This window comes from Faecalibacterium sp. BCRC 81149 (genome assembly GCF_022750605.1).
In the GTDB taxonomy this organism is placed as follows: domain Bacteria; phylum Bacillota; class Clostridia; order Oscillospirales; family Ruminococcaceae; genus Faecalibacterium; species Faecalibacterium duncaniae.
Map to the genome: position 1 here is coordinate 1 of NZ_QXJA01000015.1, position 51,109 is coordinate 51,109.

Sequence of the window (51,109 nt, forward strand, 5' to 3'; positions counted from 1 at the left end):
CCACTACACTTTGCAGACCACAGGGATGAAAGTGTCATAGTGGGTTATTACACTTCCGCAGAAGTGCCTTCTCCTCGCCGCAGACAGCCGGGTGTGCCTTTTGTGAGAGCTTTCTGTGCGGCGAATCTACATCGCCCACAGGCGATGTAAGCAGGGATTCCAAAGGGGCGCAGCACCCTTGGCACACGACTTTGGTACAAAGTCTAGTGTGTTACACCTTTCCAGAGGTGTATACGTTCCTGAAATGCAAAAAGCCCCATACCCAACACCTTAACGGTGCGGACATGGGACTTGATGCTTCCTCGGCCTAGCCGGGTACTCCGTAACCAATCCTGACAGGCAGTTGCCGTGTCATTTTTCGAAAACTGTTTTACGGATACCCAGCAAGCGGGAACTTCCTGTTTTTCTTTGCCAGAGATATGAGCCTGTTCCGCCTGCCACGCGGCAAACTCCCGCTGACCTTCCTCACTGTTCCAGCAGGCAAGGATGGCCGGGTAGAATGCCCGTGCCAGACGTTCGATGACTTCATCGGGATAGGGGGAAGTGTTTGTGGACTTTTTCTTTTTGTTCAAACGCACGCTCCTTTGATCGTCCCACCGCAGCAAAGCCGGGCAAGAAAATCAAAGTTCCATTTTTTATCAGGCGCAAGGGCGCGGATGCTTTCCGCCCTGCACTTGCGGCTGGTGGCTCATTGATGGCTTACAAGTGCCTGTCGTTATGCCGTTTTTTCTTCTTCAAGGGCTTCTGCAAGAGCCTTTTCCAGATAGGTTTCGATTTCAGTCAGGTAGTTAGCAGGCCTCTGCATTGCGAAGCGGAGAACCTTTTGCTTTTCCGGGTCAGTGAAATAGCTGGGATTGTTTTTGAGCGTTTTCTTCCATGAGTTTTTCATCATTTCGGTCGCACGGCTCAAGGATTTGTAAACCTTCATAAACTCGTCCGGTACATGATAGCACCGGAATTCTTCTGTTTGTGGTGTGGGCATGGGAACGGGTTCCGCTTTTTCAGGTTCAAATTCTGCGCTGGCAGATTCCAACACTTCCAATGCCTCTGGATGCAGGATTTGAGCAAGGACATCTGAACGATGCTCGACACTTGCCTGCACAAGCTTGGACATTTCTTCGTTGGTGAACTTCACTTCGCCGGAAAAGACTTTCTGCTTGATGCCGGGAGAGAGGTTGTCTGCGATGTCAATGCCTCGTGTATAGTGGCTGGCGCGGAGAACGGAGGCACGGCTGACACCGTTTTCCTCTGCGATCCGGTCGCAGGTTTTCTTCCCGGAGTGGTGGTTATCACCGTGATCACCACCACTTTTCTTTGCTAAAGTGTACTGATTGCCCCGAAAGATTTTTGCAGCTTTCTTCTCGGCTTCGTACTGCTTTCCAAGCAGATAGCGTTTCTGTTCGGGACTCAGGTTTCGCCGTCCCAACTGATTCCGGCAAATCCACGCAATGGCTTCTTCGCGGTTCTCAAATCGGAGCGGCATGGTGGAGAAATAAATCTCTGGGTGCTTTTGGAGGATTGCATAACGATTGTGTCCGTCAACAAGTGTGTTGTTCCACACGATCAAAGGAGAAATCAGCTTGCCCTCTTTCAGGATATTCTCTTCAAGCTGCTTAAATTCATCATTGGTCAGAGGAGGAATCTGGGACTGGAACTCCGGGTCGATTTTCAAGTTGATCATACGCACACTCCTTTATCTCTCCTGCTGCGCCGGTTCTTCCTCCCGGAAAAAGGACGCAACATTCTGCTTTGCGGTTTTCAGCTTGAGCAGTTCTTCTTTGGCTTCCTTGTACTGCTCGTAGAATTTTGCCTTTTCGGATGCCAGCTGCGCATACTCGGCTTCCAGCTTTTTCGGGCTGGGCAGCTTAGTGATATCGTTTGCCTTGAAATAGGCTGCTGCCGCCCGGTGGGCTGTCAGCTCTGCACGGTGCTGCTCCTCAAAGACTGCGGGTCGCTTGGCGGTCTTTAACTGCTGGGCAACATTCTTGGTGTTGGTGTAGGCTGCGACGTGATAGCGCAGCTCTTTGTTGGCTTTCATGCGACATTCGAGGTCTTTCACCACCGCCAGTGAGTCGTGATACTTGGTTTCCAGTTCGGCGATGCGCTGGTTCAAGGCGTCCTCGTCGGTCAAGCCCTTTTCCTGCAGAAGCTTCACGGTCTGTGCCATAACTTTGAGATTGTGTTTCGTGAGCCAACGCTTATAGCCAATGCCTTTGCCCTCGGTCATCCTCGACTGGATGTCGATCAGTTTCCCGATGGTATCCTGCTTGGACTGTACCTTGGGTTTGCGTTCGGCGTTTGCCTGCAATGTGGCAAGCACTGCCGTCTTATCGAACTTGTCCCCGAGATGTTTCGCGCGGATGAACTTCGTTCTGCCAGCAGGCAGATAACTTAGGCGTCCGCGACTTTCCTTGACGGCAATGCCGTGCTGCTGCATGAGCCTGTCGGAAAAATCTTCAAAGCTCGTGGCACGGTACAGCACTGAAGAAATCTGTTTCCGCAGGGTATCTTTTACGGTTTCAAACTTCTTCTGCTTGGGCGGCTGTCCGGTTGCGGCGAGGCCTGCGTTTTCACGGTCAAGTTTCAACTGGCCGCGCCTACGCGCCCAATACTCAGCTTCGCTGACACGCTCTTTCGAGCCGTTGAGCAGGTCGATCTGGTACAGTCCGGCACTTTCGCACAGTTCCATGACCTCGACACGGAGGTGCCGCATGGTCTGGGCGGTGCTGGAGTGCTTCATGCCCTCGCGCCAATCGCGGGGCTTCTGCATATAGGGCTTACGCTCCACTTCTCGTGTTCGGACGCTGCCGATCACGATGTGGACATGGATATTTCCCGAATGGTTGTGCCCATCCGGGTGAGTGCAGACGATGGCAGGATGACCGGGAAAGTTTTCTTTGCAGAAGTTCAGGCCGAGAGCCTGTGCTTTTTCCATGGTCAAGCCGTTGTCGGCTGCATCTCTGGGGTCAAAGCTGATGATATACTGGTGGCTTTTGATATCACCATGCTGGGTGTTCTTGCCATACTTGCGGTTTGCCAGCAGACAGGCCGTTGCAAACGAGAAATCGCCGCACTCAAGGGTGTCGAGCAGGTACGAATCCCGCAGCTTCGGCTTGCCCTGTTCATCCAGAAGTTGCTTTCCAGTGAACGCATCGTGCTGATAAACGAGATACGCTTCGATGGCGGTGTAGTCCGAGTTTTTAGAGGCGATATGCTTGAGCGTTGCCATACAGTTCACCCAGAACTTTCTCGGCGTGCAGCCGGAATGTAGTCAGGTCTGCAAGTTCGTCAAGGAGTTTCGCCCGGATCTGCTCGGTGGCCGTTTGTCAAGAGTAAATGCACAAAAAAGCAAAAATAATTTTATGAGGCCAGAATGAGGGCCATTTCCTCGCGGAAAAGCTGCTCGGAGCACAGATAACCGAACATTTTCCGCGGGTAGTTGTTGAGCCACGCCTCGATCCGCTTGGTTTCCTCGTCTGAGATTGTGCTGAGGTCGGTGCCCTTCGGAACGTGCCGCCGGATTAGGCCGTTTTGGTTTTCGTTGGATCCGCGCTCACTCGGCCGGTAGGGGTGGCAGTAGTAGACCTCGGTGCGGGCGCCCTTGCCGCTTGCGCTTCGCTCAATCCCGGCAGCGTCGGCAAACTCGCAGCCGTTGTCGCAGGTGATGGATCTGAATACCTTCGGGAACAGGTCGCCGTACTTGGCCTCGAGCCCGTCGATCGCAGCGACGACGCTGGCGGCCGTCTTGTCCGGCGACGGTATAATGAGCTCCCAGCGCGTTTTCCGCTCGGTCATCACGATGTAGGTGTTGCTGACGCCTTGGCAGCTTTCGACGCTGTCCATCTCCCAGTGTCCGAAGGTGCTGCGGTTGTTGATGTGCTCGGGCCGCTCCTCGATGCTCCGGCCCGCAGGCTTGCGCGGCATAGATCCGGCCGGGCGTTCCGGCTGGTGGCGCTTGCCGTGCTGCGGCAGCATGGAGACGGTCAGCTCGTCGCCGAAGATCTCGCCGCGGATGTAGTTGTAGGCGGTGCTCGCGCAGATGTGGGTCTTGAAGGGCCAGCCCTTAACCTCAGCCTCACCGATTGCAGCCTCCGGGCTGTACTTCTCGTCGCGGATCTTGGCGATCAGGTAGTCGGCCAGCTCGTAGTCGTTGCCGATCTTCAGCTCCGGGCCCTTTGCGCGGAGGTTGGCCTCATAGCGGGCCTGCGCTCCGTCCGGGTTGTATCTGGTCTCGGTGGTGTAGTCGCTGTTCAGGTGCTCATAGGTGCATCGCTTCAGCTCCCGGTAGATGGTCGTATGATGTACGCCGAGCTCCTTGGCAATGTCGGTCGGCTTCATTCCTGCGCGGATGAAGGCGTCGAGCTGGATGCGCTTGGTCGGCGTCAGATGGCTCCAGTGCTGTCCCATTGTGTTCCCCTCCGTGATAAAAGAAAAGGGGCGGCCCGCCGGCCGCCCCTTCTGTGTGTCAGTGTTCCTCGTACTTTTTCAGGAGCTCGAGCGTCTCCTCGTCCGTGATGATGTCGGCCAGCCTGCACTCCAGCGCGTTGCAGATCTTCAGCAGCGTCGGCAGCTTCGCGCCGTTGATGTCCCGGGCGCCTCGCTCGTACTGCTGGAGCACCTGCACCTTGATCCCGGCCAGTGCGGCGAGCTGAGACTGAGACAGGCCGGCCGCCTTGCGGAGCTTTTGCAGCCCCTCGTTTTTATAGGTCACTTTGATTGAGATGTCCATGTTGTTCCTCCCGCTTGACTTCGCCGTGGTTTCGTGGTTATAATAAAGAGGAACGGCGGGCGGGATTTTTCCCGCCGTCCTTCGACCTTACTGCTTGGGCTTTTGGTTCGGCTTTATCGTGATTGTGATGGTGGCAACCTGTTCACACTTTAGAGCCTGTTCCAGCAGCTCGAGCAGTTTTTTCATCTGCTCAGCATCCACGGCTTTGCCTCCTTTCCGCGGTTTTGTTCTCCTTTCTTTCTGTACTCGGCTATCCCTTGCCTGTGATTATATTATAGAGCATTTGCTCTATAATGTCAAGCATAATTCGGCAGATTTTCAACATTTTCCCGCGTTTTTTCACATAAAAAAGCCGCACGGCGTCGCTGCCGTGCGGTTTTCTCATTCTTTCCCGAGCAGGTGGTTGATCGTGGTGCCGAGGGCGGTCGCCAGATAGTCCAGCTCGTAGTCAGCGACGACTCTGCTGCCGTTTTCGATCCGGCTGATGACCTTCTGCGTGACGTCCAGCCCGATGATCTGTAGCTTATAGGCGAGCTGCTCCTGTGATAGGCCAGCCCGCAGCCGTTCCTCTTTGACTCGCTCCCCGGAGATGTTGCACCTGCCGTCTGGTTTGTAGATTTTCGACGCCCTCGCCTCCTTTTATCCTAAAGATGACTATGCAATATTGACTTTACCAGTTTTGGCGTGGTAATATTATGCCAAAGATGACTAAACGCTAAAAAACGCAAACAGGAGGTAACGGCATGGGTACACGGTTCAGACGTAGTTTCAAAATTGCCCCGGGTGTCCGGGTAAACCTTAACAAGAAAAGCGCGAGCGTCAGCTTCGGCCCGAAGGGCCTGAAGCACACGATCAGCACGACGGGAAAAAGTCACACGACCGTCGGGATCCCCGGGACGGGCTTGTCTTATACGACGAGCTCCGGCGGGAAGTCCGGCGCGCAGCAGGGCGCGGTCAGCATCCCCACAGCGCAGCGGCCGACGTCCCCGAAAAATAAGACGGTGGCGCTGCTGCTGTGCATCTTCCTCGGCTTCTTCGGTGTCCATCGGTTCTATGTTGGGAAAACCGGCACGGGCGTCATCTGGCTGCTGACGGCCGGGGCCTGCGGGATCGGCTGGCTGGTCGATATTTTCACCATCCTGCTCGGTGGTTTCTATGACTCCGAGGGCCGTGTGCTGCGGTTCCATCCAACAGAGGCCGAGCTCGCCGCTGCTGGTGAAGCGCCGGATCCTGACGCCGAGGAGTAAAGCCTCGCATAACAGAAAAAAGCCCGCCCGGGATCTCCGGGCGGGTTTCTGCTTTTCTATGCGGTTTTAGAGTTTCGTGACGTAGTCCAGAGAGATCCAGCCCGCGCCGCTCTTGAGCTTGCCCCACTTGGTCGCGCCGGGGCCTGCGGCTTCGGCGACGATGGTGTAGATGCCCTTGCCCTTGATCTGGCCGGCGACGCCGTAGTTGGTGCCGGGGCCCTTGCGGATGTTCAGCACGTCGGCCGTCGTCCGCACGCGGTAGCTCGTGGCCGTGCCGGCGCTGCCGGTCGAGATGTCCGCAGCGTTTACCCAGCCGTAAACGGTGGAGCCGCCGCCGCTGATTGCCTTCAGGTGGTACGGGTGCGCCTTGCCGGCCGCGACGGCCGTGATGGTGGCCTTGCCGGGCTTGCAGGTCTTGGCGTCCTTGGCAGCCGCGCTGGTGTAGTGCTGTGTGCCCTTGAAGTTGACCACGTCGCCGACCTTCAGGCCGGTCTCGGTGTTGCCGGAGGTCTGGCCGCCGGTGCTGCCGCCTGCGTCCGTGATGCCGAGGCGCTTGTTTACCTCGGCCGCGATCTGGCCGTGGCGGTTGTAGAGGTAGTCGCCCGGGCAGCTCTTATTCGCGTAGTCCCTGTGCACGGTCATGTTGCAGCCGTTCAGGTGGTTCACGCGGTCGTTTTTGCTGGTCGACCAGACGAGGCGCTTGATGCCGTTGCGCTTGCAGATGTCGGTCACGAGATCCAGCAGCGCGGCGTATGCCTTCGCGGAGACGGGCCAGTCAGGCGCGCCGCCGTTGTTGGCGACTTCGATGGTGACGGCCCGCTGGTCGTTGGCGTTGGACGAGGTGCACCACGAGCGGTTTGCCTCGTCGACGTACAGGGCGATCCGGCCGTCGGTGCCGATGCCGTAGTTGCTGGACGCCTGCCGCGCAGAGTTGGCGAACAGGTTGCCGCAGGTCTCGACGGAGCAGTTGCCCGCCATGCAGTGAATAGTGATGGTGTCGATCTTCTTGGTGCGCTTGCCCGAGTGGTTCGGGCTGAGCTTGGTGTAGACCACCAGAGGGCTGTTACTCATTGTTGTCTCCTTTCCCGCCGGTCAGCTCGTCGAGAGTCTCGTCTGTGATGGTCTCGCCGGGTTTCAGCTTGATGTCGTCGGTGTTCTGGTTTTTCATGGGTTTACCTCCTTTACAAGCAAGAAAAGGGCGGGCCGGAGCCCGCCCTCTCCGTTATTCGATGGTCAGGCCCTCAGTGTTGAGCTGCTTGACGATTGCCTCGATCGCGTTGACGACGCTTTCCTCGTCGACCTTGAAGCCCTTCTGCTTCAGGAAGTCGAGGACGTACTGCTTCTTCTCCTCGCCGCGGCCCTGTCCGACGTAGAGCTGCTCAGCGGCAGCGACGCCGATCTTTACCCACGCGGTCAGCTCCTTGCGCTGTGCCTCGGTGGTCTGCTTCTTCAGCCACGGGATCAGGAAAACGCTGACGCCGGCGCCGATCAGGGCGAGGGCTGCGTTGACGATGGGTGTGATGTCGATGGTGTTCATCCTTTTGCCTCCTCATTGTTGAGAGTGTCCCCGGACGGATCCGGGAGCGGGTTGCCGTCGGCGTCGAGCCCGTGGCGGTTTCGGCTGATTTTCTCGCCGAGGCTCTTGCCGGCGTATGTGATTAGATAGCCGACGCAGGCGGTGAAGATGGTGCCGGTCAGCTCACCGACCGGGTCGCGCCCGAAGGCAGAGAGCAGCAGAGAGCTGGCTGCGCTGAGCGTTGCCACGCTGGCCGCCCAGTATGCGAGCTTTTTGCTCGCCTCGATTTTCTTTTTACGCTTGCGCCGGCGCTTCTTTGCGGCCATGCTGCTCACCTCCTTAGTCGATGATCGCGTGGATCCCCTGACTGGTGAGGAAGTCCTTCTGCGCGTGTTTGATTTTGGCAGCGTAGTCGAGGGCCGCGTGCATATCCCCGTTACAATGCGCGTCAGGGATGCGCTGCACGGCCCGGGCCGTCGCCTCGCCGAGAGCGATGGCTGCCGACGTGCCCTGAATGGTGATGATCTGGAGATCTTCACGGGCACGCTCTCGGGCCGCTGCCTCTTTCTGCCGTTTGGCCTCCTCGGCCTCCTTTTGCTTCTCGCGCTTCTGGATCCTGTGCTCGAGCATCCAGAAGCAGAAGCCGGTCGCGGCCGTCGGGATCCCCAGTAGGACGACGAGCGCGCCGATGTTGATTTCGATCATTGTGTCACCTCATAAAAGCCGGAGGGCCGCAGGACGCGGCCCTCCTTGTTGTTGGGCTTACTCCTCGACGTCGTCGAAGTAGCCCATGTCGACGAGATACTTGTGCACGCGGGCCTTCAGCTTCGCGGGGACGTTGTCCTCGGTGATGCGGCCCATGATGATCTCGCCTGCATACAGACGTACCAGCATTTCACGCTCCTCCTTTCCTGCAATTTTTAATAATAGCCACGCGATGGCCCGGGCGATCATTCGGTCGCCCCTTCCTTCGCGGTGCCAGCGTTTGCGGCTGCCTCGATGGCAGCGATGGCGTCCTCGACCTGCTTGCGCAGCTTCTTCGGGACGTCGTTGATGGTCATGGTGGAGCCTTCGCGGGTCAGCTCCCTGACGTACAGCTCGACGATCTTGCTCATGCTGTTACCTCCCCTCCGTCGCCGTAGACCACGTCGGCCAGCTCCATGATGCAGCCCTTCAGCAGCTCGATGGTGTCAGCCTGTTCGGCGATGGTCTTGTCCTTCTCGGCCTCTGCGGCCTGTTTGTCGTTCAGCTCTTGGATGCTGTCAGGTCTGTGCTTAATCATGCAAAGTTACCTCCGATCGACTGAATGTAGCAGGTCTCCGTAGCAGAGCCTCGGAGCAGCTTGGCCTTGACCTTGACGCCCCACGCTGCGGCCGTCTTGGTCTTGTTTGTGAAGTAGTGCTTCTGGCCGGTTCTGACCTTCTGCGTGATGTCCTCCCACGTCGGGATCGCGTCGTTGCCGTTGTTGCAGATCCAGACCTGAAGCGTGCAGCCGGCCGGGAAATTACCCTGAATGTTGACGAGGGCCTTGGTCGGCATGGCGTCGGCCTCCATAGCGAGGGTCTGCTCGAACTCGACGGACGTGACGGCCTTGGTGAAGGTCAGCGTGCGGGTGACGCTGGCGTCCTTGGCGTCGGTCGCCACAATCTTCAGGGTGTGGCTGCCGTTCACGACCTTTAGCCACGCCTCGGAGCCGATCGTCAGCGTGTTGGTCTGGCCGAGGGTCACGGTGTAGCTGCGCAGCGTCACGCCGTCCAGCGTCTCGACGACGTCGACCTGATGGCCGTCGGCGTCGGTGACGGTGTACTCGTAGGACGGGGCCGCCGTGCTGAAGCTGCCGAGGGCGCCGTCCGTGCCGCTGATGACGGGCGGCCGGTTATTGGTGACGGTGCGGGTGACGCTGGTGGTGTATGCGCTCTCCGCGCCGGCGGCGTCGTATGCCTTGACGCGGTACTGCACGCTCGTCCATCCGTAGGTGATGGCGTCGGTGTAGCTGCGCGAGGAGCCCTTGTAGATCTGTGCCCATGTGCCGCTCCCGACCTTGCGCTCCAGAACGTAGCCGGAGAGGTTGCCGTCGGGGTCGGTGGAGGCCGCCCACGAGATGTTCAGGTTCTCGCCGCCGAGCACTTCGCTCGGGACAGTGATGGACGACGGCGCTGTGGGTGCCTGATTGTAGATCACTGTATAGCATCCATCCGAGTCGACGGAGTCGGAGATCAGGAGATCAGAGGACAGATTACAAGCGGGGCGCAGGCCGTGGAGACCGTGGAAGGCGTTGAGCCAGTACAGAGTGCCATCGGTGAGGACGTAGCGGGCGTCGCAGGCCGAACCGGCATAGGCGTCCCGCAGCCAGTAGTACCACGCGGCACCAGAGCCCGGGTTGCTGGAATAGTTGGAATTGGCGACGCAGGAGGCCGTCACGGTGGCGATGCGGCTGTTGTTGTCGCTGAAGATCGCCAGCTTGCTGCCGCAGACGTGGTCGCCGCTCAGGCCGACCTCCGTGCAGGACAGGGGGAAGATCTTGTCCGTGCAGGTCTCCGTCCCGCCGCCGTCTGTGGAGCTCTTGCCGACCGTGATGGTGGTGTTCAGCAGAGCTGCCCGCTCGTTGGCGGTGAAGGCGTTCAGAAAACCGGCGAGGCCACTGTACGGGTTGACGCCGTTCCAGACGTGGGAGGAGTCCGGCGTCTGGTCTGCGGAGTGCTGTGCGGTGTACCACTGGCCGGCAGCCGCGGGGCTGTTGAGCCACTGGCGCAGGTTCGAGTAGATGTAGCGGTTGTTGCCGTAGCTGCGGCGGTCGCTGTTGCCGTTACTCGGTTCTGTCGCGTCGAAGCACAGCATCTTGATGATCTGGTTGGTCACGAGCGTGACGCTGTTGGAGGGGTAGCCTGCGTGGTTCTTATCGGTCACGATCCAGATGATCGGGCTGCCGTACAGGCTGCCGAACTTGACCTTCGACTTGTTTGCAAGGTTGCTCAGTTTTTGGGCCATGAGTTGTGTCTCCTTTCGGTGATGGTTTGAGCTCCGGGAAATAGCTGAAGAAATAGGCGTCCATGTTCTGCCGCAGGTGGTAGGTGTTGCCGTGTGAGATGTGGCCCGTCCAGCTCGCGTAGGATTGCACGACGCTGTCGAGTGTCATCTTGCCGGAGTCCACCAGTCCGCGAAACTTGCGGATCTTGCGCTTCATGTTGTCGATGCTCTTGGCTCGCACTTTTCTCACGACCTTGCCGGTCTGTGTGAGGTATGTGTGAAAACCGAGGAAGTCGATGCCGTTCTTCAGCGGGAGGATCTGCGTCTTGCCGTTCAGCCGAAGGCCGAGCGGCTTGATGTACGCCTCGATCTCCTTGAGTATCTGCCGGAGCAGCAGCTTGTCGCTGTGGATGATGTAGAAGTCGTCCATGTACCTGCCATATACGAGGCCACGGTCATCCCTCAGCCAGTGGTCGAAGGCGTCCAGATAGAGCAGCGCGAGCAGTTGGCTCGACTGGTTGCCGATCGGGATGCCGGGGTCTGGCGTGCTGTCGATTATGAGCCACAGCAGCCACTCAGCGAAGTCGATCAGCTCGGGATCCTTCAGCCACTTCAGGGCCCGGCGGGCCGTTTCGTAACAGTAGGAATGGAGCAGGGTGTAAAAGAACTTTGAAAAATCGCCCTTCAGTACCCAGCCGTCGGCGTAGTCCCACTCGTTCATCGGCCGGGGCGGCAGGCCGGCAGCCTTGCGGGCTGCTTCGTCTGCTGCCTTTCGGCTGAAGAAATAGTGGCGCATGGCCGCAGACAGACGGTCGAGGCCGTCGTGGGTGCCTTTGCCGATCTGGCCGGCGTAGTTGTCCCGGATGAAGCGCCGGGAGAACGCCGGCTCGAGGACGTTGTCGCAGAGCGAGTGCTGGACGACTTTGCCCTCGAAGTCGATGGCGAGGACGAGCCGCTCCTTGGGCTCGTACACCTTGAAGGGGTAGTAGGGCCCGAAGGAATAGTCGCGCCGCTGGAGCCTCTCAGAGAGGGCGACGGTGCGCTCGATGGCCTCCATGCGGTAGCGCATGGCGGTCGGGTTGTCGCGCTTTCCGCAGCGGGTTTTGCGGTATGCTTTGTAGAGCGCGATGGTGCTGTTTACGATATTCTCCATTGAAAAGTCTCCCCGCCGTGTATAGCTCCGGCCACGCTTTGCGTGCGCCGCCGGGGGCATCGGCGGTCTTGTGTTTACCCATGACCGGGCCGGTCAGACGGCCGCGGCTGCGGGAGGGATATGCCTTCCTTGGATGATGGGGCACAGTGTTCGCCGTCCGTCTCCGGGCGGTTAATAAGTCGGGCGATCCATCGAAGCGGGGCGCAGGCCGTTGTTACCGTTGTAGGCGTTGTTCCTGTTCAGAGTGCCATCGGTGTTGACGTTGCGGGCGTTGTTGGCCGAGCCGGCACGAAAAAACAAGGCATACCCCGAGGGCCGCCTCACTGGTGACGCTTCTGTGCGTCCAGCTTGGCGGCCCTCTCTTTATCGGTTTTGTACCATTTGGCGGTCTGGTTCTTCACGCCGGCCGCCATCTTCGCCCAGTATGCAAAGGCGTCATCGCTGAAGCCGCTGAGGATCTCATGCGCGAGCTCGATGTGGTGGATCAGCTTTCGGCAGTTGCGAAGCGCCGACCGCTGCGCGCGATACCTGAGCTCACGCTCCTCGGGATCCGTCAGGAGCAGATCGTTGGCCTCCATCAGATCGGCGACGAGGTCGCTGGCCTCGTTCATCATCCTCTGCGCCAGACCGAGCCGCTCCTTCTTCGGGAAAACGGCCGGGTTTCTGGTCTTGATGTAGGTGTGTTTCTCGAGCTCTTTGGCGTCCGTGATGACCTGCATCTCGGGCAGTTTGTCACGGCCGAAGGGCGGGCGGCCTACATTGGCCCGCTCGTATGGCCGCGAGTGTCCGTTGCTTGCCGTAGTATCTCACCTCCTCGCCTTTGATTGTGACGCGGGCGCTGCTGCCGTCGTAGGTTTTGCCCTGAATGACGATGACGCCGTCCTCCCGCTTGCAGCAGGAGCAGGGCAGGGCCAGCTCGACGAACAGGTGCGCGATGATGCAGGAGGCTTCGGCTGGTGGGATCGGGGTGTAGTTGTAGCAGTTTCCCATCAGCACTCGAGCCTTTGAAGCGAAGCGTTCCAGACGCCAGACTTCAGCGTGATGCCTGTTAAGTCTGCGAATGTGATCTGGAACGGGTTGCTTGTGATGTCGCTGAAAACGGCGTCCCACAGCGTTGCGATCTTGCTGGTGTTCTGGCCGACCGCGTTGCTCAGGTCGTTGGCCGATGCCTCGGCAGCCTGCGCGATTGTGATGGCCTGCCGGGCGAGTGCCAGAGCCTCCTCGGCCGTAGCCTGCGCGCCGAGGGCGATGGCCTTGTAGGTCTCGTAGTCCTCTTTGGTGGCGTAGGCGTCGGCGGGGATGTAGGCGGTCACATTGGTGGCCGTGCCGATCGCGGTGACGATGTCGATGGTTTTCTCGACGATGGTGGCGCCGCCGGAGGGCGGGATCCACTCGGCCAGATCGCCGCAGTTGCCGTAGCAGTACAGCACCTCGCCGACCTCGGGATCGGGATCTTCGGCATAAAGGCCGAGCTCGCGGTAGTAGAAGCCCTCGGTCTCGTCGCCGTTGGTGAAGATGCCGCCGACGGCCACGGTGCCGTCGCCGTTGATCTTCAGCTTCGTGATGTCGACGGTCGCCTTCGGGCTGACCACGCCGGTGAGGGTGCGGGGCGTCTGGCCCTCCTCGAGGTAGCCATCGCCGAGGACGATCTTGGTGTAGTTGATCTTCTGGCCGGCCACGCCCTTCGCCAGAACGATCAGGCCGGCGGTGGTGATGTCGTTGTTGATAAATGCAGCCATGTCTATCTCCTTTCCTTAGTCTGAGATGACCGCCGCGTCGGTGCCGATGCTGACGGTCTCGCGGTTGTTGTCGTGGACGACGGCCGCGTGGTAGATGTGGATCTCGTCGCTGCCCATGACGTGCACCTCTTGGGTGTGATCCCTGACGGCCATGCCGGAATATAGGAACATTTCGCCGGTCAGGCAGATCAGGATCGCGTCGAGCCACGAGCTGCGGCGCTTGACCGTCCGCAGCAGCTTCAGGAACAGGTCGAGGTTGCTGTTGACGAGGCTCGGGTTGTCGCTCAGCACCTTGAAGTGATGCGGCTGCCCGCCGTACTGATACCACTCCCTGACCTCGCCGGTGCCGAAGTAGTCGGCCACGATCTGCTCCACGGCGTAGGGGGTGCCGAGTTTCGCGTAGACGCGGTCGCTGTTGCGGATGACGGCCCGCTTGGCTGCGATGGGTGCGGTGCTGTCATACCACTGGATGTTCAGCTCCCACGCCATTTCGTCGAGCTCTGCGTCGCTGAGCTGGTCGATCTTGTCCCACCTGCTCAGGAGCTTCAGGCGTGCATAGGCGTCGCGGCTGATAATGTCGCAGCCGGTGGCGATGCCCTTGTCGCTGCCGTCCTCCTGCATCCACGCAGGCAGCAGTTTGACCATCTCGGTCTCATTGAGCCGCATTTACACCACCTCGCTCTCGACCTTGTGGCTGACAGTCAGGTGGCCGCTGAATTTGGCGACTTGCGTGTCGTCGAGGGCCTTGTAGGTCGGCTTGACGACGTCCACGCGGAAGGCGCCGGTCAGGTTCTCGCCCCACGAAGGCGAGAGGATCCGCTTGCGGAGCTGGTCGGGGTTGATGTCCCGGCCGAGGGCTGCGACTTGCCACTCGTTGTAGCGGTCGATCGCGCCGCCGGTGCCTTCGACGTTGGCGATCACCTCAGCCTCGCTCTCCGGCGTGGTGTAGTACACGATCTCGATGTCGTAGGTCTCGACCTCCGGGGGCACGGCGCTCACCTTGTCAGTGAGCGGCCGGATGTCCTTGGCGTTGACCACGTCCAGCACCTTCGCCAGCATGGCAGCGTCGGGGATCCCGCCGCCTTCCAGCAGGGGCACGATCTTGACGCAGCCCTCCAGCGTGCGGGTGATGATGATGTCGATGCTCTCGGCGGCCGAGAGGCTGCCCTTGAGCGTGATGGTCAGCAGGTCGTCGGTGTAGTCGACGGTGTAGTCCGTGTCCTTGGCCGCCGCCGTGCTTTGCCCGTGGGCCTTCACGACGAGGCTGTCGGTCAGAAGTGTACCGCCGCCCTTGAAGGCTTTGCCGTCGTAGACCGTGAGGGTCTCGCTGACTGTTTCCTTCTCGCTGACGGCCTTTGCGTCCACGATGGAGCTGTCGGCCGTCATTACCCAGTAGATGTAAGCCTGTTCAGGGCCCGCGGTGGATCTCTTGGCGGGTGCCAGACGGATCCGCTCGCGGAGGCGGTTGTCGCCCTCGGTGGTGTAGGGCTCGCCGTCATCGCCTCCGGCCGTTTCGGTCAGATTGGTGACGGACTCGATGTAGGGGATCAGGTCGACGAGGGTGGCGATCGTGCCGGCTGCGTAGCCGTTGAACTTCGTGCCGTTGCTCACGGCCGAGGTAGGCACCTCCACAGAGTAGGCGCCAGCTTGCAGCACAGCGATCTCGTCGGTCGCAAAATAGTTTTCGCTGTCCGGCGTCACCTTCGTCCACTTCGGAATGATGATGTTTCTCTCCTGCGGCGTGGAGACAGAGAAGCGCATGGTCGTCTTGGCCGGTGTGCCTTCCAGTCGTTTCACGTCCTGCCGCTCGCCGATGGCGTCCAGCACCTCGCCCCTCGCATAGCGGAGGAGCGTCTGCCGGCCGACGTCGTTGAGGCTGTTGTAGAGGGCAACGAACACAGGCACGAGAGCCTCGCCGAAGATCCGGCGCTCGTCGCCCGGGTAGAGCGGCTCGCCGGCGCCCTTTTCGAGCTCGGTGATGATGGTCTTGTATAGGGTGTTCGCGTCTGTCGTGGTGAGTTTGATGTCCTCGCCGTAGGTGTTTGTCGCGTCGCTCACGCTGTTCACCTCCTTCATGTGATGTTGTCGATGCTGGCCCGCAGCTCGAAGTCGCCGGCCTGAGCGGTCAGAGCCTTCAGGTCGGAGTCACTGAGCTGCACGCGAGGCTCGTAGGTTTCCACGAGGAACTCCACGTCGGCGGCCAGATCGGTCGCAGCGGTTTCGCTCGGCTTGTCGATCAGCGTGCGGTCGATCCCTTTGATGCGCTCATAGGGCACCTCCCCGCGGATAGTCTTGAGGAGGTTCTGCACACAGATCTCGGGCGCTCCGTTGCCGGATGCTTTCATGGGATCACCTCGCTTTACTTGAGCTGTGCGTTGTTGGGTTTCTTCGCAGCCTTGTCGCTGCTGGATGCTCCGACGGTGACGGCGCTCAGACGCCGGCCGACGCCGCCAGAGGACGAGACGCCGGCCGCGGACGAACTCTTGCTCGAGCCGCCTGCGCTGGCCTTCTTGCTGCTGGCCTCCTCGGCGTATTCCGTCAGGTTGATCGTGATCTTGCCCTTCAGGATCCGGCCGAAGTTGTCGAGTGTGGTGTCTGAGAGGCTGACGCCGGTGAGCTGAAGATTGGCCGGGCCGAAGCGCCGGCCAGCCAGATAGAAGGGGGCGTACTGCCCGACCAGCGACGTCCACGACTCGAACTCTCCCCGGGCGTCGCCGCCCACGGCAGACGCCAGATCGAAGTCGAAGCTCATGCTTTGCAGCTTGAGCGCCTTGGTCTTGGTGGCCGGGGATCCGGCCTTGTCGTCGCTGTTTTCTGTGTCGAGCTCGACGCTGGAGGAGACGCCATTCAGGGCGGCGATCCTCTGGCTGGAGACGCCCCACGTCTTGCCGTTCCATGATGCCATGACGGCCATGTCTATCCCTCCTTACTGCGGGCCAGAAGTGCCGCCTCCCATGCTGTCGGTGTGGGTGTGGCCGGTCAGGCTGATGCCCGTGGCGGTCACGTCTGCCGACGGGACGCTGATGCCCTTGTCCTGCATCGTGAGCGCGCCCTTCTTGACGGTGATGTCGCCCGGGACGATACCGTCCCACTCTCCGTCCATGCGGGAGAGGATGATGCCGGTGCCGTCCTCGAACATAGCATAGGCGACTTCTGTGCCGGGGGTCAGGTTTCCCATCTCTCCGCGCAGATACCACGGGATCGTCAGCGGCCGTGTGACCATGCTGTCGGCGGTGCTCGGGAGCACTCTGGCCGTAGTTTTGTCGCCGTTCCTGTCGGTCTTTCCCTCCACGCTGGAGATCTTGCCCTTCTGGATCATTTGGTTGTTGCTGTTCATCAATATCCCTCCAGTGGCTTGCGAAGGTATAGCTTGCTCCGCGTCTTGACGTAGTCGTGCCGGATCCGGCTGATGAAGGCCGTGCCGTCCCACGACTTAACGCCTTCGGTCGCCAGCGTGACCACAGAGCCCGCCGCATAGTCTCGCAGCAGCGAGCCCGTCCAGAGGGTGCCGACGGTCGCGTTTTTGTTGGCGTCCCGGAGGAGGCCCTTGGCGAAGCGGTCGGCCTCGCTCTGGTCAGTCATGCGGAAGGGTAGGATCCGGCGCAGCACCTTGTCGCCGCCGTTCGGGGCTGCGAAGGTGCCGGTCAGACCGCCGTTGACGGCTTCGGCCGAGCCGTAGGCGTTGGCGCCCTCGTCGCGGTACTCGAAGTCATTGGCCGGGGTGATGGTGATGGTGTCGACGGGCTGCTGGCTTTCCATGTACGCCTCGTCGTAGACGACCAGCTTGCCGTCATACACCAGAAACGCCGCGCCCTCGAGGGTGCAGCGGTTTTGAAAAAATGCGAAGTCTGCGAGGTTGTTCTGCTCGACGTAGTCGTAGGTCTGGTCGGTGATCCCGTAGGTCTCGAGCGTCAGGCCGTGGCGGCCGGCGATCTCCTGAGCCAGTTGCAGGAACTTGACCTTTTCCCACGATTTGCTCCGCTTATCCTTCGCAGACTGCGGGACGGAATAGGCCCGCAGGGTGATGATGCCGGACTCGGGGACGACGCTCTCGACGAACATTTTGCCCGTCTTGGCAGCGCCGTCCTCGATGGCGATGGTGTCGCCCTTCTTGGGGTTCCACGAGTCCCACAGCTCGCGGGTGTCGTTGAGCTTGAGCAGCAGCTCGTCGCTCTGCTTTTCGGCGTACATATCGTGATAGCAGCGGTGGACGCTGACGTCCGGGTAGATGTCGACGCCTTCGTATAGGATCTTCACGGCGTCACCTCCTCCACGGCGGCAGGGTCTCCGGCGTCTCCACGGTCTCGACGATCGGGATCCGCACAGCCTCGCCGCCCTCGAAGATCAGCACGTCGCTGAGGTCGGGGTTGGCCTCGATGATGGTGCTCGCCATGCGCTCCTCGTTATAGGCGACGAGCGCGATGCTGTCGAAGGTGTCGCCGCCCTGCGCCACATAATCAATAAAGCCGACTGTCTGCTGTGACATAGGCGCCGCCCTCCCTTCTGCTGAGTGCCTCGAGGATGAAGTCGATGAACTCCGGCTCGAGGTCGCGGAGCTTTCGGATCAGGGCGTCCTCGTCGGTGTCGCCCTCGACCTTGATCTGAGGTGAGAAGGACAGGCCGCTCAGGTCATAGACCACAGCCGTGCCCGATCCGCTGCTGATGGGCTCGTAGTCGGCCTCGCTGGATGCGCCCAGCATCCGGCCAGCCTCGGCCCAGTAGGACAGGTTTTGCGAGCGGTACGCAGGGTTGAAGCTGATGACCGCCTCGGTCGGATAGCGCGGATCCTCGCCCGCGATGGACGGGCCACTCGTGAAGCCGCCGGTCGCATAGCCGGAGACGTTGGCGTTGCCGCCGCCTCCACCTCCAAACAGGCCCGTGATCTTGCTGATGACGCCGGAGCCGAAGCTGACAATCTTCGATACCCAGCCGACGATCGTGCCGAGCACGCTTGCGATGGGCTCCAGAATAGCCAGCAGGGGCGAGAGGAGCGGCATGATCGCATTGAGCAGGCTCACGACCGGGGGCAGCAGGGCCTCGATCAGTTGCATCAGCGGAGGCAGCAGCGGCATGATGACGCTGTTGACGATTTGCAGGGCAACCTCCAGTAGCGGGGTGATGACCGGCAGCAGCGCGGCGATCAGGTTCGCCAGCACAGGCAGCACAGTCGAGATGATCTGCGTCAGCATCGGGAGCACGGTGGCAAGGATGCTGGCGATCGGCGGTAGAATAGCCTGAACGATCTGCATGAGCGGCGGGAGTAGCTGCTGTGCGAGGTCGAGCAGAGGCGGCAGGAACGAGCCCACGAGCTGAGCCAGTAGTGACAGGATGCCCGCAGCCAGCTCCGTGACCATCGGCATGACCTTCTTCAGGGTGTCGCCCATGCCGACGAGGAAGTCCTGCACAAACGGCATACAAGCGTTGAGCGTGTCGGTGATGACCGGGCTGATTTCCTCGAAGGTGTCGGTCAGGATTGGGGCCAGCGATGTCAGCGTGTTGGCGATCATCGACGCCATAGGCAGTAGGGCCACTTCGGCCGACCTCTTAACCGCCTCGAAGGCAGAGCCGAGGTCGTTGTACTTGACGTCGTTGATCTGCTGGAGCGCGGCGGCGCCGTCATAGGCTGCGGTCTCGATGTCACCGAGCACGGGCAGGATGCCCGCCTCCAGATCCTCGAACTGCGAGCCAAACAGTGCGACGCCGATCTCGTTGCGCTTGAGAGGATCCTCGAGCTTGTTCAGAGCCTCGACGGTGTCGAAAAATGCAGCCTGCGCGGTCTCGCCGCCGGCTGCAAAGGCCGCGAACATTTTGTCGGAGTTGAGGCCGAGGCCCTTGAAGGCTTCGGCGCTGCTGTCGCTGCCGTCTTTCGCTCTGATGTTGAACTCCTTGACGGCGTCGGCCACTTTGTCGATGCTGAACAGGCCGGCGTCAGCGCCTTCCACGAGGGAGCCCATGAACTGGTCGGCGCTCAGGCCGAGGGCCGCAAACTGCGCCGAGTATTCGTTCAGGGTGTCGAGCAGGTCGCCGTTTTTGTCTGCGCCGTTCTGTGCGCCGGTGGCGATTAGGCCGTAGGCTTCTTCGGCGCTGATGTTGAAGTTTTTCATCAGAGCCGAGGCGGCTCTGGCGCTTTCACTGATGTCGTAGTCGAAGGTGTCACGCAGCACGAAGCCGGCCGCGGTGGCCTGCTCCAGTGCTTCGCCGGCCAGATCGCTCGCTTTCTGCGTAGCGGCCAGCCCTTCGGCCACGTCGTTGAAGTCCTCGCCGAGGTTCTGCGCGTAGATGTTTTTTACACTCTCGCCCAGCGCGTCCAGCTCGTCGCTGGTGGCGCCGGTAGATGCGGAGAGCTGGTTCATGGCTTTGTTGTAGTCGTCGCCCAGCTCTGCCAGATACTTCCCGGCCTCGACGACCGCCTTGCCCGTCGCCACAGCGATGCCGCCCACGGCAGCACCGACGGCAACGGCCTTCCAGTTTACTTTGTCGAGGTGTCCCGCGACGTTGTCCATCGCCTTCCCGAGGGAGGGGTCGATGGTGCCGGCGAAGCTGACGACGGCCTGCATGATCTTGTTTTTGCCTGCCATCAGTGTCACCTCCTTCTGTATTTCCTGAAGTTATTCCGGGGCATTGAGGCGGCCTTGTCGCGTTGCCGCTTGGCCTCCTCGGCTGCCTCGTAGTATTCCATCAGGAAGTCGGTCAGGCGTTCCCGTCGGAGCTCGCCGACTGAGGTGTGGAAGGCTCGAGAGTAGTCTCGGACGAGCTCTCCGAGCCGCTTTCCTCGGATTGTGCCGCCGACCTCGCCGTAGTAAAATTTCGACCGATCCTCATAAGCTCCATGACGTCGGGGCCGCTGATGCGCTCGAGGTCGCTGACGTCGATGTCGCTGTTGACGGCGACGATCGCCATCATGGCGAGATAGGCGTGCAGGGAGTAGTCGAGCTCGCAGGCGCCGGCGCTGCCGCCGCCCTTGTTGGAGGTCGCGCGGAGCTTGCGGGCCTCAGCATCGGCAAACATTCCCACGGTGATCGCGTCGGTGTCATAGGTCAGAGTCTTGACCTTTTTGCCGTTGATGGTGATGGGGTTCTGGAGTGTCAGCTTTTCCATGTGTGTCTCCTTTCGATAAATAGAGGGCACCGCCCGGAGGCGGCGCCCTTCTTGTTACAGGACGCTGCGGATGTCCTTGGCGTAGTCGACGCCGCCGACGCGCATGATGGAGTTGAGCTGGTCGATCAGCCAGTATTCGTTGCCAGCGACGAAAAGCTGGTAGCGGCTGACGGCCAGCGCGATCTCGTTCTCGCTGGCGTTGCCGGGATCCACGCTCAGGCCGGGGATGCCCTTGGAGACGCAGCGGAGGAACGCCTTGCAGCCTTCGGTCTTGGTGGAGCCGTCGGAGAGCTTGACGTCCTGCGCCCAGCGGATCTCGATGGTCTTGCTCGTCAGCTTGACGAGGCTGCGCAGGCCGAGGTCAATGCCGATCTTAGTGATGGATGCCTCCATCGCCTCGATCTGGCCGGGCAGCGGCGCCGTGTAGGTTCCCATCGCCTTGAAGTCAGCCGTCACAAGGTTGACGGGAGGCAGGGCGATGGTCACGTCCTTGGCGGCGAGGACGCCGTCCACATAGACGGTATCTGCGAGGATGGGGCCCTTCAGGTCGAGCCACAGGTTTGCCATTACTCGTCACCTCCTTCGTAGTAGACGGAGAAGCCCGCGTCGGTGTAGGCGACGTAGACGCTCGCAGACTTGAGGGGCGGGGTCGGGGTGACGGCGATGTCCCAGCGGAAGTCGCCATTCATCACGTCGGTGGTGCTGTTCTCGCTCTCGAGGAACAGGATCACAGGGGATCCGAGCAGCGCGCCCATGCTGACATAGCCGTCGAGCTTCTCCTGCTCGCGGTTGATGATGCGATCCTTCAGTGCGCGGGTCATGGGCCCGTCGATCTCCGGGCTCCACTCGCGCTGGAAGTCGTTGGTGATGTGCATGAGCATCCGCATGGAGACGTCGAAGATCGCGCGGGGATCCACGTCTGCGCCGTAGGTGTAGGCGGCCGTATGGTCGCCCCACAGTACCCATTCGCCGCCCCATGCCACGGCGGTGCTGATGCCGTTCTGCGTCAGCTCCTTGCCGCTCTGCTGGTCAAAGCCGCGGTTTTTCGCGTTGGCGCCGAAATACTGCTTGATGACGGGGATCGCCTTGTTGCCGCAGGTCTCCATCGGGACGCTTTTGTGGCTGAAGTCGGCGCGCATGAGCTCGACCACGGCCAGCGTGCTCAGGTGGAACACGTTGCCGAGGTTGTCCACAGCCTGCGGCCAGTAGACCTTAGAGCGCTCGCCGGCGAAGGCGTTGGCCTTCTTCCATGCGATCGCCTTGGTGATCGTGTCGACCGCCTGCGCGGTGCTGTCCACGAGGGGCAGGTCGGCCACGACGAAGGCGTCCCAGTGGCCGTTGATCTTCTTGCAGGCCGTCAGCATGGCGTTGTAGACGGCAGGGCTGTGACTCCAGCCGGGGGCCGCGATCAGATTGCAGACCGCGAACTGCTCGGGATAGAGCAGCGCGATCGCGCTCAGGCCGCTGTACTCGCCGGAGGAGGTGACGCCGCCGATGATGTCGCTGTCTGCGATCTCAGAGTCGTCCACCTCGCTGAAGCTGGCCGTCAGGCTGCCGGCGAGCTGCGCGTCGTCCTTCAGGCTGGTGATGATGACCGTGCCCTTGGTGAAGTTATAGTCCACAGCGTAGTCGGTGCCCTCGACGTAGTTGCCGCTGTCATTCTTTGCGATGGTCAGGGTGTCGAGGATGATCTTGTCGCTGGCGAACTCGGCGCGGCCGCCGGTGAAGGTGAGGGCCTTGGTGGTGGCCGCCTCCTTACGGTGCTTGCCCGCGGAGGGGTCGAGCACATTGATGACGTAGATCGGGCCGATGTTCCCGAGGGTGTTGTTGAAATGCGCGTACACGGCCTCGCACAGGGTAAAGGTGCCCCAGTCGGACGAGTAGCCGATCTTCTTCTGAGCGTCGACCAGACTGGTGATCTTGATCGGCGCGTTGATGATGCCGGCCTCGCCGAAGCCGCGCACGAGGTTGACGGGTGCCGTGCCGATATAGACCGGCGTGGTGCCCGCCTGCACGGCGCTCTGTGCCACGGTCTCGCCGATGTGGCCGTAGGCGCCGTAGAGGTATTCGTTTGCCATCTGCTTATCCTCCTTTGCATGAAATTAGAGCAGCCGAGCGGCTGCCCTTAAAGCAGGTGTTGGTAGCTTTTCGGGTTGCGGGTCAGTGTCTCCTCGACGGAGAACTCAGCCCATGCAAACCAGTACGGGTAGAAGTCGGGGACGGCGTCTTGCTCCGTGACGGGGCCGAAGGTGATGCCCTTCTCCTTGATGACGCGGAGGTCGCCGAGGTACTCGGCGTTTTCAATCAGCCGGAGAGCTGTGTCCACAAAATTCCATGCGTCACGCCAGCCCTCTCCGTTCTTCACGAAGTAGGAGGCCGCCGCCTCGTTGTATTGCTGGATGTAGGTGCCGCTGCCGTCGCCCTTCGGCTTGAAGATGTCGGGCCCGTGGTAGCCGGGATCCCACGCTGAGAAGCAGAGCCGGATCTTGATGTCTCGGGCACTCTGGAGCAGGTCGTCGTCGCCCTGAACGATCTGCACGCAGACCGACGGGATCGGCGCGGCGATGTTCGGGGGTGTCCTGTCCTTCGATGGTACGAAAAGCGAGAACGCGGCCGGGTTTACCAGCTTGTATGGGTAGGAGGCGTCCGTTGCGTTGTCGTCGGGGAGCTTCAGCTTGACCAGAGGGCAGACCTCGGCGGTCAGCCAGTCCCGGACGGTTTCGATGCTGTTGACGATGGACATGGGGCACCTCCTACATGGTGACAGTCTGGCCGAGGGCCACGGTGGCGATCCCCATGTCCTCGCTCCAGTCGTTGACGATGTACTCGCGGCCGTCGACGTTGAGCCCTTCGCCCGCCGGGCGCCGAGCGGGCAGATCCTCGACCGCCGCATAAAGCAGCAGAGAGGACTCCGCGACGCTCAGCTCTTGCCCCCCTTGGCGTTCCTTCAGGGCGTTGTCGTCCAGCACGGCGGCGATGGCTCTGCCTTCGACGGTGTGCTTCTCACCGAACTCGTCGAGATTGAGAAACGTGCGCCGACGGTCAGCCTCGACCATCGCCTTGAAGCTGAAGGCCATCAGACGGGATCGGCGGCGCCGATCTGAGGGGGCTCCTCGTCGTCGGCGCCGTCATCAGGCTGCTCGGCCTTGGTGGCCTCGATGGCAGCGATGACGTCGGCCTTCTTGCGCATAGCAGAGGCGTCCACGCCATAGCGCGCGGCCACTTCCTTCAGCTCGTCGAGCTTCATGTCCTCGTTGTACTCAGGGGCCTCGTCGGCCGCGGTGTTGGTGCTGGCAGGCTCGTCGGCGTCGTCGCCGGGAGCGGGTGCGGGCTGCTCGGCAGTCTCGCCCAGCTCGCCGATGTACTTGGCGACGCCTTCCTTCACCAGACGGGCCTCCAGCTCGTCGTCGAACTTCTGAGGGCCGTCTGCTTCAGTGATGGGGATTACCTTGCGGCCGTTATAGTAGCCGAAGGTGCCCTTGATGATCTGGATCATGCTCTGCTCCTTTCTGCTGCGCTCAGCCCGTCAGGACGTCCGCAACGATGAACGGGTTCTTGTTGTTGGGGATCATCAGCGGGCGGCTGGAGATGGTCAGCGTGCGGCTGTTGCCTTCGGCGCTGCTCACATACTTCGGCACGCGGCGGCCGGCGTAGGTGTGGAACTCGCCGTCGCTCTGCTCGACCTGAGAGACGGCGCCGTAGGCGGTGCGGCCAGCGCCGGGAGCGGTGAGGACGCACTTGCCGGACGGGATGTAGAGCTTGTCGTTGCCCTCGTCGTCGGTGTAGGTCAGGTCGTAGGAGATGACGCTGATGATGCGGCCGAGGACGTTCAGGCGGGCCACGATGGCAGCGCCGTCAGGCAGCAGCTCAGGCTCCACGTTGCCGATCTCGATGCGGCGGTTGTCGAGGAGCTTCTGCACGGCTGCGTCGTTGATGATGGTGTCAGCCACGTCCGGGGAGCAGACCAGATCAGAAGCGCGGAGGCCGCGCTTGGTCAGCATACGGATCATGGCCTCCAGATCCTTCAGGATCTTGCCGCCGGTGGCGTCCCACTTGGCCGTCGGGGTGTAGGTCGCGGGGTTGCTGGCCTCGGAGTAGAAACGGATCTCCATCTCGTCGGTCTTGTCGACGTCGTCGGCGATGTGCTTCATCACGCAGCCGTTGGTCAGCATGGTCTCGGCGGCCATTGCTTCTTCGCGGTTGGTAATGAGCTCGCCCAGCTCGTCAGCGTCGCGCAGGATGAGGGTCTGCTGGCGCTGCTCAGGGGTGAGCTGAGAGTAGAGAGCCTCGCCGAAGCCACGCTTGCGCAGCTCGTCGAGGGTCAGGACGCGACGGGGAGCCACGAAGGGCGGGGTGTAGCGCTCCATATTGTAGCCGGCGCGCAGGACGGTGACGCCGCCCTTGCGAGGGGCCACGAAGGGCGCCAGCTTCTTGCTGCCGTCACGGAACTCGACGAGCACATCGTCGGTGGCGAAGATGTCGCTCGCGTCGTTGGTGGGGAAGTAGCGGTCACGCAGAAAGGTCGCAGCAGGGGTGAGCTGCTGCACGGCCATGAGCAGCGTGTGGGTGTCGTAGAAGTTAAAAGGCATTTTGTTGTCCTCCTTCTCTTAGTATTCGATGGCGTCGGAGAGCAGGATGCCGGCCTTGCGCAGCTCCTCCTCGTCGGTCGCCTTCAGGGTGTAGCCGCTTGCGACAGCCAGCTTGTTGCGGGCGAAGTGGCCGGTACGGTAGGCCAGCACGGTCACGTCCGCGGTGGTGCCGACTTCCACGTCCTCGGCGAGGATGCAGTTGGCGGTCAGGGTTTCGTTGGTGGTCGCGGTGGTGCCGAGGATCACCAGCTTGCCGTCGCCGGCAGTGCCGGCAGACAGGGCCAGCACGGTGCCGCGCTTATAGGTGGCTGCGGCGGTGGCCTCCTTGCGGATGGTCACGGTGAACACGTCAGCGACGGGCTCGTTGGCAACGATCAGGCCGTCATAGCCGACGCTGCCGAGGTTTTCGTCCAGTCTCTTGCTCATTACTTCTTACCTCCGTTCTGAGACTTGGTGGAGTTGTAGAGGCCGACGATGGCGTCCACCTTTGCCTTGTCGTCGTTTTCGCTGCCTTCCTCGCCGCCGTTAGGGGCAGCGCCGACGCCGGCAGCGCCGGACTCGTCGTTGTCAGCCTTGGCGTCCTTCAGGTGCTTGGCACCGAGGGCCGCCTGCTTCTGCATAGCCTTGAGCGCGAGCTGCTCAGCGGTGCAGGGGGTCTCGCCGTACTTGGCGTCCCTGACGAGCTGCGCGTCGCCCACACTTGCGGCGATGCTGTCGATGGCCTCGATGCGGGCGCGTTCCTGCGTTCTGGCAGTTTCGGCCGCCTGCTGCTCGATCTGAGCCACGACGTCGGGGTGCTGTGCTCTCATTTCTTCGAGGGTCATGGTCTTGTTGTCCTCCTTCTTGGGGCCGTCGTTCTTGGCGGCCGCGTGTTTATTTCCAGCCGCAGGGGCGGCGTGGATGCTGTTGTCGATGGGGATCGTCCCCGGGATGTGTCTGAAGCCCTTGACGTCGTGCCGGATGCCGGCGACGAGGAGCACCTTCTTGTCGGCGCTCAGGGCGACGTCGGGGCCTTCGTCTGTGAGCAGGGTGTCGGCAAAGCCGTTGTCAATGGCCTCCTGCCCGACCATCCACGTCTCGCGGGTCATCATGCTGCGGAGCTGGTCGACCTCGAGGCCGGTCTTGGCGTGGTAGATCTCCGCGATGGCCCGCTCGCTCGCGTCGAAGTCCTTCTGGAGCTTCTTCAGGTCTGCGAGGGTGTAGTAGTCGTAGAGCAGCCCGGCGACGCCGTGGATCATCACCATGCTGCCGGGATAGACCTGTACCTCGTCGCCCGCGCAGGCGATGACGCTGGCCGCGCTGGCCGCGATGCCTTCCACGACGACGACCTTGTGGCCGGTCAAGCCCTTGATGGCGTTGTGGATGGCGATGCCGGTGTAGAGGTCGCCGCCGCAGCTATTGATCTTGATGGTGATGTTGCTCTTGCCCTTGACGGCCGCGAGATCCTCCATGAAGCTCTCGGGCGCGATGTAGAGGCCGGGCTCGGGCTCGCCCGTCCACCAGTCCACAGGCTGGCGGCTCACGACGTCGCCGTAGAGGGTGATCTCGCCCTCGTCGTCGCCGATGCTGGCGACGTTCCAGAACTTGATCGGCGTGCCCGCAGTCTGAGGCCCGGCGCAGAGCCGGGGAGTGTTATGCGTTCTCATGCTTGTCTCCTTCCTTGATGCTTTTGATGGCCTCGGTGACGATCGCCTCCCGCAGAGCTGCGGAGATCGTGCCGCTGGCCGCTGTGCTCTGGTCGACCTGCCCCTGCGCTGCGCGCAGCTTCTCGTTTTCCCGAGTGAGCTGGTCGACGTTGGCGTCCCACTGACCGCCGTTGAGTCGGATGGTCGCCTGTTCTCTGGTCGTGATGCCTTCGCCGATGGCGAGGATCTCGGCCGTGATCTCCTTCGTCGGGTCGAGCTGTCCCTGAGAGGGGCCGATCCACTCGGCGCCGAGGTATGCGGCGCGGATCGCCGGATCTGTGAAGAAGCCCGGGGCGCTGATGCGGCCGCGGGCGACGGCTTCAGAGAGCCAGATCTCATATACCGGCGTGCAGAAGTCATCGACAAACCACTTGCGCCTCATGCGGAACGCCTTCCACGCCTCCATCAGGGCGGCGCGGCTGGCGCTGTACGAGCTGTTGAAGCTCTTGAGCAGAAGGTCGGCCGGGATCTCGAGCGCGGCGCCCACCTGTTCACAGATGGCGCGCAGGAAGGTGTTGAAGCCACTGGCCGGCCGCTTGGGGTCTGCAAAGGTCACGTCCTCGCCGGGCTCCATGATGTTGATCTGGCCGGGGCCCATCTCGTACTCGTTAGGATCTCGGCTCACCTCCGGCAGGCTGCTCCCGACCTCGTTGAACGGGTTGTCGCCGGCGCCTGCCTCGGTCTTGATGAAGGCCGTGAAAAACGACTCGACGACCGCCGCAGTCAGCTCGCTCTCGGTGTAGCGGCGAAGCTGGAGCAGGGGCTCGATGACCTGCGCGAGATAGCTGACGCCGCGGTATTGATCCGGGCGCTCGCTCTCCATGACGTGCAGGATGTTCGGCAGGCCAGTCCGCTCGCCGTATGCCTGAACACGAGCCCACGTTGTCGTCGTGCTGCCGAGCTCGAAGGGGTAGGTGCTGCGGATGTGGTACGCCTCGATCTGGCCGTCGCCGTTCACCTCGACGCCGTCGTAGATGGTGTTGCCGTTGGCCGCCTTGCCGGTGGTCAGCAGCATCGGGGTGATGATGCTGGAGGTCGTTGGCGTGGCGACTCGGTCGGCCTCGATCAGGTGCAGGCGTAGCGAGTAGGGCGTGAGCGGCGTCGGCTCGTACTGCTTCACGACGGCGAACACGTCGCCGCTGACCAGCCACGAGGAGAGTGCGAGCTGCTGCATGGCTGCGAAGTTGTTGACGCCGGTGGCGTCGCACGCCCTTTTGTTCTCAGACCAGAGAGCGAACTCACGCTCGGCCTGAGCCTGCCATGCGTCGGCGGCCTCCTGTGTCATGCCGAGCGCCTCGCGGTCGATCCGGCTCTTGAGCTGGAGGCCGATGCCGACGACGTTGGTGCGGTTGGTGCGGATGGCAGAGGTGGCGATCGGGGCCGCCATGTAAAGCATCCGGGCACGCTGCCGCAGGGTGTAGTTGTTGGCGTCGATGTCCTCCTTCGGGCTGCCGCTCATAGCTCTGAAGCCCTTGGTCGCCTTCTTGTGCCAGCTCGCGCCGGCGTCGCCGTAGCCCTTATTCACGGGGCGCGGCTGCTGCCGCCTGTTCTGTGGGCGGCTTCTGCTTTTTCTTTTGCTGATGGTGCTCACCTCCTTCATGGTGAAGATGGCCGAGTCGGGAGAAAAGGAGCGAAAACTCCCGGCGTCGGCCTATGAAAAAAGCCCCTTTCGGGGCTTCTTTCACCAGTCTCGGGGCACTACTCCCACAGCTTTTCGCGGCTTCTCGCCGTTCAGTGCGGCCTCGAGGGCTTCGATGTCTGCCTCGAGCTGTTTGATGGCGGCCCGGATGGATCCGAGGTCGGTGTTGTAGCGGGCCAGATTGCGCGAGCCGATGCCGTAGCTCTGGACGCCTCCGTCCAGCATCTCGGCCTCTCGCTTCAGGTAGAGCTCCAGCCGGTTCCTCTTGATGGAGAGCTGGTACTCGATTTGTTCGCGGGTCTTTCTCATTGTGGTCTGTCCTCCTTACCAGTCGTCGAAGGCGTCGGCCCGGTTGTGCCGTTGCCGCTGCTGTCGCTGCTGCGGGGCCCTCGGTTTTTCCTCCAGCCCTTGCAGGCGGCGCTCGATAGCGTCCATGTCGGGGTTGATGATCTTGAGGCCGGCGTTGGCGTAGTCGCGGCAGTCGAGGGCCTCGTTGCGGTTGTGCCCGGGCAGCTTCTCCCACGCCCAGCGGTCGCCGCGGCGCGTGTGCGTGAGCACCAGCTTCTCGGAGAGGAGCCCGTTGAAGAAATTGAGGTCATAACCGGCGTCGGGGTGCCGGTTGAAATGGCAGTATTTTGGCCCGGGCTCCTGCACCTTCAGATTAGCCATGATCGTCGCCTTGCCGGCGTCGACGCCGATGGTGTAGAGCCAGCAGGTGATCCGCTTGTTGTCGCGGATCGGCACCTTGCTCGGGGGCGAGACGAAGGGGATGCCGTCGCCGCCCTTGCCCTTGATGGCAAAGACGCGCTTGCCGACGCGGGCCCGGCACGCCTCATAGACCTCTTGGGTGAAGTGGCCGCCGGAGTCGACGCAGGTGATGGAGATCTTCAGGCCGCGGCCGTTTTTGAACTTGTAGACGTGGTCGACCACGTCATCGAGCCGCTGCCAGACCTCCGGGGTGTCTGGTCGGCCCATGATGTAGCCCTTGATGATGCCCCACGTCTCGCCATATTTCCCGTGACCGACTACCTCGTATTCGAGGCGGTTGTCCTGAGTGTCGACGCCGCAGGTCAGCACGAGCACGCCGTCAGGCAGCTCCACAGGGGTGCCGTCCGGGCGGGTGCCATAGTCCTCACGGCGGGCGAGCATGGTGTCCTCGTCCTCGAGGTCGCCGCGATCTTCCCACAGTTGACCGAGCAGGGTGTTGTAGACGACCTTGAGGCGCTGCGGGTCATCCTTGGCGTCGAGGAACTTGAGGACGATCTTCTCCCACGGAGTCCACGGGCTCGAGAAGGCATTGAGCCAAAAAGAACGGACGCCCTTCTTGTAGGCGTCCGGGTTGTCGGCGATCCACTTGGCCGGCTGCTTTCGCATGACGTCCTCGGGGATCAGGCAGCCGCAGGCCGGGCAGCTCCACGAGACGCCGCTCTTGAGGCTCCACGACTTTTTCCCGCGGATCCTCTTGGCCTCCGGGTCGAAGTGGATATTGTCGAACACGATCTCGCTGTACTCCCCACACTCGGGGCAGCGGTGGCACCAGCGTTCCTGCGTGCCTTGGTAAAAACTCGTTTCGATGTTGCTGTTGCCCTTGATGGTCGGGGTGGAGACCTCGACCGCCTTGGCGTTGTAGAATGTGGCCTGACGTGCTTCGGCCAGCGCCCACGGGTCGCCCTCGGTGCCGGCGCTGGTCGCCCAGCGGTCGCGCTCGTCGCCGATGATATAGCGGGCAGGCGTGGAGGCCAGAGCCGAGGCACTGTTGGAGCCGGTCAGGGTGAGCATCCCGCCCGGGAACGACTTCTGGAGGATCGTGTTGCCGCTGTCCTTGGCCTTGACGTCGTGCACCTTCGCCTTCAGGGGTTTGCTGTCGCGGATCATAGGGGCCACGCGGAGGCGGCTGAACTTCCGGGCGTCGTCGATGGTCGGGTGGACGTAGAGGATGCTGCCGGGGTCTTGGTCGATGATGTAGCCGATGATGTTGAGCTCGAGCTCAGACTTGCCGACCTGAGAAGCGGCCACCATGACTATTTTGTGCACCTTCGGATCCGTAAAGGCCCGCATGGGCTCCTCGAGGTACGGGGTGCGCTTGGTACGCCACGGGCCGGCCTCGGCTGAGCTTTCCGGGGAGAGGCGGCGGTGCTTGTCGGCCCACTCGTCCACGGTCAGGCTCTCAGGTGGGGCGAAGCGTTTGACCGCTCCGGCGATGGCGGTATTGAGCTTCGCGGCGGCTTTTTTAGTCGTCCGCGTCATCCGCGAGTTGCTCGCTCCAGCCTTCCCGATCCCTTACTCGCCGGGCGTACACCTCGGGATCGTATTTATAACCGGCCAGCTCCGTCAGGATCTTGTAGACCTCTGTGCGGATGATCTCAGACGCCTCGGCGGGTGTTGCTGCGCCGGTGACGTCGACGGCCAGACGGCCCGGCAGGGCCACGAGCATCGACCTGATATTGTAGACGAGGTCGGTCATCACAGCCTCGACGTCCTCGCTGCGGTGCATGGTGCCCTCGAGCTCACTGAGCTGGAGGGCGGCGATGTCTGCCTTGCTGCGCTTGAGGTCAGCCTCAGCCTCCAGACGTCGGCCCTCGATCTCGCTGTCCTTCTTCGACGGCTCCCGGCCGTTGGCCTTGGCCGTCAGGTATCGGATGTACCTCTGGATCGTCGGCAGCAGGTCATAGCGGTTGGCGTTGCCTTCCTTGACCGCGGCGATGACGCCATCCTTGGTGAGCTGCTGCACTCGGCGGGGCGTCATGTCGAACAGGGCCGCGATGGTCTTGCTGTCGACGAGCTTGTTGTTGGTTGGGTTCGGCATGGCGTTCCCTCCTTTCTGCCGCTCGGGCGAAACGAAACGGCCCGAAAAAAATTTTTCCCGGCTGCGCGTTTTTTGGGCTCGCCAGCACCGCAGGCCAGAGGGGCCCGTCACAGTACCTTGCGGCGCTGTGCGTGGCCGTGGAGGCGTCTGCGCGGCGCTGTGCGCGTCTGGCGGTGTGGGCCGGGCTCGGTGTCTGGTGCGGCTGTGGACGCGCTGTGCGGCGTTCTGGTGGGCTCTGGCTTAGAGGCCGAGGGCTCGCTTCATGTGGTGCTCGAGGCGCTTGCTTGTCTCGGTGTTGAGCCGGAGCATGATGGCCTCGTTGGTGCGGTCGCTGGTTATCATCTGCGGCACCGAGACGGTGGTCAGCTTCTTGATGTCTGTGCGGGTCTTGCTCATTCGCTGGAATGGGATCCAGCTCGTGCCGTCTCCCTTGGTGTTGCCTGTCCCCATGAGGATATTGTGCGAGCGCTGCGAGAACGGGCCGCCCGGGGTACGGGTGTTCAGATAGCGGCCGATTACCTTCTTCTGTCCCTTGAGCACCGACGCCTTCAGCGTGTAGCTCTTACCGCGGGGCGGGGCCTTCGGTGTCATGCCGAAGTGCACAGGGGTCAGGAGCCTGCCCTTGTAGGTGATGGCGAGCTCCTCGATGGTCTCGCCGGTGATCTGGATGCTGCCTGCCATCTTCTTCGGCTTTCCGCTGCCCGAGGGCGTGATCTCCGACTTCTTGATGTTGTAGACGGCCGTGACCTCCTGAGCGATCCAGCCCGGGGCTCTGGCCTTGACGTCCTTGATGGTGTTGCTGATGGCCTTCTTGCCGCCGTTCTCGATTGCCTCGAGGTCAGCGACGAGCTGTTGCAGGTTGCTGAGCTGCGCCGAGATGCTGTTCTGCGGCATGGCCGTCGCCTCCTTCCTATACGCAAAAAGAGACCGGCGGGCGTTGGTTCGCCCGTCGGCCTCTTGCCGTCGGTTGTTATTTGGTTTTCCTCTGGTCAGCCGCTCGGAATTGTCACGGCGTTGCCCGTGTGTCCGGCGGTCTTTTGCAGGATATAGAATAGCACGGGTCGCTACTGCTTTTCAATTCCTTTTACTTCCCTTTTGTTCCTTTTACTGCGTTTTACTGCCGCAGCTCAGGCAGGGGCTCCAGCTCGTCCAGCACGGCGGCGAGGTTGAGCAGGGCGCGGCCGTGGATCTTGTATGTCCTGTTCTGGTAGGCGTCCACTCTGTCGACGTAGTCACGCCGATCACCGAACAGGACGCCGCAGGTGCTCTCCCAGTCAGCCCGGTCGAAGTAGCGCAGCCGGATGACGGCGCGCTCGTCGGGGTCGGAGAGCTGGAGGATCAGGCCCTCGATGGCGTTGCGCTCCTGCTTCTCCTCAGCCTTGAGCCGGTCGATCTGTTCCTCGAGCTCCATTTTCCGCTCCACCATCATGCTGGTGCGGTCGGATGGTGTGCCGGATCCGCGGGGCATACCTGTCAGATCAGGGCCGGGCGGTGAGGCCATCGTCATCTCCATGCGGTCGAGGCGTTCGAGCTGGTTGTCGATGTCCCTCAGCATGGCGGTGTAGGCCGCGAGCCTGTCCTTGATCCGTTGTGTGATCGGCTTCTCGCTCATTATGTCAGGGCGTCACTCCTGCTCACCTCCTTCCTCGTCAGGCTCGAAGATCGCGGCGATCTCCTCGCGCGGTAGCTCTCGGCCTTGACGGACGCAGCGCACGGTTGTCTTTCCTGTTATTCTGATGTACCTCTTGACGATCACGTCCGTGAAGGCGGGCGTCAGCTCCATGATGTAGGAGGGCTGCCCGTATGCCTCGCAGGCGGCCAGCGTCGTGCCGGAGCCGCCGAAGAAGTCGACGACTCCGTGGGCCCATTGGGTGTTGTCCAGCAGCGTCTCGATGATCTCGGTCGGCTTCTGTGTCGGGTGGAGCTCGTTGCCTGTGCGGCTGCACTCGATGACGTTGCCGTAGCCCTTGTGGTTGTCGAACTTCGGCTTTGTCCTGTGGGCGAACATTACGAGCTCGTGCTGCGTTCTCCAGCCGACGCCCATGCCCGGGCTCTTTTTATTCCATACGATCATGTTCTTGACGCCGAGGCCGCTGCTCTCGACGATGTCGAACAGATACACCCACATACGCCAGTCGGTGAAGATATAGGCAACGAGCACGGGCAGATCTTGGAGCATAGCCTTCATCAGGGCTTGATAGCCTCTGGTGCTGAGGGTATCGTTTGCAATCTTCGGTAGGTTGCCATCCTTTCGGTCTGTTCCTATGCTGCCGGCTCTGCGGCCGCTTTCCTGAAAACCGCCCGAACAGTATGGCGGGTCTGTTATCAGGATCTCCGGCGTCGCTCCGTCGAGTAGGAGAGCGCGGTCTTTTTCGCTCGTGCAGTCTCCACAGACGACGCGGTGACGCCCGAGGATCCAGAGATCGCCGCGTTTCGTGACCGGCTCTGTCGGGGGTTTGATGACCTCGTCCGGGTCTCCTTTCGGCTCCTGTGTGTGCAGCGCCTCCGAGAGGGCTGTGACGATGTTGCCGTAGTCGTCCTCGGTGTAGCCGCTGAGCATGAACGGGATCTCGCCGGTGTCGATGTCGGCGAAAACCTCGGCGAGCATCTTGTTGTCGGTGGTAGCGAGCTCCGCGATGCGGTTGTCGGCCGTCAGGTCGGCCAGCTCCTCGGCCTCGCTTGCGTAGTCCTGATAGTCGACCGGGGCGTCGGTCAGATCGTCAAGCTGCGCGGCCATGAGGCGGCCGTGGCCCTTGGTGACGAGCCCGCTGCGCTTGCTGACGGTGATCGGGGCGCGCCAGCCGGTCGCTCTGATGATAGAGGCGAGGAGCTTGATCTGCTCCGGCGGGTGCTGGTTTGGGTTCTTCGGGTTTGGCCGCAGATCCTTCAGCGGGACGATGGCGTCATGTGCGCAGAACACAGGGACGCCGCCGGCGTATGCCTTCGGCTTCGCTGTGGTGATGTACTCGGCCAGCTCCGGGCCGCCTTGCGGCTGAGGTTTATCCTTTGCCATTTGGGTCATCCTCCTTTCGGCTTTCTATGAGTCTTTTCATCATGAGCTCATTCAGCTCGAGAAAACACAGGTCAATCGGGTCATAGCTGCGGCAGATCTCACCGTTAATGGTCAGATCTCCCGCCACGCTGCACCCCATGACGTGCCTGTTGATATACGCCGTGATGCCGATGTCGCCGGTGTAAAAGGCTTTGAGCTCTTTCAATATTTCGGCCGCTTCGGTTTTTGCCTTCTCGAGCAGCTTCGTCGCTTCGCTCCTCCTGCACAGAAAATAGCCGGCGGCGGTTTTGTTTTTTGCTACGGTTGCTGTCATCGAACTGTGCCCCCTCTCTTGAATTGCCCGGCCTGCGGGCAGGTGGCCCAGTGAGGCCGGTATCCGGCGTCTGTGGCCTCACCTCCGGGCACGATCTCGCAGCTCACGACCTCGCCCCGGGTGGTGACGATCTTGTCCTTCCCGCCGGGCGCTGCCTTATAGTAGACCGGCGTCGGATCGCACGGCATGGCCTTCCCGGCCGGTGTCTTGATCCAGACAATCGGAGCGCCGCAGCCCCGGCAGGTTGCTTTATTCATGGCCGTCACCTCCTGCTGAGAATTGCTTCTCGATCCACTTGTGGAGGCTGGAGTCCTGCCAGTTGTTTCGGCCGTCAAGACGGTTTTTCAGCCGTTCCAGCTTCGCCTCCTCGGCCTCCTCGGTAGAGCGGTGGAAGATGATGCGGAGCTGGTCGAGCATGATCTGGACGTCTGCCATCTCCTCGACCACGTTGCTGATCGCTGCGGTCACTTCGCAGCCAGCCTGTGCCCGTTTGATTTTGCAGAGGGCCTTGGTCAGCTCAGCCATCTCCTCGACGGCCATGTCCATTTGTGCCGGCGCGCCGTAGGTCGTGATTGCACGATCCAGCAGGGCCCGGCGTGCTTCTGCGTCCATCATTTGCGGGCTCCTTTCAGCAACTCGCAGCAGAGCACGACCACGAGGCAGATCAGCAGGATCCCGATGGCGATGACGGCCGGGATCCAGAGCGGGGCCAGTACCCACAGCCAGCTCCAGCCGATGACGCCGGTGAGTTTCAGGACGATGAAGGCGATGCCGAGAAGGCCGCAGAAGCCGATCCCGCCGGCTGCCGTGTTGTTGTTTCTTTCGTTGTTCATGTATTACCTCCTGTATTATTTGCCGAGCCCCTTGAGGGCGCAGGCGGTGCAGACAGTCCTCACTTTCGGTTCCTGCTCGAGGATCCTGCGGACTGTGTCCGTCTGCCAGCACTCAGCGCCGCAGGCAGGGCAGGTAGTAAGTTGCCAGTCGTCCGTCGGTGGCTCCGGGATGTTATCGCGCAGAGGCATGGCGATTGCGTCACCAATGCTCAGCACCGCAGGTAAGTACGGCGTGACAATCGGCTCGGGTTCTCCGGGGATCAGCTTCTCGAGGAGCTCGTTGTACTTCTTGAATATAGCCTCCGACGCTGTGCTCCAGCTCTCGCCATGCTCCGTGTCCTCCGGGGTGGCGACGTGGGCCAGCTCGTGCGCCAGCAGCTCAGGAGCGGCGCTGATGGGCGCCTCGGCCGAGATGCAGACGATCGGCGTGCTGCCGTCGTCGGGAAAGATGGTCAGGCCGTAGGCGGTGCCGTTGGTCTCGTCCCGCAGGTCGGGGACGTACTGCGCGACGTACTCGACGCCGGGGTAGAGCTCAGAGAAGGCCCGGGCCACGATGGCTGTCGGATCGTTGATGAAGGGCGAGGCCATCGGGCCGATCTTCTCGTACTGCTTCAGGGCCGTGTAGGTCTCGCGCAGCATGGCCCGCACTTCGTCCTTCTTGATGCCGTTGATGGTGGGCCCGTTCAGGATCAGGTCGAGCATCCTGTCGCTCCAGTCCTGCATCAGGTGGGTCTCCGGCATACCGCAGCCGAAGGGCACGACGTCGACCTTCTCACGGGTGAGGGTTTCGTATTCTTTCATGGTGCTGCTCCTTTCAGAAAAGCCGAGCGGGCCGGAGCCCGCCCGGCGCTCCATTTACTGCATGACGACGACCTTGCCGGCGTCGATCAGATCGCCCATGTTCTTCAGGAAGTAGTCGGCGATATTCTTCTTGGCCTCGAGCTTCCAGATGCCGCCGTCAGCCTCGAAGAAGCCGATCCCCTCGTCGGGATCCACGCGCAGCAGGAACTCGCTCTCGGGCTGCTCCACCTCGAGGAAGGTGCGGAACGGCCGCAGCATGACGCGAGGCTTGATCTCGACGACCGCGTTGAGGGCGACGCCCTGACGTGCCTCGACGGTCTGCGTGACGCCGTTGTCGTTGGTGCTGACGCTGTTCTCGTTGGTCATGCGACTCAGCAGGTCGAGCAGGTAGGCCGTTCCCTCGTTGGGGATGCAGAGGCTCCGCAGCTCGATCAGAGCTACCTCGCGTCCTCTGAAGCCGGTGCGCAGGCCCGGGGCGTCAGCCTTGGCGCGGTAGAGCGTGTTGCGGGAGAAGTCGCTCAGGTAGGTGGTCATCACCTCGACGGTGTCGTTGCTCTTGACCTGCACCATGATGGTCGTGCCGACCTTCTCGAGCTCGGTGCGGATCAGCTTGCAGATGCTATCGAGGCCGCTGACGCTGATGCAGTCAGGGCGGTCGACGTGAGGCGGGATGCGGGTGAGGGTTGCGTCGGCGTAGGTCTGGCCGTTGATCTCGAAGGTCTTGGTCTCCTTCAGGCTGACGATTTTATCGATCATTTTTGCGAGCATTGTGTTGTCCTCCTTGTTCTGTGTTGTTGGCGGTTATCCGTGCTGGACGAGCTTCAGGAGCTTCGGGGCCTCCTGCTGCGTGCCGTCCATGTTCATTTGGCCGGGCACCTGCGGCACCATCTCGGCGACGACGAGCTCGCCGTTGCCGTCAGAGGTGACATAGAGAGCCGTGGCGACGGGGTTGGTGGCTGCGAGCGTAGACTTGGCCGTCACGGAGACGCCGATGGTGCGGCGCTCGTCGTCCGGGGTCAGCTCGATGGTGAGGGTGATCTTGCGCTTGGCCGTGGCCTTCGTGTTGGGGTCGAGGATGTTCTGGATCACCTTGTCCATCTCATAGTCAACGCGCTCCTCGAAGGCGCCACGGGCCATCGACATGATGCTGTCGCGCTGGTTCTGTTCGTTCATGGGGTTTCTCCTTTCTTTCCGCTGCCGGCCGTGCCATACTTCTCGAGCGTGTCCTTCATCGCTCCGGCGATGCACTCGGCCATGATGGTCGCGGTCTTGGTTTCGCTGTTCTTGGCAGCCTGTTCAATGGCTGTGCGGATCTCGTCGGGCTCATAGCCCGTGTTCTCATAGGCGGCGAGCTTCTGGACGAGCACCTCCTTGGTGGCTGCGCTCCAGTAGCCCGTCTTGATGCCGTTGACTCTCTCGTGGGTCAGACGTTCCATGTTGGCCCTCCTCTCAGGTGGCCGATCCGAGCGTCATCTGCTCGGCCTCGGTCGGGTTGTCTGCGTAGGCTGCGGCCGTCTGGCCCGTGGGGCCTGAAGGCTCCGCTCTGGCCCACACGGCCTCGGTGGCGTCCGAGCGGGTGGCCTTACGGCGGCCGACCATCGTGAGGATCCCGATCTCCTTCAGCTCTGTGAGCCGCGGGGCGACGTAGTTGCGGTTGAAGTACGGGATCTGGCCGGCTGCGACGAGCTCCTCGGTGATCTCGCTGGCCGTGAGCTCACGGTTGCCGAGGGTCTCGAGGATCAGGCGGCAGCGGGCGGCCCGCTTGGGGAGTACGGCGTCATAGCTGCGGCGCCGGGTCTCTTTGGTTGTCTGGTTCATGTGTTTCCTCCTTTCCGGCCAGCTCGACGCTGTCGACTGGCGCGTCCTTGACTTCAGGCGTCGGCGCTTCGTTGCCCCACACGTCCCATCCCGGGGCGGCTTCTCGGGCAAAAAGCTCGATGCGGGGTAGGTCTCCCATCAGCTCGACGATCCTGTCGCGGATTTCGGCCGGCTTTCTGCTGTGCTGCTGGAGCGGGGAGAGGACGATGCTGCGGACGCTGCCGCTGATGCGCTTCGGCTTGCCCTTGGTCGCCAGCAGGCAGATCTCTGAGTTGCTGCGCGTCCAGTTTCCGAGCCCCATGAAGATGCCGGTGCCGTTTCTGTTCTGCTTTACCCAGTTGAAGGCGACGGTCTTGTAGCTGAAGCCCCACGCCTCGATCACGTCGAGTGCCTCGCGGAGCATGGGGAAGGTCGCCCACATGAAAAGCACGCAATCCTCGTTAGCAATACCCCCCCCCCCCCCCCCCGCAGCTCCGACGCCCATGCGCTTGATGTCCTCGATGGTCATGGTGTCGTAGTGCTTGGAGGCTGCCGCTCTGGTGCCGCGGTTCTGATAGCTCCACGGAGGATCGGCGTAGATGATGCTGTACTTCTTGTCAGGGAGTGGGATCATGGGTGTCCTCCTTTCCGAGCGTTTCCGACTCGATGCCGTGCAGGAACTTGATGAAGCCGGCCGTCGCCGGTACTTCGTAGCGGGAGAGCTCTGCGTGCGTCATGTACTTGCGGCCGTAGATCTCGGCCATGTCGCGCCAGACGGGCCACGGCACGCGGTAGAAGTCCGTCAGGCTCATGGAGACGAGCACGAAGGCGATGGCGCCGAGTTTGTGATGGGCCTCGAGGTCGTCCTGCTGCTCTTGAGTGAGCCGGCGCTGCTCGATGCGCTCGTCGTCGGTGTGCTTGGCCTCGAAGTAGATGCTCCGGCCGCCCTTCAGGGTGCCGCCATAGTCCGGCTGGGCCTGCTTGGTATAGCAGGCGAGGAACTGGCCCTTGCGGTTCTTGGCGCCGAGGGGCTTCATGGGCTCCGGCGTCTTTTCGATCTTGGCGAGGCCGCGGCTGAGGTAGTAGTCGCACGAGGCCGAGATGATATTCTCGAAGTAGCCGCCGGCGACTCTGGCCTGCTTGCCGCGGATCTGCGCCATCATGTGTTTTTCGGCTGCGTAGGGTGTCGGGTCGTTGTAGCCCTCCGCGTTCTTTCTCGGGTCGTACTTCGTCACGGCGTTCAGCCTCCGATCTCGATGTGGACGCCCGGATCGGAGATCAGGCGGTCGGCGAGCTCGAGGATGACGCTGCCATCCAGCTCGATGCTGATGGGGCCGTGGTCGAGGTGCTGGTTGCAGACTGCCATCGCCCTGAAGGCGGGCAGGTGCAACGTGACGCTGCCGATGTCCGGCTTGTCCTCCTCGCTGTTTTCCAGCTCCTCGTCAGGCTTCAGCTCGCTGATGGCCTCGAAGCCGTTGCGGACGGGGATGCCGTGCGCCTTGGCGAGCTCGATCTCCGCGGCCATACCGGCCGAAGGGTGGTCAATACCGAAGGCCCACAGCTCGGAGCAGCCGAGCACCAGCTCGCTGCCGATCTTCAGGGCCAGCTCACGCTCCTCGGGGACGTTGTCGTCCATGAACTGCGTGAGATAGATGTGCGGGGTGACGGGGATGACGCCCTTCTCCACAGCCGCGCGGCTGTACTCCTTGGCGCGCTGGATGTTGTTCTCGTAGTCCCCGCGGCACGGGGAGCAGATGTAAACCTTTTTCATGTTGTTGTGTCCTCCTTCTGGTTCAGGGCTTTCGCCCATCGTTGTTTGTACTCGGCCGGCGGCTGCTTTGACGGAAAAAGAGAGAGCTGCACGGGCTTGGTGGCGTATCGTTCCTTGTTCCATCGGGGCTTTCCGGCTTTTGCGGCCTCCAGCGTCCAGCCCGCAGCCCTGAGACTCGTCCCGGGCTCGCTCTGGAGGATGAAGGTGATGATTTTGGCGTAGCCTTCCCGCTTTGCGCGTCTGGCGCAGGCTGCGTAAAGCGCCGAGCAGGCGTTCCGCGTGCCGTCCGTGCAGAGTCGTGTTACTTCGAGGGTGCTGCCGTTGTCGAGGTAGCGGCCGGTCGGCCTGCCGACGATTGCGACGCCGCAGAGGCGTCCGTCTTTGTAGGCTGCGAGGCTCCACTTGTGGCCGACGACTTTGCCGTGGTGCCTGTGCAGCTCCTCGACGTAGGCGTTGGCCTCTCTGAGCGTAGTCTCGCGGATCTCGATCACCTGCTGCGCCAGCTCTGGCCGGTGAGGGTGATGCCCCTGCACATTTCCATGAGCCGGTCGATGGTGGCCCGGGCCGTCATGCTGTCGCGGCTTTCTCGCGGCGTCATGCGGTCGATCAGGGCCTCGGTGTCGTAGTTGGTGGTCACTATGGTCGGCAGGTATGCCTCATAGCGGCCGTTGATGATGTTGTAGACCGTGGAGATCGCCCACTCGGTCGGCGGCTCCTTTCCGATGTCGTCAATGACGAGGAGCGGGACGGTTTTGTAGACCTTCAGGACGTCGCTCTCGCTGCCGCCGGTTGCCGAGTAGGTGCGCTTGATGCGCTCCAACAGGTCGATCATCGTCATGCAGATGACCGGCTTGCCCTGCGCGATCAGGTGGTTGGCGATGGCAGCGGCGAGGTGTGTCTTGCCGGTGCCCGGCGGGCCAGCGATGAACAGGCCGTTGCGGCCGGGTTCCTGACGGCCGGGCTGCGGCAGCAGGCTGTCGAAGCTCTCGGCATATCGGCGGGCGGCTGCCGCTGCTCGCTTGTTGTCGTCGGTGAGCTGGAAGGTGGAGAAGGTGCGCCGCAGGAAACGGTCGCCCATGCCTGACTCGCCGACGATGCGCTTGATGCGATCCCGCATTTTCTTCTCCTCCTCAGCCTTGGCGGCTGCGGCCTCAGCAGCTTCGCGCTCTGCCTTCGCCTTCTCATAGGCAGCCACGGCCTCGGGGCAGGTGCATCGCTCGGCTCCGTAGGGAGGCCAGAGGATGCGGTTGCCGAGCGGGATGCCCTTGTGGTAGCGCAGGGCGCCGCAGAACTCGCAGGGGACGGGCTCAGGGACTCCGGGACGGCCGGCGAGGCGCTCGTCGTTGCTCCAGATCCAGTTACCGGCGTCACTCGTCGTCGGCCGGTTTGAAGCCCTTGCCCCAGTCTCGGCCGGAGCTGTCGGGCTGTTCAGGATCTCGCTGATTTTCTGCACCTTCGTTCACCTCCTCATTGTCCCAGTAGCCGCCGTTGAGCCATGTGCTCGGGTTCGGTATGTAGCGCCCGTTCTCCCGGCGCCACTGGTCGCTCCGCTTCTGAGCGTCGACCGCCTGCATGATCCTCTCGTGGAGCTCAGCGGTGGGCTTGATCTTGTTCCACGCCTTCAGAGCGTACTGCTTGCCGGTCTTTTTCGGGTAGGCTTTCCAGAACTCGAGAAATCTGGCCTCGACGAGCGACTTCGTGCCGCCGTCACTCCCCTCGTCAGAGGGGGAAGGGGGTGTATTACCTTCTCTTGTCTTATCTTCTCTACTCTGGTCTACTCTGCCTCCGGCTTTCTTGCGGCTGTTTGCCGGTCGTCCTGCGGTCGGCGTTTGGTCGTCCGGCGAGGCGTCGGCAGACGCCGCAGCAGCGGCCCGGCGACTGCGGGAGCGCTCTTTCTCGGCTTGCCGCTGGTCGATCAGCTTGCCGGCGTACTCGTACCAGTCGTGGATCTCGAGCGTCCCGTCCTCTTTTTCGTCGATCCAGCCCGCCCGGATCAGCGTTTTCGCCAGCTTTTCGGGGTCTCCGTCCCACTGAGCGGCCCGCGAGATCATGCGCGGCGTGATGTCGACGAGGCTGCCGGTTGGGGCGTTGTCGAGGGCCCACAGCCAGAACGAGACGAGCAGCCCCATCATGTGCGGTGGCTCGACTTCGAGCTGGTCAGCAGCGTCGAACAGTTTGCGGTGATCCTTGAGTGTCTGATGCACTTGCAGCCATGCCACGGTCGTCACCTCCTTTCTGTGGTCGTTTGTTTGTGGCCTGCTTTTGGTCGTCTGCCGGTCGTCCGGCGGTCAGGTTAAAATGGAAGGTCGCCATTGTCCTCGATCTCCGCGAAGTCGCCGGAGCCCTCAGAGTAGCCCGGATCGGCGAAGTCGCTGCCAGAGCTCTGGCAGCCGTCCTTCTTGCTGTCGCAGAAGTGGACGGAGTCGACCGTGATCTCGACGGCTTTGCGGCGGTTTCCGTCCTTGTCCTCGTAGCTGCGGCTCGTGAGCTCGCCCTCGACGAGAACGAGGCGGCCCTTGCTCAGGTACTTGCAGACGAACTCGGCCTGTGCGCGCCATGCGACGCACTCGATGAAGTTGGTGATCTTCTTGCCGTCCTTGGTCTTGCGGCCGGTGTCGCTGGCGAGGGTGAAGCTGGTGATCGCCGCGCCCTGCTGCGTGTACCTGAGCTCAGGGTCGGCGGTTAGACGGCCTTGGAGGCCGGTGTGGTTATACATTAGGCGTTTCCTCCTTGCTGGTTATGCTGTGCGGCCGCATTGTCGAGGGACGTGCAGATCTCGTCGTACTCTTGGCGGGTCAGGGTGGCCGGATCCTGCTTTTTGTACTTCTCCACGATCCGGGCGTTGGTGCGCTCCTTGGTCATTCCTGCGGCCTCTGCCTTCTTGTAGAGGCGCGCGAGCTGCGCGTCGCTCAGACGGCCGGAGCCCTGCCCCTGACGGCCCTGTGTGGCCTGCTGGCGGCCTCCAGCGCCGGATCCTTTGCCCTGCGCGCCGAAGTCACTGTTGTCGGGGTCGTCCTCGCCTTGGTCGACGGTGAACTTCTCGAAAAGGTAGTATTTCAGGGCGTAGGTGTGTGCCGCGCCCTTGGCCTTGGCGGGGTCATCGTTCCAGCCGACGGCGTGGACGGTGGCCTCGATGGTCTCGTCGTCGTTGTCGAGGTTCAGCCAGCGGATCGTCAGGTCGGCCTCGTAGAGGAACATGAGCTTGTCGCCGTTGCGTGTCTTGGTCTGCATGGTGATCCAGTAGACCGGGTCGCCGTTCTCGGCGTGGCGCGTGGCCTGCTCGCTGATGACGTCGAAGTCGACGCCGAGCTCGTTCATTATGGGGGTGATCTTCTCCCACACGTCGTAGATCTTGGCGTACTTGTAGCTGACGCCGTCGCTGTGCTGCTTCTTGACGATCTCCGGGCAGGCTTTCCGCATTTCGACGAGCTTCTGTCGGAGCGTCAGGCAGGCGGCTTCAGGAGGGGCCGCAGCAGCGGCCGCCTCGGTTTTCTTGGTTTCTGCCATATCGGTGCCTCCTTACACGTCGACCGTGAAGATGCCCGGGGTCTCGTAGACGGTGACGCCCTCCACGATCTCGCCGGTCTCGGTCAGGGTTGCGATGTCGCCGGTGTAGCTGAGCAGCTTCTTCAGATCGGCCCAGCGGGTCGACTCCTCGACCTTTACGAGCTCGCCGTAGCCGTTGGCCTTGAGCCACGGCACCAGCTTGGTCTCGTCGAGCTTGGTCTTGGTGGTGCCCTTCTTGAAGGTCAGTGTGCCGGAGAGGAGGCGGTACTTCTCCGTTGTCTTGGTCTCCTTGTGGGGGACGGTGGCGAAGAAGTCGGCCAGACAGCTCGTGAGGTACGAGGTGCCGTTCTCCATGCGCTTGCGGGCGGCGGCTACTTTCTCGTTGATGGCCGCGATCTGCTCGTCGGCCAGTGCCTTCAGGCGGTCGTACTCGCTGCGCTCGTCGGCGATCTTGCGGATGGCCCAGTCGGCGCAGCGGTCGTCGGTGATGCGGAACGGGGCGCGCTCGCCCTCTGCGACGGTGCCGAGGTCGACCTGCTCCAGCTCGTCCAGCGTGGCAGCAGGCAGCAGCTCGGCCTCCTGCGTGGTGGTGGCCTCTGCGTCTGCCTGCTCGGCAGCGAGGGCCGCGTTGATCTTATCGCTCATGTTGTTTCTCCTTTCTGATGGTGCTCGGCGGCTCTGGTGGCCGCGAGCTTGCTGTATTGTTCGTCTATCTCGATCCCGATGTACTGCCGGCCGGTTTTCGCGGCCGCGGCCAGCGTGGAGCCGCTGCCGGCGAAGGGATCGAGGATCAGGGCGCCGGGGATCGTAGTGGCTTCGATGAGCTGCTCCAGCAGCGCCACGGGCTTCTCATTGGGGTGGGTGAGGCTCTGGTTTCCGACCTTGGCGCAGGCAATCAAGTCGTCCGGCCGTTTTCCCGGGAGCTCGTAGCGTCCCTTGGTTGCGAAGATGATGGCCTCATATCGCGGGGCAAAAGAGCCTTTCAAGTCACCCATGCCGTGTGCCTTTTTGTCCCACACGATGACTGACTTGACCGTCAGGCCAGCGAGACGCAGTGCGTCGATGAATACCTGCTGAACGTCCCAGCGGGTAAAACAGAGTACCCCCCCCCCCGCGTTTCACGACTCTGGCGGCGTCATAGATCCACCAGATAAACGGGGCCTTGTCGTTGGCGATTTTTGCGAGGCGGCTTGCTTTTTCTTTGCGGCCGCTTTGGTAGTCGATACCGTAGGGCGGGTCAGTGATGACCATGTCGACGCTGTCGGCCTCCATGTCACGCAGCACGGTCAGGCTGTCGCCGGTGATGACGGTGTTGGCTTGGATCATTTTTCAGCAGCCTCCTTTCTCTCGGTGACGTTGAAGGTGAGCATCACGCCGCAGGTGACAGGGGTGACGCTCTCGAGCTCGAGGTCGCGGCCGCTGCGGAGGTGCAGGGTCTCGCCCGGCTTCATTTCGGTGAGGTGTTTCATCTGGTACTCCTTTCTGTAAAGAAACGGTGCCCGCCTTCCTCGATGACGAAGATCTGGCTCTCGTGGAAGTCGCTGGTCACGAGGGCGGGGTTGTAGAAGTAGAGGATCGGCTCGTCCACGACGGTCTCGCCTCGGTCGAACACGGCCGCGACGGCGTCCTTGACGCGCTGTGTGGGATCCGGCCGGCTCTTGGTGTAGCTGTAAAGGACGACGGCCTCAGAGGGGTCGACGCCGCGCTTCTCGGCTGCGTTGAGGATGCACTGAGCGACGAGCATCTGGCCCTCGAAGGACTCCCCAGCGGCCTCGGCCATGACCACGCGCTCGACGACGTCGCGCTCGGCGTCGGTCAGAGGGTAGCGCACGGCAGGCTCGGTCGGCTCCACGGTCTCAGCGGCCGGTGCGGGGGTGTCCGGGATGTATGTGCCGACGGTGGCGGTCGGCGGCAGGATGTTGGTCTCCTGCTTGCTGCCGGTCGGGGTGGTGAAGATTGCCACAGAGATGCCGCCCAGCAGAAGGACGGCAGCGGCCAGCGTGGCAGCTCTCAGGGCTTTCCTCTTGGCACGGCGGCGCCGGCGTGTTATACTTGCGGTGCGGGATCCGTATGCTGGCAGGCTGCTGGATCTTCTCGCATGGGTCGCCCGGTCGCAACGGGCGGCCCTTTCTTTTGTGGTTTCCATTGGTTTCTCCTTTCACTGAGCCCGTGCGACGGTCAGATCACAGAGGGCGTGAGTGAGGTCGCTGAACTCGGTCTCTCGGACGGTGTCAGCGGTCAGCAGCACGAGGTAGTCGTTGTCGTAGTAGTCGATCTCGGGGTGCCGCTGCCGGTTTACTTCATTTTTGTGGCGGGCGTAGGGCTCGGCACGGTTCCAGACGTCGTCAGGGATCCAGCGGTCGAGGTGATCCTCGACGCGCTCGCGCAGCTCCTCGCCCGTGATCGTGATCTCCGGGCTCATGCTGTCACCTCCGCGTCACGCGGGCCGGGAGCGTCTGCTCCGGGCGAGTCAGGCCCTTGCTGAAGCTCTGCGGCTCATATCTGACGCCCACGATCCGGCGGCCGCTGACGCCGTACTTGGGGTTGTAGCCGAACAGGTTGACGTAGCTGCCGAGATCCTCGCGCTCGTCGTCCATCGCCTTCAGTACCTCGAACAGGGCCAGCACGTCGTCGATGGCGCGATGGCTGTTCTGCACCTTGCCGGTGAGGTCGTAGGCGATGATCGCGTTGGCGAGCTTGTGCGGGTAGGCCCTGCGGTCTTTGTAGACCGTCAGACTGTCCAGCCAGTCGATCCGGCCGACCTTCTGGCCTCGGAGCAGGCCACGAAGGAAACAGGCGTCGAACTGTGCATTGTGGGCGATCATCAGGGTCGGGCCGTTCTGCATGAGCTTGGCGATCTGGCCGGCTGCCTTGACCGGCTGCACGCCCTCGGTCTGGAGCCGCTCGTCGGTGATGCCGGTCAGGCTGACGATGTTCTCCGGGAGGGTCTCGCCCTCGGGCAGCTTGATGAAGGTGTCCATCTTGCCGGCGATCCGTAGGCCGCCGGTGGCCGTGCGCTCCACGCGCAGGGCGGCGAGCTCGATGATCTGGTCGTTGTCGAAGTCGAGGCCACTGGTCTCGGTATCAAACACGACGAGGGCCTTGTAGCGGTCGAACAGGGTGGAGAGGTTACTCATGCCGGGCCTCCTTATCGCGGGTAGCTCTCAGGGTGCCGAGCATAAACGAGAGGGCTGTGGTCAGTTGATCCTCGGTGGCGAAGGTGCCGCCGAACTGCTCGGCCAGCGCCGCGATGATCTCGCCGGCGTGCTCCGGCGTGACGTCGTCGGTGGCTTCGTCGTCCTCGATGGAGATCAGGAGATCGGAGTCCAGATAACAAGCGGGGCGCAGGCCGCCGCCACCGCCGCAGGCGTTGCCCCAGCTCAGAGTGCCATCGGTGCGGACGAAGCGGGCGAGTGACTCGTAGCCGTTAGACTTCGTGCTGAAGGCGGTGGAGAGCCACCACCAGTCGTCTGCGTTGGGGATGACGTCGCGGTTGCGCCGGTACTGGTCGACCGTCAGCAGGAAGATGGTGACGGTGCAGGTGCCGTAGTCCTTCAGGCCGTCGTCGGTGGTCAGGTCGAGCTCCGTGGTCAGGAAGGCGTTGGGGCCGTTCACGTCCTCGAGCAGGTTGTCGAGGTAGGCGCCGTTGAGGTATTCCTTGCTGCTGGCGACGGCGAAGTTGTTGCAGTTGCCCTCGTCAAAGGCTCGGGTCTCGATGATGTCCTTGCTCAGGCAGAGGGCGCGGCCGTCATCATTCTCCAGCAGGATCCAACTCTGGCCGGCATAGTCGAAGGCCGTGCCGCGGGCGGCGTTCTTGAGTGCGATCTTTTTCATGGGGTTGCTCCTTTCGTTCTCTGCGGCCGAGCCTTCTGGCTGGCCTGAATGTTCGGCAGGGTCTCGCCGGCGCGGAGCCGGCTCTCACAGTGCGGGCAGATGTAGCCGGTGCGGGGGATCTTCTGGTAGATGCTGACGTTCCAGTCGAGCCCGCAGCCGACGCACTTGGCTGTCATGGGCCTCCACCTCCTTCCGCAGCCAGAGTCTCGAAAACGTAGCGCCGGATGCGGTTGCGGTACTTCTTCCGGGTTCTGGCTTTCTTTGCGTGGGCCGCGAGGTGCAGCCACTTCGGCGGCACTCCGATGGCCCTGACCGATACCTTCCAGAGCTTTTTGAAGGCAGAGAGCACGGCGTTGATGACCGGCTTCATGGCTTCGGCCAGCTTGGCGGCGATTTCCCGCAGCGTGTCGGCCAGTCTATCGAAGGCTTCGCGGGCCTGCTGCATCTTCTCGTGGTCGGCGAGCGCCATGCTGCCGTCGTAGACGTAGGGGCTCAGCTCGTCATCGCCGCCGTCGGCCAGACGCTCGCAGAACGGGAGGCCGGCAGCTTCAGCAGCCTTGCGGCCCTCCTCGAGGGCGTCCCGGCCTTGCGTGACTTCGCAATAGTCCGCGAGGCGGTTGTGGCCGCCTTCGTAGTGCCAGCGGATCCCGGCGGCGATCTCGTCGATGGTCATGCCCTCACCGAAGTGGCCGCAGTAGTAGCCGTTGACGATGACGGCGTCCGGGTCTGCCTTCAGGATCCCGATGGCGTCGTTGAGGTCGTCGGTCTCCCACTCGCCGTTCCAGATGTCGCTCCAGATCGTCAGGGCGTTCCACGAGCGGCCGGTGCGATACACGATTGTCCAGCCGATGCCGTCGCGGATCTCCGCGGCGAAGTCTCGGGCGATGTCTCTCAGTGCTGCCATGCTGGCGCCTCCTCTCTGGTGATGTGCACGACGGTGACGAGGTCGTCGATCTCGTGCTTGGTGGTGTATGTGTCCCGCTCGTCGAGCCCGATGTGCCGCAGCAGCGTCTCGGGCCCGTCCAGCAGGAAGGCGGTGACGGCCACGGCGTTCAGCCGGTAGACCGTGACCTCCACGGTGCAGCGGGCGCCGTCCTCGTCCAGCGTGGACGGGAACGAGGCTCGGCAGATGGGGCTCGCTTCGTATCTGAAGGCGGTCGCACGGTTCTCGCCGGCGATGATGTCCTTCACAAACTCCTCGAAGGCTTTGCGAGGGATCGAGCTGCGGTACTTGTCCAGCGTGACGTCGGCGAGCTGCCGGATGGCTTTGGTGTTCATGTTCCGCACCTCCTCAGCAGGCGTCGCCGTGCGGGCCGACGGTCATGATGCTCTTGGTAGCTCCGTTCTTGTCGATCCAGATCTCCTCGACGCTGTTGTCGGCCCAGTAGATCGTCTGATGAAGTTTCCACTCGCGGGCGTCGTCCGCTGCCTTCTCGGCTTCTCGAGCCGCCTGCTGGAGCTCCTTCAGCCTGTTGAACTCCTTCACGGTCAGGCTGCGTCCCGGCTCGCTCAGGGCGTAGTCGCTGAGGTAGTAGGTGGCAAAGGTCTGATGCCACCCGGCGTTGTACCAGCGGCTCGTCACCTTTTCGGCGAAGGCCAGCAGATCGGCGTCGTTTTCGATATGGCCAAAGCCTCGGACGGTGAAGATGAACTCGTCTCGGCTGTACGTCGGTTTTCCGTTGACATAGCCGTACACGTTTGGATCGTATTTCATGGTGTGCTCCTTTCTACTTGGCCCGGGGTTCCCGGGGATCTTGGCGTTTTTAGCAGCAGGCGAAGATCGCGGCGATCTGCGCCTTGGTCGCTCTCTGGTAGCTGGAATAAAAAACACGACCGCCGACTTCTTGGTTGATGGCATAGTGGCCGTCGGCGTAGCGCTTAATGAGCCACACTTTGCGAGGGTTCCACTTGTCAACCTTGCGTGTCAGGGTCGTGTTGTTTCTTCTGCTTCTCATGGGGGTCTCCTTTCTTCGGCCCGGCGCTGCCGGGTGTTCTTGGCTACTGTGCGGCCGGTGCTCGTTTACCTCTGCGCTTGAAGCTCTCACGCAGCCGCCTCTCGGCGAGCTCTGCGCTGTACCCTTCGCGCTGGTTGGCGTCCAGCGCGCCGGTCGCGCCTCGCTGGAGTTCCTTGTAGATCGTGGTGTGGTGAACGCTCAGGCGGGCCGCAATATCGACCGGCCGATCTCCGAGCAGATGCCACGCCTCGATCTTCTTCCTGTCCTCGAAGGTCAGGTAGCGGTACTTTCCCGTCAGTCTCACCTCCGTCCTATGGGGTTGTAGTAAAGAAAAAACGCACAGCCGACTCGTTTGAGTCTCTGTGCGTTTAATGATAATGGATGGCATTTCGATTGTTTTACAGCTCAATTCTGGACAGATGTTCATTTTTCGATTATACTTGAAATAGTGATCCTTACCGATACCCCAATTTTTAGACTCCGATGGAGGTAATCTCTATGACAGTTCTGGAAAATATGCAGGCTGTGCTTCCCAGTCTCCCCAAAAACGAGCGCAAAGCCGCAGAATACCTGCTGAACTATCCGCACGATATCCAGCGCCGAAGCGCTGAGCTCATTGCACAGGATGCCGGCATCTCACGCAGTGCCATCGTTCGTTTATGCCAGAAACTCGGATATCAGGGATGGTCTGAGTTCAAATATGCCTATCTTCATGAACCGGCTCTGGCAGCTTCTGCACAGGAGCACAACATCCTGACCCGGTACGAAAACATTATCCAAAAGCTCCGTCAAGGGGTCGCCGCTGATCAGCTTCAGACGATCGTTCAGATCATCCACCGGGCCAATCGCGTTATCACTCTTGGCAACTATCACTCTGGCATGTCTGCACAGCAGATGGCTTTTCGTCTGAATCGTTCCGGCATCGACAGCCACTTTATGAATGATACTTCGCAGATGGAATGCTATGTTTCCTTCATCCGATCTGATGATGTTGTATTTATTTTTTCTCTCAGCGGTGATCCGCTTTATGAATCCCTTGTGGAACAATATGTTCAACGAGGAGCATCGGTCATCCTCATCACCATGTCGACCCGTACCACTCTCGCAAAACTTGTTACCCAGACGGTTGTGCTTCCTTTCCTTAGCCACGAGCGATGCAATTATCTTCTAGATGATGCGATTACTTTTTTCATGTTTATTGAGATGATCATAGAAGCGCTTCATGAAGAAAGCTCTAAGCAGTAAAATAGAAGATATTAAGCTGAGGTAACAATGAAAAATTTGAACTTTCTAATCAAACCGGCTTCAAGTCTGTGCAATATGCGTTGTCGCTACTGTTTTTATGAAGATGAAGCAGTCAATCGTACAGAAGCCAGCACTGGCCGAATGACGACTGAAACTGTCGATTGTTTGATTCAACAAGCCTTTGCTGCATTGGATAACAGGAACAGTAGCGTGACGTTCGCCTTTCAGGGAGGAGAACCAACACTTGCTGGGCTGGATTACTACCGTTATTTTGTTGAAAAGGTTTACCAGCATAACGCAAACCACGTCCACGTGAATTTTGCAATTCAGACAAATGGCCTGATGATTGATGAACAGTGGGCTGTTTTTCTGGCAGAAAATCGCTTCCTAGTGGGAATCAGTATAGATGGCACAAAAGCTTTTCATGATGAATTACGCCCAGATGCTTTTGGAAGATCCACATGGGCTCGCGTGACAAAAGCACTTTCTCTTTTGCAAAAAAATAAAGTTGATACAAACATCCTCTGTGTTGTTACACGATCGTGTGCAAAAAGCCCTGTCAAAGTGTATCATACGCTTCAGAAACTTGGTGGTAACTATCTGCAATTTACGCCGTGTCTTGATCCATTAGGTAAACCTCGTGGCAGTATGCCATATTCCATTACACCGGAACTTTATGGACACTTTTTATGTGGGTTATTTGATGAATGGTATCGGGATTGGCAAGCTGGTCAGTATACAAGCGTCCGTTTATTTGACGACTATATCTATCTTGCTATGGGAATGCCTGCAGGAACATGTGCCACAAGTGGAAGCTGTGGAAATTATCTTGTGATGGAAGGAAACGGTTCTCTCTATCCTTGTGACTTTTA

77 protein-coding genes and 1 pseudogene (1 of these 78 cut by a window edge) are annotated in these 51,109 nt (G+C 61.5%); 3 read left to right on the forward strand and 75 right to left on the reverse strand.

The genetic code is table 11. From position 1 onward, the window contains the following. Positions 1-203 precede the first annotated feature (203 nt). The 7 genes and pseudogenes from D3F01_RS13250 to D3F01_RS13280 form a co-directional block, all read right to left on the reverse strand. Positions 204-578, reverse strand: a complete 375-nt coding sequence (locus D3F01_RS13250) for a hypothetical protein (RefSeq protein ID WP_242889173.1) — start codon at positions 576-578, stop codon at positions 204-206. Between the two features lie 137 nt (positions 579-715). Continuing rightward, positions 716-1,681, reverse strand: coding sequence for a hypothetical protein (locus tag D3F01_RS13255; RefSeq protein WP_154266037.1), 966 nt, complete (start codon positions 1,679-1,681; stop codon positions 716-718). 12 nt (positions 1,682-1,693) lie between these two features. Beyond that, positions 1,694-3,229, reverse strand: a complete 1,536-nt coding sequence (locus tag D3F01_RS13260) for a relaxase/mobilization nuclease domain-containing protein (protein ID WP_242889175.1) — start codon at positions 3,227-3,229, stop codon at positions 1,694-1,696. Next, positions 3,201-3,317, reverse strand: a pseudogene (locus D3F01_RS13265) (mobilization protein); the annotation flags it as partial. The pseudogene D3F01_RS13265 and the gene D3F01_RS13260, both read right to left, overlap by 29 nt. A gap of 43 nt (positions 3,318-3,360) precedes the next feature. Then, positions 3,361-4,407, reverse strand: a complete 1,047-nt coding sequence (locus tag D3F01_RS13270; protein ID WP_242889177.1) for an IS30 family transposase — start codon at positions 4,405-4,407, stop codon at positions 3,361-3,363. Between the two features lie 58 nt (positions 4,408-4,465). After that, positions 4,466-4,729: a helix-turn-helix transcriptional regulator gene (locus D3F01_RS13275; protein ID WP_242889180.1), complete on the reverse strand. Its 264-nt coding sequence runs from the start codon at positions 4,727-4,729 to the stop codon at positions 4,466-4,468. Between the two features lie 381 nt (positions 4,730-5,110). Continuing rightward, positions 5,111-5,347 (reverse strand): helix-turn-helix transcriptional regulator, encoded by a 237-nt coding sequence (locus D3F01_RS13280; RefSeq protein ID WP_118761633.1) that lies wholly within the window; start codon positions 5,345-5,347, stop codon positions 5,111-5,113. A gap of 125 nt (positions 5,348-5,472) precedes the next feature. Between D3F01_RS13280 and D3F01_RS13285 the strand changes: the two genes are divergently transcribed. Continuing rightward, positions 5,473-5,976 (forward strand): DUF4236 domain-containing protein, encoded by a 504-nt coding sequence (locus D3F01_RS13285; protein ID WP_242889181.1) that lies wholly within the window; start codon positions 5,473-5,475, stop codon positions 5,974-5,976. Positions 5,977-6,042: 66 nt separating this feature from the next. Here D3F01_RS13285 and D3F01_RS13290 read toward each other — a convergent pair whose 3' ends face one another. The 68 genes from D3F01_RS13290 to D3F01_RS13620 form a co-directional block, all read right to left on the reverse strand. Further along, positions 6,043-7,047 carry an N-acetylmuramoyl-L-alanine amidase gene (locus D3F01_RS13290; protein WP_242889183.1) on the reverse strand — a complete coding sequence of 335 codons (1,005 nt, stop codon included), beginning with the start codon at positions 7,045-7,047 and terminating at the stop codon, positions 6,043-6,045. Positions 7,048-7,198: 151 nt separating this feature from the next. Then, positions 7,199-7,513, reverse strand: a complete 315-nt coding sequence (locus D3F01_RS13295) for a phage holin, LLH family (RefSeq protein ID WP_008981399.1) — start codon at positions 7,511-7,513, stop codon at positions 7,199-7,201. Further along, positions 7,510-7,818, reverse strand: a complete 309-nt coding sequence (locus tag D3F01_RS13300) for a hypothetical protein (RefSeq protein ID WP_020989838.1) — start codon at positions 7,816-7,818, stop codon at positions 7,510-7,512. The genes D3F01_RS13295 and D3F01_RS13300 overlap by 4 nt, the downstream gene beginning before the upstream one ends. A gap of 13 nt (positions 7,819-7,831) precedes the next feature. After that, positions 7,832-8,197 carry a serine/threonine protein kinase gene (locus D3F01_RS13305; protein WP_227107496.1) on the reverse strand — a complete coding sequence of 122 codons (366 nt, stop codon included), beginning with the start codon at positions 8,195-8,197 and terminating at the stop codon, positions 7,832-7,834. A 57-nt stretch (positions 8,198-8,254) separates the two neighbouring features. Further along, positions 8,255-8,446, reverse strand: a complete 192-nt coding sequence (locus D3F01_RS13310) for a hypothetical protein (protein WP_242889185.1) — start codon at positions 8,444-8,446, stop codon at positions 8,255-8,257. Continuing rightward, positions 8,443-8,607 (reverse strand): hypothetical protein, encoded by a 165-nt coding sequence (locus tag D3F01_RS13315; RefSeq protein ID WP_242889188.1) that lies wholly within the window; start codon positions 8,605-8,607, stop codon positions 8,443-8,445. The genes D3F01_RS13310 and D3F01_RS13315 overlap by 4 nt, the downstream gene beginning before the upstream one ends. Continuing rightward, a complete protein-coding gene (locus D3F01_RS13320; protein ID WP_242889190.1) occupies positions 8,604-8,774 on the reverse strand; it encodes a hypothetical protein in 171 nt (56 codons plus the stop codon). Before D3F01_RS13320 ends, D3F01_RS13315 begins: the two co-directional genes overlap by 4 nt. After that, positions 8,771-10,480 carry a DUF6273 domain-containing protein gene (locus tag D3F01_RS13325; RefSeq protein ID WP_242889194.1) on the reverse strand — a complete coding sequence of 570 codons (1,710 nt, stop codon included), beginning with the start codon at positions 10,478-10,480 and terminating at the stop codon, positions 8,771-8,773. Before D3F01_RS13325 ends, D3F01_RS13320 begins: the two co-directional genes overlap by 4 nt. Next, positions 10,389-11,612 (reverse strand): RNA-directed DNA polymerase, encoded by a 1,224-nt coding sequence (locus D3F01_RS13330; protein WP_242889196.1) that lies wholly within the window; start codon positions 11,610-11,612, stop codon positions 10,389-10,391. The genes D3F01_RS13325 and D3F01_RS13330 overlap by 92 nt, the downstream gene beginning before the upstream one ends. Before the next feature lie 171 nt (positions 11,613-11,783). Beyond that, positions 11,784-11,912, reverse strand: a complete 129-nt coding sequence (locus D3F01_RS15985; RefSeq protein WP_255653996.1) for a hypothetical protein — start codon at positions 11,910-11,912, stop codon at positions 11,784-11,786. Positions 11,913-11,932: 20 nt separating this feature from the next. After that, positions 11,933-12,331 (reverse strand): hypothetical protein, encoded by a 399-nt coding sequence (locus tag D3F01_RS13335; RefSeq protein WP_008981408.1) that lies wholly within the window; start codon positions 12,329-12,331, stop codon positions 11,933-11,935. Positions 12,332-12,344: 13 nt separating this feature from the next. Continuing rightward, the gene (locus tag D3F01_RS13340; RefSeq protein ID WP_033121184.1) at positions 12,345-12,602 is read right to left on the reverse strand and encodes a hypothetical protein; all 258 of its coding nucleotides are present in this window, start codon (positions 12,600-12,602) and stop codon (positions 12,345-12,347) included. Beyond that, positions 12,602-13,351: a phage tail protein gene (locus D3F01_RS13345; RefSeq protein WP_242889198.1), complete on the reverse strand. Its 750-nt coding sequence runs from the start codon at positions 13,349-13,351 to the stop codon at positions 12,602-12,604. The genes D3F01_RS13340 and D3F01_RS13345 overlap by 1 nt, the downstream gene beginning before the upstream one ends. Positions 13,352-13,366: 15 nt before the next feature. Then, positions 13,367-14,017 carry a phage tail protein I gene (locus D3F01_RS13350; RefSeq protein ID WP_118647735.1) on the reverse strand — a complete coding sequence of 217 codons (651 nt, stop codon included), beginning with the start codon at positions 14,015-14,017 and terminating at the stop codon, positions 13,367-13,369. After that, complete coding sequence (locus tag D3F01_RS13355) at positions 14,018-15,409, reverse strand: baseplate J/gp47 family protein (protein WP_242889200.1); 1,392 nt, start codon at positions 15,407-15,409, stop codon at positions 14,018-14,020. Between the two features lie 14 nt (positions 15,410-15,423). Beyond that, on the reverse strand, positions 15,424-15,696 hold the full coding sequence (locus tag D3F01_RS13360; RefSeq protein ID WP_008981416.1) for a hypothetical protein: 273 nt from the start codon (positions 15,694-15,696) through the stop codon (positions 15,424-15,426). Between the two features lie 14 nt (positions 15,697-15,710). After that, a complete protein-coding gene (locus D3F01_RS13365; protein ID WP_242889201.1) occupies positions 15,711-16,265 on the reverse strand; it encodes a hypothetical protein in 555 nt (184 codons plus the stop codon). A 12-nt stretch (positions 16,266-16,277) separates the two neighbouring features. Further along, entirely contained in the window at positions 16,278-16,688 is a 411-nt protein-coding gene (locus tag D3F01_RS13370; protein ID WP_223474779.1) for a pre-mRNA-splicing factor, read from the reverse strand. After that, positions 16,688-17,608, reverse strand: coding sequence for a hypothetical protein (locus D3F01_RS13375; protein WP_223474780.1), 921 nt, complete (start codon positions 17,606-17,608; stop codon positions 16,688-16,690). Before D3F01_RS13375 ends, D3F01_RS13370 begins: the two co-directional genes overlap by 1 nt. Positions 17,609-17,612: 4 nt before the next feature. Next, the gene (locus D3F01_RS13380; RefSeq protein ID WP_008981420.1) at positions 17,613-17,837 is read right to left on the reverse strand and encodes a LysM domain-containing protein; all 225 of its coding nucleotides are present in this window, start codon (positions 17,835-17,837) and stop codon (positions 17,613-17,615) included. Continuing rightward, positions 17,809-19,929 carry a phage tail tape measure protein gene (locus D3F01_RS13385; protein WP_242889203.1) on the reverse strand — a complete coding sequence of 707 codons (2,121 nt, stop codon included), beginning with the start codon at positions 19,927-19,929 and terminating at the stop codon, positions 17,809-17,811. The genes D3F01_RS13380 and D3F01_RS13385 overlap by 29 nt, the downstream gene beginning before the upstream one ends. A gap of 112 nt (positions 19,930-20,041) precedes the next feature. After that, a complete protein-coding gene (locus tag D3F01_RS13390; RefSeq protein WP_118761587.1) occupies positions 20,042-20,449 on the reverse strand; it encodes an early nodulin 20 (N-20) in 408 nt (135 codons plus the stop codon). Positions 20,450-20,503: 54 nt separating this feature from the next. Continuing rightward, on the reverse strand, positions 20,504-21,016 hold the full coding sequence (locus tag D3F01_RS13395) for a phage major tail tube protein (RefSeq protein ID WP_242889205.1): 513 nt from the start codon (positions 21,014-21,016) through the stop codon (positions 20,504-20,506). Beyond that, on the reverse strand, positions 21,016-22,527 hold the full coding sequence (locus D3F01_RS13400; protein WP_242889207.1) for a phage tail sheath family protein: 1,512 nt from the start codon (positions 22,525-22,527) through the stop codon (positions 21,016-21,018). The genes D3F01_RS13395 and D3F01_RS13400 overlap by 1 nt, the downstream gene beginning before the upstream one ends. Positions 22,528-22,574: 47 nt before the next feature. Continuing rightward, positions 22,575-23,192: a hypothetical protein gene (locus D3F01_RS13405; protein WP_020989847.1), complete on the reverse strand. Its 618-nt coding sequence runs from the start codon at positions 23,190-23,192 to the stop codon at positions 22,575-22,577. Positions 23,193-23,202: 10 nt separating this feature from the next. Next, a complete protein-coding gene (locus tag D3F01_RS13410; RefSeq protein WP_033121172.1) occupies positions 23,203-23,526 on the reverse strand; it encodes a sugar ABC transporter ATP-binding protein in 324 nt (107 codons plus the stop codon). Continuing rightward, positions 23,526-23,945: a Rho termination factor N-terminal domain-containing protein gene (locus D3F01_RS13415; protein ID WP_223474783.1), complete on the reverse strand. Its 420-nt coding sequence runs from the start codon at positions 23,943-23,945 to the stop codon at positions 23,526-23,528. The genes D3F01_RS13410 and D3F01_RS13415 overlap by 1 nt, the downstream gene beginning before the upstream one ends. A gap of 22 nt (positions 23,946-23,967) precedes the next feature. Continuing rightward, the gene (locus tag D3F01_RS13420) at positions 23,968-25,038 is read right to left on the reverse strand and encodes a major capsid protein (RefSeq protein ID WP_278252057.1); all 1,071 of its coding nucleotides are present in this window, start codon (positions 25,036-25,038) and stop codon (positions 23,968-23,970) included. A gap of 18 nt (positions 25,039-25,056) precedes the next feature. Further along, positions 25,057-25,464, reverse strand: a complete 408-nt coding sequence (locus D3F01_RS13425) for a head decoration protein (protein WP_242889209.1) — start codon at positions 25,462-25,464, stop codon at positions 25,057-25,059. Further along, entirely contained in the window at positions 25,464-26,684 is a 1,221-nt protein-coding gene (locus D3F01_RS13430; RefSeq protein ID WP_242889210.1) for a head maturation protease, ClpP-related, read from the reverse strand. The genes D3F01_RS13425 and D3F01_RS13430 overlap by 1 nt, the downstream gene beginning before the upstream one ends. Beyond that, the gene (locus tag D3F01_RS13435; RefSeq protein ID WP_242889212.1) at positions 26,671-28,248 is read right to left on the reverse strand and encodes a phage portal protein; all 1,578 of its coding nucleotides are present in this window, start codon (positions 28,246-28,248) and stop codon (positions 26,671-26,673) included. The genes D3F01_RS13430 and D3F01_RS13435 overlap by 14 nt, the downstream gene beginning before the upstream one ends. Before the next feature lie 156 nt (positions 28,249-28,404). Further along, positions 28,405-28,671, reverse strand: coding sequence for a hypothetical protein (locus tag D3F01_RS13440; RefSeq protein WP_118647711.1), 267 nt, complete (start codon positions 28,669-28,671; stop codon positions 28,405-28,407). Between the two features lie 15 nt (positions 28,672-28,686). After that, the gene (locus D3F01_RS13445; protein ID WP_242889214.1) at positions 28,687-30,609 is read right to left on the reverse strand and encodes a phage terminase large subunit family protein; all 1,923 of its coding nucleotides are present in this window, start codon (positions 30,607-30,609) and stop codon (positions 28,687-28,689) included. Further along, positions 30,593-31,168, reverse strand: a complete 576-nt coding sequence (locus tag D3F01_RS13450; RefSeq protein WP_008981434.1) for a protoporphyrinogen oxidase — start codon at positions 31,166-31,168, stop codon at positions 30,593-30,595. Before D3F01_RS13450 ends, D3F01_RS13445 begins: the two co-directional genes overlap by 17 nt. 240 nt (positions 31,169-31,408) lie before the next feature. Next, on the reverse strand, positions 31,409-32,062 hold the full coding sequence (locus D3F01_RS13455; protein ID WP_242889216.1) for a serine/arginine repetitive matrix protein 2: 654 nt from the start codon (positions 32,060-32,062) through the stop codon (positions 31,409-31,411). Between the two features lie 220 nt (positions 32,063-32,282). After that, entirely contained in the window at positions 32,283-32,669 is a 387-nt protein-coding gene (locus D3F01_RS13460) for a hypothetical protein (protein ID WP_242889218.1), read from the reverse strand. A 123-nt stretch (positions 32,670-32,792) separates the two neighbouring features. Continuing rightward, on the reverse strand, positions 32,793-34,181 hold the full coding sequence (locus D3F01_RS13465) for a DNA methyltransferase (RefSeq protein WP_242889220.1): 1,389 nt from the start codon (positions 34,179-34,181) through the stop codon (positions 32,793-32,795). Then, positions 34,168-34,494, reverse strand: coding sequence for a hypothetical protein (locus tag D3F01_RS13470; protein WP_242889222.1), 327 nt, complete (start codon positions 34,492-34,494; stop codon positions 34,168-34,170). The genes D3F01_RS13465 and D3F01_RS13470 overlap by 14 nt, the downstream gene beginning before the upstream one ends. Continuing rightward, positions 34,491-34,682 carry a hypothetical protein gene (locus D3F01_RS13475; protein ID WP_242889224.1) on the reverse strand — a complete coding sequence of 64 codons (192 nt, stop codon included), beginning with the start codon at positions 34,680-34,682 and terminating at the stop codon, positions 34,491-34,493. The genes D3F01_RS13470 and D3F01_RS13475 overlap by 4 nt, the downstream gene beginning before the upstream one ends. Positions 34,683-34,743: 61 nt before the next feature. After that, on the reverse strand, positions 34,744-35,109 hold the full coding sequence (locus D3F01_RS13480; protein WP_242889226.1) for a hypothetical protein: 366 nt from the start codon (positions 35,107-35,109) through the stop codon (positions 34,744-34,746). Next, complete coding sequence (locus D3F01_RS13485; RefSeq protein ID WP_242889227.1) at positions 35,106-35,327, reverse strand: hypothetical protein; 222 nt, start codon at positions 35,325-35,327, stop codon at positions 35,106-35,108. Before D3F01_RS13485 ends, D3F01_RS13480 begins: the two co-directional genes overlap by 4 nt. 15 nt (positions 35,328-35,342) lie before the next feature. Then, positions 35,343-36,128 carry a hypothetical protein gene (locus D3F01_RS13490; protein WP_242889229.1) on the reverse strand — a complete coding sequence of 262 codons (786 nt, stop codon included), beginning with the start codon at positions 36,126-36,128 and terminating at the stop codon, positions 35,343-35,345. 54 nt (positions 36,129-36,182) lie between these two features. Further along, positions 36,183-36,896 (reverse strand): hypothetical protein, encoded by a 714-nt coding sequence (locus tag D3F01_RS13495; RefSeq protein WP_242889230.1) that lies wholly within the window; start codon positions 36,894-36,896, stop codon positions 36,183-36,185. A gap of 33 nt (positions 36,897-36,929) precedes the next feature. Beyond that, complete coding sequence (locus D3F01_RS13500) at positions 36,930-37,301, reverse strand: hypothetical protein (RefSeq protein WP_033121166.1); 372 nt, start codon at positions 37,299-37,301, stop codon at positions 36,930-36,932. Continuing rightward, positions 37,298-37,564, reverse strand: coding sequence for a hypothetical protein (locus D3F01_RS13505; RefSeq protein WP_242889232.1), 267 nt, complete (start codon positions 37,562-37,564; stop codon positions 37,298-37,300). Before D3F01_RS13505 ends, D3F01_RS13500 begins: the two co-directional genes overlap by 4 nt. 13 nt (positions 37,565-37,577) lie before the next feature. Continuing rightward, positions 37,578-37,946, reverse strand: a complete 369-nt coding sequence (locus D3F01_RS13510; RefSeq protein ID WP_242889234.1) for a DNA gyrase — start codon at positions 37,944-37,946, stop codon at positions 37,578-37,580. Beyond that, entirely contained in the window at positions 37,906-38,559 is a 654-nt protein-coding gene (locus D3F01_RS13515; RefSeq protein WP_242889236.1) for an MT-A70 family methyltransferase, read from the reverse strand. Before D3F01_RS13515 ends, D3F01_RS13510 begins: the two co-directional genes overlap by 41 nt. Beyond that, the gene (locus D3F01_RS13520; protein WP_242889241.1) at positions 38,543-39,160 is read right to left on the reverse strand and encodes a Holliday junction resolvase RecU; all 618 of its coding nucleotides are present in this window, start codon (positions 39,158-39,160) and stop codon (positions 38,543-38,545) included. The genes D3F01_RS13515 and D3F01_RS13520 overlap by 17 nt, the downstream gene beginning before the upstream one ends. Before the next feature lie 5 nt (positions 39,161-39,165). Beyond that, complete coding sequence (locus tag D3F01_RS13525; RefSeq protein WP_008981449.1) at positions 39,166-39,696, reverse strand: DUF4406 domain-containing protein; 531 nt, start codon at positions 39,694-39,696, stop codon at positions 39,166-39,168. Then, positions 39,693-40,187: an XF1762 family protein gene (locus tag D3F01_RS13530; protein WP_242889242.1), complete on the reverse strand. Its 495-nt coding sequence runs from the start codon at positions 40,185-40,187 to the stop codon at positions 39,693-39,695. Before D3F01_RS13530 ends, D3F01_RS13525 begins: the two co-directional genes overlap by 4 nt. Continuing rightward, the gene (locus tag D3F01_RS13535) at positions 40,184-41,149 is read right to left on the reverse strand and encodes an ATP-binding protein (protein WP_242889243.1); all 966 of its coding nucleotides are present in this window, start codon (positions 41,147-41,149) and stop codon (positions 40,184-40,186) included. Before D3F01_RS13535 ends, D3F01_RS13530 begins: the two co-directional genes overlap by 4 nt. Beyond that, complete coding sequence (locus D3F01_RS13540; protein WP_227144320.1) at positions 41,064-41,915, reverse strand: hypothetical protein; 852 nt, start codon at positions 41,913-41,915, stop codon at positions 41,064-41,066. The genes D3F01_RS13535 and D3F01_RS13540 overlap by 86 nt, the downstream gene beginning before the upstream one ends. 74 nt (positions 41,916-41,989) lie before the next feature. Beyond that, positions 41,990-42,412, reverse strand: a complete 423-nt coding sequence (locus D3F01_RS13545; RefSeq protein ID WP_242889244.1) for a single-stranded DNA-binding protein — start codon at positions 42,410-42,412, stop codon at positions 41,990-41,992. After that, positions 42,412-43,203: an ERF family protein gene (locus D3F01_RS13550; protein ID WP_008981453.1), complete on the reverse strand. Its 792-nt coding sequence runs from the start codon at positions 43,201-43,203 to the stop codon at positions 42,412-42,414. The genes D3F01_RS13545 and D3F01_RS13550 overlap by 1 nt, the downstream gene beginning before the upstream one ends. A 12-nt stretch (positions 43,204-43,215) precedes the next feature. After that, on the reverse strand, positions 43,216-43,848 hold the full coding sequence (locus tag D3F01_RS13555; protein WP_242889246.1) for a host-nuclease inhibitor Gam family protein: 633 nt from the start codon (positions 43,846-43,848) through the stop codon (positions 43,216-43,218). After that, positions 43,845-44,222: a DNA methyltransferase gene (locus D3F01_RS13560; protein WP_347568005.1), complete on the reverse strand. Its 378-nt coding sequence runs from the start codon at positions 44,220-44,222 to the stop codon at positions 43,845-43,847. The genes D3F01_RS13555 and D3F01_RS13560 overlap by 4 nt, the downstream gene beginning before the upstream one ends. After that, positions 44,191-44,529 carry a hypothetical protein gene (locus D3F01_RS13565; protein WP_242889250.1) on the reverse strand — a complete coding sequence of 113 codons (339 nt, stop codon included), beginning with the start codon at positions 44,527-44,529 and terminating at the stop codon, positions 44,191-44,193. The genes D3F01_RS13560 and D3F01_RS13565 overlap by 32 nt, the downstream gene beginning before the upstream one ends. Then, positions 44,526-44,672: a peptidylprolyl isomerase gene (locus tag D3F01_RS13570; protein ID WP_195278354.1), complete on the reverse strand. Its 147-nt coding sequence runs from the start codon at positions 44,670-44,672 to the stop codon at positions 44,526-44,528. The genes D3F01_RS13565 and D3F01_RS13570 overlap by 4 nt, the downstream gene beginning before the upstream one ends. Further along, the gene (locus D3F01_RS13575) at positions 44,669-45,349 is read right to left on the reverse strand and encodes a cell wall hydrolase (RefSeq protein ID WP_242889252.1); all 681 of its coding nucleotides are present in this window, start codon (positions 45,347-45,349) and stop codon (positions 44,669-44,671) included. The genes D3F01_RS13570 and D3F01_RS13575 overlap by 4 nt, the downstream gene beginning before the upstream one ends. 12 nt (positions 45,350-45,361) lie before the next feature. Continuing rightward, entirely contained in the window at positions 45,362-45,625 is a 264-nt protein-coding gene (locus D3F01_RS13580; RefSeq protein ID WP_242889254.1) for a chitinase, read from the reverse strand. Between the two features lie 4 nt (positions 45,626-45,629). Then, positions 45,630-46,340 carry a 3'-5' exonuclease gene (locus tag D3F01_RS13585; protein WP_242889256.1) on the reverse strand — a complete coding sequence of 237 codons (711 nt, stop codon included), beginning with the start codon at positions 46,338-46,340 and terminating at the stop codon, positions 45,630-45,632. After that, entirely contained in the window at positions 46,333-47,037 is a 705-nt protein-coding gene (locus D3F01_RS13590) for a DUF6273 domain-containing protein (protein WP_242889258.1), read from the reverse strand. Before D3F01_RS13590 ends, D3F01_RS13585 begins: the two co-directional genes overlap by 8 nt. Continuing rightward, positions 47,034-47,213, reverse strand: a complete 180-nt coding sequence (locus D3F01_RS13595) for a hypothetical protein (RefSeq protein ID WP_008981460.1) — start codon at positions 47,211-47,213, stop codon at positions 47,034-47,036. The genes D3F01_RS13590 and D3F01_RS13595 overlap by 4 nt, the downstream gene beginning before the upstream one ends. After that, on the reverse strand, positions 47,210-47,941 hold the full coding sequence (locus D3F01_RS13600) for a hypothetical protein (protein WP_242889259.1): 732 nt from the start codon (positions 47,939-47,941) through the stop codon (positions 47,210-47,212). The genes D3F01_RS13595 and D3F01_RS13600 overlap by 4 nt, the downstream gene beginning before the upstream one ends. Beyond that, the gene (locus D3F01_RS13605; protein ID WP_242889260.1) at positions 47,929-48,315 is read right to left on the reverse strand and encodes a hypothetical protein; all 387 of its coding nucleotides are present in this window, start codon (positions 48,313-48,315) and stop codon (positions 47,929-47,931) included. The genes D3F01_RS13600 and D3F01_RS13605 overlap by 13 nt, the downstream gene beginning before the upstream one ends. Positions 48,316-48,328: 13 nt before the next feature. After that, complete coding sequence (locus tag D3F01_RS13610) at positions 48,329-48,751, reverse strand: hypothetical protein (RefSeq protein ID WP_242889261.1); 423 nt, start codon at positions 48,749-48,751, stop codon at positions 48,329-48,331. 49 nt (positions 48,752-48,800) lie between these two features. Next, positions 48,801-48,992: a hypothetical protein gene (locus tag D3F01_RS13615; protein ID WP_195385513.1), complete on the reverse strand. Its 192-nt coding sequence runs from the start codon at positions 48,990-48,992 to the stop codon at positions 48,801-48,803. 43 nt (positions 48,993-49,035) lie between these two features. Beyond that, complete coding sequence (locus tag D3F01_RS13620; RefSeq protein ID WP_020989852.1) at positions 49,036-49,296, reverse strand: helix-turn-helix domain-containing protein; 261 nt, start codon at positions 49,294-49,296, stop codon at positions 49,036-49,038. Positions 49,297-49,490: 194 nt separating this feature from the next. Between D3F01_RS13620 and D3F01_RS13625 the strand changes: the two genes are divergently transcribed. Together D3F01_RS13625 and D3F01_RS13630 are read left to right on the forward strand one after the other, a co-directional pair. After that, positions 49,491-50,237, forward strand: a complete 747-nt coding sequence (locus tag D3F01_RS13625; RefSeq protein WP_242889262.1) for a MurR/RpiR family transcriptional regulator — start codon at positions 49,491-49,493, stop codon at positions 50,235-50,237. A 27-nt stretch (positions 50,238-50,264) separates the two neighbouring features. Beyond that, positions 50,265-51,109, forward strand: partial view of an anaerobic sulfatase maturase gene (locus D3F01_RS13630; RefSeq protein ID WP_242889263.1) — the 5' portion only. Its footprint extends 283 nt past the window's final position; only the first 845 of its 1,128 coding nucleotides appear in the window; its start codon is at positions 50,265-50,267; its stop codon lies off the right edge, out of view.

Coding starts and splice junctions, on each gene's coding strand:
- D3F01_RS13255 (WP_154266037.1), bottom strand. CDS start 1,681: ATGATCAACTTGAAAATCGACCCGGAGTTCCAGTCCCAGATTCCTCCT.
- D3F01_RS13260 (WP_242889175.1), bottom strand. CDS start 3,229: ATGGCAACGCTCAAGCATATCGCCTCTAAAAACTCGGACTACACCGCC.
- D3F01_RS13270 (WP_242889177.1), bottom strand. CDS start 4,407: ATGGGACAGCACTGGAGCCATCTGACGCCGACCAAGCGCATCCAGCTC.
- D3F01_RS13275 (WP_242889180.1), bottom strand. CDS start 4,729: ATGGACATCTCAATCAAAGTGACCTATAAAAACGAGGGGCTGCAAAAG.
- D3F01_RS13285 (WP_242889181.1), top strand. CDS start 5,473: ATGGGTACACGGTTCAGACGTAGTTTCAAAATTGCCCCGGGTGTCCGG.
- D3F01_RS13290 (WP_242889183.1), bottom strand. CDS start 7,047: ATGAGTAACAGCCCTCTGGTGGTCTACACCAAGCTCAGCCCGAACCAC.
- D3F01_RS13295 (WP_008981399.1), bottom strand. CDS start 7,513: ATGAACACCATCGACATCACACCCATCGTCAACGCAGCCCTCGCCCTG.
- D3F01_RS13300 (WP_020989838.1), bottom strand. CDS start 7,818: ATGGCCGCAAAGAAGCGCCGGCGCAAGCGTAAAAAGAAAATCGAGGCG.
- D3F01_RS13305 (WP_227107496.1), bottom strand. CDS start 8,197: ATGATCGAAATCAACATCGGCGCGCTCGTCGTCCTACTGGGGATCCCG.
- D3F01_RS13310 (WP_242889185.1), bottom strand. CDS start 8,446: ATGATCGCCCGGGCCATCGCGTGGCTATTATTAAAAATTGCAGGAAAG.
- D3F01_RS13315 (WP_242889188.1), bottom strand. CDS start 8,607: ATGAGCAAGATCGTCGAGCTGTACGTCAGGGAGCTGACCCGCGAAGGC.
- D3F01_RS13320 (WP_242889190.1), bottom strand. CDS start 8,774: ATGATTAAGCACAGACCTGACAGCATCCAAGAGCTGAACGACAAACAG.
- D3F01_RS13325 (WP_242889194.1), bottom strand. CDS start 10,480: ATGGCCCAAAAACTGAGCAACCTTGCAAACAAGTCGAAGGTCAAGTTC.
- D3F01_RS13330 (WP_242889196.1), bottom strand. CDS start 11,612: ATGGAGAATATCGTAAACAGCACCATCGCGCTCTACAAAGCATACCGC.
- D3F01_RS13335 (WP_008981408.1), bottom strand. CDS start 12,331: ATGCAGGTCATCACGGACGCCAAAGAGCTCGAGAAACACACCTACATC.
- D3F01_RS13340 (WP_033121184.1), bottom strand. CDS start 12,602: ATGGGAAACTGCTACAACTACACCCCGATCCCACCAGCCGAAGCCTCC.
- D3F01_RS13345 (WP_242889198.1), bottom strand. CDS start 13,351: ATGGCTGCATTTATCAACAACGACATCACCACCGCCGGCCTGATCGTT.
- D3F01_RS13350 (WP_118647735.1), bottom strand. CDS start 14,017: ATGCGGCTCAATGAGACCGAGATGGTCAAACTGCTGCCTGCGTGGATG.
- D3F01_RS13360 (WP_008981416.1), bottom strand. CDS start 15,696: ATGAAAGCATCCGGCAACGGAGCGCCCGAGATCTGTGTGCAGAACCTC.
- D3F01_RS13365 (WP_242889201.1), bottom strand. CDS start 16,265: ATGGCCGTCATGGCATCATGGAACGGCAAGACGTGGGGCGTCTCCAGC.
- D3F01_RS13370 (WP_223474779.1), bottom strand. CDS start 16,688: ATGAACAGCAACAACCAAATGATCCAGAAGGGCAAGATCTCCAGCGTG.
- D3F01_RS13380 (WP_008981420.1), bottom strand. CDS start 17,837: ATGTCACAGCAGACAGTCGGCTTTATTGATTATGTGGCGCAGGGCGGC.
- D3F01_RS13385 (WP_242889203.1), bottom strand. CDS start 19,929: ATGGCAGGCAAAAACAAGATCATGCAGGCCGTCGTCAGCTTCGCCGGC.
- D3F01_RS13390 (WP_118761587.1), bottom strand. CDS start 20,449: ATGGAAAAGCTGACACTCCAGAACCCCATCACCATCAACGGCAAAAAG.
- D3F01_RS13395 (WP_242889205.1), bottom strand. CDS start 21,016: ATGGCAAACCTGTGGCTCGACCTGAAGGGCCCCATCCTCGCAGATACC.
- D3F01_RS13400 (WP_242889207.1), bottom strand. CDS start 22,527: ATGGCAAACGAATACCTCTACGGCGCCTACGGCCACATCGGCGAGACC.
- D3F01_RS13405 (WP_020989847.1), bottom strand. CDS start 23,192: ATGTCCATCGTCAACAGCATCGAAACCGTCCGGGACTGGCTGACCGCC.
- D3F01_RS13410 (WP_033121172.1), bottom strand. CDS start 23,526: ATGGCCTTCAGCTTCAAGGCGATGGTCGAGGCTGACCGTCGGCGCACG.
- D3F01_RS13415 (WP_223474783.1), bottom strand. CDS start 23,945: ATGATCCAGATCATCAAGGGCACCTTCGGCTACTATAACGGCCGCAAG.
- D3F01_RS13420 (WP_278252057.1), bottom strand. CDS start 25,038: ATGCCTTTTAACTTCTACGACACCCACACGCTGCTCATGGCCGTGCAG.
- D3F01_RS13425 (WP_242889209.1), bottom strand. CDS start 25,464: ATGAGCAAGAGACTGGACGAAAACCTCGGCAGCGTCGGCTATGACGGC.
- D3F01_RS13430 (WP_242889210.1), bottom strand. CDS start 26,684: ATGAGAACGCATAACACTCCCCGGCTCTGCGCCGGGCCTCAGACTGCG.
- D3F01_RS13440 (WP_118647711.1), bottom strand. CDS start 28,671: ATGAGAAAGACCCGCGAACAAATCGAGTACCAGCTCTCCATCAAGAGG.
- D3F01_RS13445 (WP_242889214.1), bottom strand. CDS start 30,609: ATGACGCGGACGACTAAAAAAGCCGCCGCGAAGCTCAATACCGCCATC.
- D3F01_RS13450 (WP_008981434.1), bottom strand. CDS start 31,168: ATGCCGAACCCAACCAACAACAAGCTCGTCGACAGCAAGACCATCGCG.
- D3F01_RS13455 (WP_242889216.1), bottom strand. CDS start 32,062: ATGCCGCAGAACAGCATCTCGGCGCAGCTCAGCAACCTGCAACAGCTC.
- D3F01_RS13460 (WP_242889218.1), bottom strand. CDS start 32,669: ATGGCCTCACCGCCCGGCCCTGATCTGACAGGTATGCCCCGCGGATCC.
- D3F01_RS13465 (WP_242889220.1), bottom strand. CDS start 34,181: ATGGCAAAGGATAAACCTCAGCCGCAAGGCGGCCCGGAGCTGGCCGAG.
- D3F01_RS13470 (WP_242889222.1), bottom strand. CDS start 34,494: ATGACAGCAACCGTAGCAAAAAACAAAACCGCCGCCGGCTATTTTCTG.
- D3F01_RS13475 (WP_242889224.1), bottom strand. CDS start 34,682: ATGCCGTGCGATCCGACGCCGGTCTACTATAAGGCAGCGCCCGGCGGG.
- D3F01_RS13480 (WP_242889226.1), bottom strand. CDS start 35,109: ATGATGGACGCAGAAGCACGCCGGGCCCTGCTGGATCGTGCAATCACG.
- D3F01_RS13485 (WP_242889227.1), bottom strand. CDS start 35,327: ATGAACAACGAAAGAAACAACAACACGGCAGCCGGCGGGATCGGCTTC.
- D3F01_RS13490 (WP_242889229.1), bottom strand. CDS start 36,128: ATGAAAGAATACGAAACCCTCACCCGTGAGAAGGTCGACGTCGTGCCC.
- D3F01_RS13495 (WP_242889230.1), bottom strand. CDS start 36,896: ATGCTCGCAAAAATGATCGATAAAATCGTCAGCCTGAAGGAGACCAAG.
- D3F01_RS13500 (WP_033121166.1), bottom strand. CDS start 37,301: ATGAACGAACAGAACCAGCGCGACAGCATCATGTCGATGGCCCGTGGC.
- D3F01_RS13505 (WP_242889232.1), bottom strand. CDS start 37,564: ATGGAACGTCTGACCCACGAGAGAGTCAACGGCATCAAGACGGGCTAC.
- D3F01_RS13510 (WP_242889234.1), bottom strand. CDS start 37,946: ATGAACCAGACAACCAAAGAGACCCGGCGCCGCAGCTATGACGCCGTA.
- D3F01_RS13515 (WP_242889236.1), bottom strand. CDS start 38,559: ATGATCCCACTCCCTGACAAGAAGTACAGCATCATCTACGCCGATCCT.
- D3F01_RS13525 (WP_008981449.1), bottom strand. CDS start 39,696: ATGAAAAAGGTTTACATCTGCTCCCCGTGCCGCGGGGACTACGAGAAC.
- D3F01_RS13545 (WP_242889244.1), bottom strand. CDS start 42,412: ATGTATAACCACACCGGCCTCCAAGGCCGTCTAACCGCCGACCCTGAG.
- D3F01_RS13550 (WP_008981453.1), bottom strand. CDS start 43,203: ATGGCAGAAACCAAGAAAACCGAGGCGGCCGCTGCTGCGGCCCCTCCT.
- D3F01_RS13555 (WP_242889246.1), bottom strand. CDS start 43,848: ATGAGCGATAAGATCAACGCGGCCCTCGCTGCCGAGCAGGCAGACGCA.
- D3F01_RS13565 (WP_242889250.1), bottom strand. CDS start 44,529: ATGATCCAAGCCAACACCGTCATCACCGGCGACAGCCTGACCGTGCTG.
- D3F01_RS13570 (WP_195278354.1), bottom strand. CDS start 44,672: ATGAAACACCTCACCGAAATGAAGCCGGGCGAGACCCTGCACCTCCGC.
- D3F01_RS13575 (WP_242889252.1), bottom strand. CDS start 45,349: ATGGAAACCACAAAAGAAAGGGCCGCCCGTTGCGACCGGGCGACCCAT.
- D3F01_RS13580 (WP_242889254.1), bottom strand. CDS start 45,625: ATGAGCCCGGAGATCACGATCACGGGCGAGGAGCTGCGCGAGCGCGTC.
- D3F01_RS13585 (WP_242889256.1), bottom strand. CDS start 46,340: ATGAGTAACCTCTCCACCCTGTTCGACCGCTACAAGGCCCTCGTCGTG.
- D3F01_RS13590 (WP_242889258.1), bottom strand. CDS start 47,037: ATGAAAAAGATCGCACTCAAGAACGCCGCCCGCGGCACGGCCTTCGAC.
- D3F01_RS13595 (WP_008981460.1), bottom strand. CDS start 47,213: ATGACAGCCAAGTGCGTCGGCTGCGGGCTCGACTGGAACGTCAGCATC.
- D3F01_RS13600 (WP_242889259.1), bottom strand. CDS start 47,941: ATGGCAGCACTGAGAGACATCGCCCGAGACTTCGCCGCGGAGATCCGC.
- D3F01_RS13605 (WP_242889260.1), bottom strand. CDS start 48,315: ATGAACACCAAAGCCATCCGGCAGCTCGCCGACGTCACGCTGGACAAG.
- D3F01_RS13610 (WP_242889261.1), bottom strand. CDS start 48,751: ATGAAATACGATCCAAACGTGTACGGCTATGTCAACGGAAAACCGACG.
- D3F01_RS13615 (WP_195385513.1), bottom strand. CDS start 48,992: ATGAGAAGCAGAAGAAACAACACGACCCTGACACGCAAGGTTGACAAG.
- D3F01_RS13625 (WP_242889262.1), top strand. CDS start 49,491: ATGACAGTTCTGGAAAATATGCAGGCTGTGCTTCCCAGTCTCCCCAAA.